The organism is Angustibacter luteus (assembly GCF_039541115.1).
Classification (GTDB): domain Bacteria; phylum Actinomycetota; class Actinomycetes; order Actinomycetales; family Angustibacteraceae; genus Angustibacter; species Angustibacter luteus.
In genome coordinates, this window is record NZ_BAABFP010000005.1 from 170,447 (window position 1) to 228,117 (window position 57,671).

Annotated in this window: 56 protein-coding genes and 3 rRNA genes (1 of these 59 cut by a window edge); 48 read left to right on the plus strand and 11 right to left on the minus strand. The window is 71.9% G+C overall.

Annotated elements, in window-relative coordinates; genetic code table 11:
* Positions 1–91: 91 nt before the first annotated feature.
* Complete coding sequence (locus ABEB17_RS09930) at positions 92–340, minus strand: hypothetical protein (protein ID WP_345716539.1); 249 nt, start codon at positions 338–340, stop codon at positions 92–94.
* Between the two features lie 112 nt (positions 341–452).
* Between ABEB17_RS09930 and ABEB17_RS09935 the strand changes: the two genes are divergently transcribed.
* The 24 genes from ABEB17_RS09935 (at position 453) to ABEB17_RS10050 (ending at position 27,504) form a co-directional block, all read left to right on the plus strand.
* The gene (locus ABEB17_RS09935) at positions 453–740 is read left to right on the plus strand and encodes a hypothetical protein (RefSeq protein ID WP_345716540.1); all 288 of its coding nucleotides are present in this window, start codon (positions 453–455) and stop codon (positions 738–740) included.
* 3 nt (positions 741–743) lie between these two features.
* Complete coding sequence (locus ABEB17_RS09940; protein ID WP_345716541.1) at positions 744–1,577, plus strand: hypothetical protein; 834 nt, start codon at positions 744–746, stop codon at positions 1,575–1,577.
* A 28-nt stretch (positions 1,578–1,605) separates the two neighbouring features.
* A complete protein-coding gene (locus ABEB17_RS09945) occupies positions 1,606–3,531 on the plus strand; it encodes a fumarate reductase/succinate dehydrogenase flavoprotein subunit (protein ID WP_345716542.1) in 1,926 nt (641 codons plus the stop codon).
* Positions 3,528–4,277 (plus strand): succinate dehydrogenase/fumarate reductase iron-sulfur subunit, encoded by a 750-nt coding sequence (locus ABEB17_RS09950; protein WP_345716543.1) that lies wholly within the window; start codon positions 3,528–3,530, stop codon positions 4,275–4,277. The genes ABEB17_RS09945 and ABEB17_RS09950 overlap by 4 nt, the downstream gene beginning before the upstream one ends.
* Positions 4,278–4,288: 11 nt before the next feature.
* Entirely contained in the window at positions 4,289–4,942 is a 654-nt protein-coding gene (locus ABEB17_RS09955; RefSeq protein ID WP_345716544.1) for a DNA-3-methyladenine glycosylase, read from the plus strand.
* A gap of 64 nt (positions 4,943–5,006) precedes the next feature.
* Entirely contained in the window at positions 5,007–6,272 is a 1,266-nt protein-coding gene (gene tyrS, locus ABEB17_RS09960; RefSeq protein WP_345716545.1) for a tyrosine--tRNA ligase, read from the plus strand.
* A gap of 574 nt (positions 6,273–6,846) precedes the next feature.
* Positions 6,847–8,369 (plus strand): 16S ribosomal RNA (locus ABEB17_RS09965).
* Between the two features lie 374 nt (positions 8,370–8,743).
* Positions 8,744–11,849: ribosomal RNA gene (locus tag ABEB17_RS09970) — 23S ribosomal RNA — on the plus strand.
* 69 nt (positions 11,850–11,918) lie between these two features.
* A 5S ribosomal RNA gene (rrf, locus tag ABEB17_RS09975) occupies positions 11,919–12,035 on the plus strand.
* The 16S, 23S and 5S rRNA genes sit together here, the layout of an rRNA operon.
* 475 nt (positions 12,036–12,510) lie before the next feature.
* Positions 12,511–13,272: a tetratricopeptide repeat protein gene (locus tag ABEB17_RS09980; protein WP_345716546.1), complete on the plus strand. Its 762-nt coding sequence runs from the start codon at positions 12,511–12,513 to the stop codon at positions 13,270–13,272.
* Between the two features lie 47 nt (positions 13,273–13,319).
* The gene (locus ABEB17_RS09985) at positions 13,320–13,736 is read left to right on the plus strand and encodes a tetratricopeptide repeat protein (RefSeq protein ID WP_345716547.1); all 417 of its coding nucleotides are present in this window, start codon (positions 13,320–13,322) and stop codon (positions 13,734–13,736) included.
* Positions 13,729–14,811 (plus strand): HAD-IIA family hydrolase, encoded by a 1,083-nt coding sequence (locus ABEB17_RS09990; protein WP_345716548.1) that lies wholly within the window; start codon positions 13,729–13,731, stop codon positions 14,809–14,811. Before ABEB17_RS09985 ends, ABEB17_RS09990 begins: the two co-directional genes overlap by 8 nt.
* A gap of 54 nt (positions 14,812–14,865) precedes the next feature.
* Positions 14,866–15,414, plus strand: coding sequence for a polyhydroxyalkanoate synthesis protein PhaF (locus ABEB17_RS09995; RefSeq protein ID WP_345716549.1), 549 nt, complete (start codon positions 14,866–14,868; stop codon positions 15,412–15,414).
* Positions 15,411–15,641 (plus strand): hypothetical protein, encoded by a 231-nt coding sequence (locus ABEB17_RS10000; RefSeq protein WP_345716550.1) that lies wholly within the window; start codon positions 15,411–15,413, stop codon positions 15,639–15,641. The genes ABEB17_RS09995 and ABEB17_RS10000 overlap by 4 nt, the downstream gene beginning before the upstream one ends.
* Positions 15,638–16,495 (plus strand): TlyA family RNA methyltransferase, encoded by an 858-nt coding sequence (locus tag ABEB17_RS10005; RefSeq protein WP_345716551.1) that lies wholly within the window; start codon positions 15,638–15,640, stop codon positions 16,493–16,495. The genes ABEB17_RS10000 and ABEB17_RS10005 overlap by 4 nt, the downstream gene beginning before the upstream one ends.
* Positions 16,492–17,403 carry an NAD kinase gene (locus ABEB17_RS10010; RefSeq protein WP_345716552.1) on the plus strand — a complete coding sequence of 304 codons (912 nt, stop codon included), beginning with the start codon at positions 16,492–16,494 and terminating at the stop codon, positions 17,401–17,403. Before ABEB17_RS10005 ends, ABEB17_RS10010 begins: the two co-directional genes overlap by 4 nt.
* A gap of 21 nt (positions 17,404–17,424) precedes the next feature.
* Complete coding sequence (gene recN, locus ABEB17_RS10015) at positions 17,425–19,227, plus strand: DNA repair protein RecN (RefSeq protein WP_345717324.1); 1,803 nt, start codon at positions 17,425–17,427, stop codon at positions 19,225–19,227.
* A gap of 51 nt (positions 19,228–19,278) precedes the next feature.
* On the plus strand, positions 19,279–20,463 hold the full coding sequence (gene steA / locus ABEB17_RS10020) for a putative cytokinetic ring protein SteA (protein WP_345716553.1): 1,185 nt from the start codon (positions 19,279–19,281) through the stop codon (positions 20,461–20,463).
* Positions 20,460–21,425 carry a copper transporter gene (locus tag ABEB17_RS10025; protein WP_345716554.1) on the plus strand — a complete coding sequence of 322 codons (966 nt, stop codon included), beginning with the start codon at positions 20,460–20,462 and terminating at the stop codon, positions 21,423–21,425. The genes steA and ABEB17_RS10025 overlap by 4 nt, the downstream gene beginning before the upstream one ends.
* Before the next feature lie 15 nt (positions 21,426–21,440).
* On the plus strand, positions 21,441–22,322 hold the full coding sequence (locus tag ABEB17_RS10030; protein WP_345716555.1) for a hypothetical protein: 882 nt from the start codon (positions 21,441–21,443) through the stop codon (positions 22,320–22,322).
* Positions 22,319–23,962: a murein biosynthesis integral membrane protein MurJ gene (gene murJ / locus ABEB17_RS10035; RefSeq protein ID WP_345716556.1), complete on the plus strand. Its 1,644-nt coding sequence runs from the start codon at positions 22,319–22,321 to the stop codon at positions 23,960–23,962. Before ABEB17_RS10030 ends, murJ begins: the two co-directional genes overlap by 4 nt.
* Complete coding sequence (locus tag ABEB17_RS10040; protein ID WP_345716557.1) at positions 23,952–25,100, plus strand: glycosyltransferase family 4 protein; 1,149 nt, start codon at positions 23,952–23,954, stop codon at positions 25,098–25,100. Before murJ ends, ABEB17_RS10040 begins: the two co-directional genes overlap by 11 nt.
* 80 nt (positions 25,101–25,180) lie before the next feature.
* The gene (pyrG, locus tag ABEB17_RS10045; protein WP_345716558.1) at positions 25,181–26,860 is read left to right on the plus strand and encodes a CTP synthase; all 1,680 of its coding nucleotides are present in this window, start codon (positions 25,181–25,183) and stop codon (positions 26,858–26,860) included.
* The gene (locus ABEB17_RS10050) at positions 26,857–27,504 is read left to right on the plus strand and encodes an NUDIX domain-containing protein (protein ID WP_345716559.1); all 648 of its coding nucleotides are present in this window, start codon (positions 26,857–26,859) and stop codon (positions 27,502–27,504) included. The genes pyrG and ABEB17_RS10050 overlap by 4 nt, the downstream gene beginning before the upstream one ends.
* Before the next feature lie 54 nt (positions 27,505–27,558).
* Here the strand turns inward: ABEB17_RS10050 and ABEB17_RS10055 are convergent, their stop codons facing one another.
* Both ABEB17_RS10055 and ABEB17_RS10060 read right to left on the minus strand, forming a co-directional pair.
* On the minus strand, positions 27,559–28,605 hold the full coding sequence (locus ABEB17_RS10055; protein ID WP_345716560.1) for a serine hydrolase: 1,047 nt from the start codon (positions 28,603–28,605) through the stop codon (positions 27,559–27,561).
* A 50-nt stretch (positions 28,606–28,655) separates the two neighbouring features.
* Positions 28,656–30,398, minus strand: coding sequence for an AMP-binding protein (locus tag ABEB17_RS10060; protein ID WP_345716561.1), 1,743 nt, complete (start codon positions 30,396–30,398; stop codon positions 28,656–28,658).
* Between the two features lie 131 nt (positions 30,399–30,529).
* Here ABEB17_RS10060 and ABEB17_RS10065 point away from each other — a divergent pair, with 131 nt between their 5' ends.
* A complete protein-coding gene (locus tag ABEB17_RS10065) occupies positions 30,530–31,099 on the plus strand; it encodes a hypothetical protein (RefSeq protein ID WP_345716562.1) in 570 nt (189 codons plus the stop codon).
* On the opposite strand, the gene ABEB17_RS10070 is transcribed toward ABEB17_RS10065, so the two are convergent.
* A complete protein-coding gene (locus tag ABEB17_RS10070; protein ID WP_345716563.1) occupies positions 31,077–32,057 on the minus strand; it encodes a carbohydrate kinase family protein in 981 nt (326 codons plus the stop codon). The genes ABEB17_RS10065 and ABEB17_RS10070 overlap by 23 nt on opposite strands.
* A complete protein-coding gene (locus tag ABEB17_RS10075; RefSeq protein ID WP_378226931.1) occupies positions 32,054–32,971 on the minus strand; it encodes a pseudouridine-5'-phosphate glycosidase in 918 nt (305 codons plus the stop codon). The genes ABEB17_RS10070 and ABEB17_RS10075 overlap by 4 nt, the downstream gene beginning before the upstream one ends.
* A gap of 56 nt (positions 32,972–33,027) precedes the next feature.
* Here ABEB17_RS10075 and ABEB17_RS10080 point away from each other — a divergent pair, with 56 nt between their 5' ends.
* The 11 genes from ABEB17_RS10080 (at position 33,028) to ABEB17_RS10130 (ending at position 41,783) form a co-directional block, all read left to right on the plus strand.
* The gene (locus ABEB17_RS10080; RefSeq protein WP_345716564.1) at positions 33,028–35,673 is read left to right on the plus strand and encodes a bifunctional acetate--CoA ligase family protein/GNAT family N-acetyltransferase; all 2,646 of its coding nucleotides are present in this window, start codon (positions 33,028–33,030) and stop codon (positions 35,671–35,673) included.
* 50 nt (positions 35,674–35,723) lie between these two features.
* Positions 35,724–35,984 carry a type II toxin-antitoxin system Phd/YefM family antitoxin gene (locus tag ABEB17_RS10085; RefSeq protein WP_345716565.1) on the plus strand — a complete coding sequence of 87 codons (261 nt, stop codon included), beginning with the start codon at positions 35,724–35,726 and terminating at the stop codon, positions 35,982–35,984.
* Positions 35,981–36,373, plus strand: a complete 393-nt coding sequence (locus ABEB17_RS10090) for a type II toxin-antitoxin system VapC family toxin (RefSeq protein WP_345716566.1) — start codon at positions 35,981–35,983, stop codon at positions 36,371–36,373. Before ABEB17_RS10085 ends, ABEB17_RS10090 begins: the two co-directional genes overlap by 4 nt.
* Positions 36,374–36,421: 48 nt before the next feature.
* Positions 36,422–37,015: a DUF5998 family protein gene (locus ABEB17_RS10095; RefSeq protein ID WP_345716567.1), complete on the plus strand. Its 594-nt coding sequence runs from the start codon at positions 36,422–36,424 to the stop codon at positions 37,013–37,015.
* Positions 37,012–38,175, plus strand: coding sequence for an alkaline phosphatase family protein (locus tag ABEB17_RS10100; RefSeq protein ID WP_345716568.1), 1,164 nt, complete (start codon positions 37,012–37,014; stop codon positions 38,173–38,175). Before ABEB17_RS10095 ends, ABEB17_RS10100 begins: the two co-directional genes overlap by 4 nt.
* Positions 38,176–38,187: 12 nt before the next feature.
* Positions 38,188–38,907: a thymidine kinase gene (locus ABEB17_RS10105; protein WP_345716569.1), complete on the plus strand. Its 720-nt coding sequence runs from the start codon at positions 38,188–38,190 to the stop codon at positions 38,905–38,907.
* Between the two features lie 2 nt (positions 38,908–38,909).
* Positions 38,910–39,488: a class I SAM-dependent methyltransferase gene (locus tag ABEB17_RS10110; RefSeq protein ID WP_345716570.1), complete on the plus strand. Its 579-nt coding sequence runs from the start codon at positions 38,910–38,912 to the stop codon at positions 39,486–39,488.
* Positions 39,485–39,949 (plus strand): Fur family transcriptional regulator, encoded by a 465-nt coding sequence (locus ABEB17_RS10115; protein WP_345716571.1) that lies wholly within the window; start codon positions 39,485–39,487, stop codon positions 39,947–39,949. Before ABEB17_RS10110 ends, ABEB17_RS10115 begins: the two co-directional genes overlap by 4 nt.
* Positions 39,946–40,467: a peptide deformylase gene (def, locus tag ABEB17_RS10120; protein WP_345716572.1), complete on the plus strand. Its 522-nt coding sequence runs from the start codon at positions 39,946–39,948 to the stop codon at positions 40,465–40,467. Before ABEB17_RS10115 ends, def begins: the two co-directional genes overlap by 4 nt.
* A gap of 34 nt (positions 40,468–40,501) precedes the next feature.
* Positions 40,502–40,891, plus strand: a complete 390-nt coding sequence (locus tag ABEB17_RS10125) for a nuclear transport factor 2 family protein (RefSeq protein WP_345716573.1) — start codon at positions 40,502–40,504, stop codon at positions 40,889–40,891.
* A gap of 82 nt (positions 40,892–40,973) precedes the next feature.
* The gene (locus tag ABEB17_RS10130) at positions 40,974–41,783 is read left to right on the plus strand and encodes a pentapeptide repeat-containing protein (RefSeq protein ID WP_345716574.1); all 810 of its coding nucleotides are present in this window, start codon (positions 40,974–40,976) and stop codon (positions 41,781–41,783) included.
* 18 nt (positions 41,784–41,801) lie between these two features.
* On the opposite strand, the gene ABEB17_RS10135 is transcribed toward ABEB17_RS10130, so the two are convergent.
* The 3 genes from ABEB17_RS10135 to sepH all read right to left on the minus strand — a co-directional run bounded on the left by ABEB17_RS10135 (position 41,802) and on the right by sepH (position 45,180).
* Positions 41,802–42,854: a Gfo/Idh/MocA family oxidoreductase gene (locus tag ABEB17_RS10135; protein ID WP_345716575.1), complete on the minus strand. Its 1,053-nt coding sequence runs from the start codon at positions 42,852–42,854 to the stop codon at positions 41,802–41,804.
* A 76-nt stretch (positions 42,855–42,930) separates the two neighbouring features.
* Positions 42,931–43,881 (minus strand): MBL fold metallo-hydrolase, encoded by a 951-nt coding sequence (locus ABEB17_RS10140; protein ID WP_345716576.1) that lies wholly within the window; start codon positions 43,879–43,881, stop codon positions 42,931–42,933.
* A 27-nt stretch (positions 43,882–43,908) separates the two neighbouring features.
* Positions 43,909–45,180: a septation protein SepH gene (gene sepH, locus ABEB17_RS10145; protein WP_345716577.1), complete on the minus strand. Its 1,272-nt coding sequence runs from the start codon at positions 45,178–45,180 to the stop codon at positions 43,909–43,911.
* A 93-nt stretch (positions 45,181–45,273) separates the two neighbouring features.
* Between sepH and ABEB17_RS10150 the strand changes: the two genes are divergently transcribed.
* The 4 genes from ABEB17_RS10150 to ABEB17_RS10165 all read left to right on the plus strand — a co-directional run bounded on the left by ABEB17_RS10150 (position 45,274) and on the right by ABEB17_RS10165 (position 48,332).
* Positions 45,274–45,921 (plus strand): trimeric intracellular cation channel family protein, encoded by a 648-nt coding sequence (locus tag ABEB17_RS10150; protein WP_345716578.1) that lies wholly within the window; start codon positions 45,274–45,276, stop codon positions 45,919–45,921.
* Positions 45,918–47,054 (plus strand): ferrochelatase, encoded by a 1,137-nt coding sequence (locus ABEB17_RS10155; RefSeq protein ID WP_345716579.1) that lies wholly within the window; start codon positions 45,918–45,920, stop codon positions 47,052–47,054. The genes ABEB17_RS10150 and ABEB17_RS10155 overlap by 4 nt, the downstream gene beginning before the upstream one ends.
* On the plus strand, positions 47,051–47,896 hold the full coding sequence (locus tag ABEB17_RS10160) for an inositol monophosphatase family protein (protein WP_345716580.1): 846 nt from the start codon (positions 47,051–47,053) through the stop codon (positions 47,894–47,896). The genes ABEB17_RS10155 and ABEB17_RS10160 overlap by 4 nt, the downstream gene beginning before the upstream one ends.
* 139 nt (positions 47,897–48,035) lie before the next feature.
* Positions 48,036–48,332: a DUF4193 domain-containing protein gene (locus ABEB17_RS10165; RefSeq protein WP_345716581.1), complete on the plus strand. Its 297-nt coding sequence runs from the start codon at positions 48,036–48,038 to the stop codon at positions 48,330–48,332.
* Here ABEB17_RS10165 and ABEB17_RS10170 read toward each other — a convergent pair.
* Entirely contained in the window at positions 48,305–48,829 is a 525-nt protein-coding gene (locus tag ABEB17_RS10170) for a DUF3093 domain-containing protein (RefSeq protein WP_345716582.1), read from the minus strand. The two genes, ABEB17_RS10165 and ABEB17_RS10170, sit on opposite strands and share 28 nt — an antisense overlap.
* A gap of 53 nt (positions 48,830–48,882) precedes the next feature.
* Here ABEB17_RS10170 and dut point away from each other — a divergent pair, with 53 nt between their 5' ends.
* Genes dut through ABEB17_RS10190 form a run of 4 tightly spaced genes read left to right on the plus strand, consistent with a single transcriptional unit; the run spans position 48,883 to position 51,458 of the window.
* Positions 48,883–49,416 (plus strand): dUTP diphosphatase, encoded by a 534-nt coding sequence (gene dut / locus ABEB17_RS10175; RefSeq protein WP_345716583.1) that lies wholly within the window; start codon positions 48,883–48,885, stop codon positions 49,414–49,416.
* Positions 49,413–50,264, plus strand: coding sequence for a DUF3710 domain-containing protein (locus ABEB17_RS10180; RefSeq protein ID WP_345716584.1), 852 nt, complete (start codon positions 49,413–49,415; stop codon positions 50,262–50,264). The genes dut and ABEB17_RS10180 overlap by 4 nt, the downstream gene beginning before the upstream one ends.
* Before the next feature lie 45 nt (positions 50,265–50,309).
* A complete protein-coding gene (locus tag ABEB17_RS10185) occupies positions 50,310–50,690 on the plus strand; it encodes an OB-fold nucleic acid binding domain-containing protein (protein ID WP_345716585.1) in 381 nt (126 codons plus the stop codon).
* Between the two features lie 39 nt (positions 50,691–50,729).
* Positions 50,730–51,458, plus strand: coding sequence for a DUF3159 domain-containing protein (locus tag ABEB17_RS10190; protein ID WP_345716586.1), 729 nt, complete (start codon positions 50,730–50,732; stop codon positions 51,456–51,458).
* A 2-nt stretch (positions 51,459–51,460) separates the two neighbouring features.
* Here ABEB17_RS10190 and ABEB17_RS10195 read toward each other — a convergent pair whose 3' ends face one another.
* Complete coding sequence (locus tag ABEB17_RS10195; protein ID WP_345716587.1) at positions 51,461–52,147, minus strand: potassium channel family protein; 687 nt, start codon at positions 52,145–52,147, stop codon at positions 51,461–51,463.
* Positions 52,148–52,155: 8 nt separating this feature from the next.
* Entirely contained in the window at positions 52,156–52,818 is a 663-nt protein-coding gene (locus tag ABEB17_RS10200) for a potassium channel family protein (protein ID WP_345716588.1), read from the minus strand.
* A gap of 113 nt (positions 52,819–52,931) precedes the next feature.
* Here ABEB17_RS10200 and ABEB17_RS10205 point away from each other — a divergent pair, with 113 nt between their 5' ends.
* The 4 genes from ABEB17_RS10205 to acnA all read left to right on the plus strand — a co-directional run.
* Positions 52,932–55,004 carry an APC family permease gene (locus ABEB17_RS10205; protein ID WP_345716589.1) on the plus strand — a complete coding sequence of 691 codons (2,073 nt, stop codon included), beginning with the start codon at positions 52,932–52,934 and terminating at the stop codon, positions 55,002–55,004.
* A gap of 38 nt (positions 55,005–55,042) precedes the next feature.
* Positions 55,043–56,320, plus strand: a complete 1,278-nt coding sequence (locus ABEB17_RS10210) for a class I SAM-dependent RNA methyltransferase (protein WP_345716590.1) — start codon at positions 55,043–55,045, stop codon at positions 56,318–56,320.
* 44 nt (positions 56,321–56,364) lie between these two features.
* A complete protein-coding gene (locus ABEB17_RS10215) occupies positions 56,365–56,796 on the plus strand; it encodes an acyl-CoA thioesterase (RefSeq protein WP_345716591.1) in 432 nt (143 codons plus the stop codon).
* Positions 56,797–56,898: 102 nt separating this feature from the next.
* Positions 56,899–57,671, plus strand: partial view of an aconitate hydratase AcnA gene (gene acnA / locus ABEB17_RS10220; RefSeq protein ID WP_345716592.1) — the 5' end (the start) only. 2,020 nt of this gene lie beyond the right edge of the window; only the first 773 of its 2,793 coding nucleotides appear in the window; its start codon is at positions 56,899–56,901; the stop codon falls past the right edge of the window.

Consider the following 57,671-nt stretch of genomic DNA (forward strand, 5'->3'; position numbering starts at 1 on the left):
CCCCGCACACCCACGCTTCCGCCACCCAGTCCGGTTTCCGCCACTCAAGCCGCACCAGGAGCGCTCTCGACCGGACTGAACGGCGGAAAGGTCAGCCCGGGCGTCGCCAGCTGCTGCCGATGACGGCAGCCAGCGGCAGCAAGGGCGCGGCCAGCACCAGCGCGGCGATGCGCCACGGCGTCGGTGCCGGCACGAAGAAGCCGAACAGCACGAGCGCGATGCACGGCACCCACACGAGGAAGTAGCGCACCCGCTGACGGGCGATCTCGTCGTCCCGCGCCTCGTGCTCGGTCGGCGTGACGATGTCGTACCGCGGAAGCCGCCGCGACCGGCGTGCCATGGCGACCAGTCTGCATCCCTTCGCGTAGAAATGCTTTACGTGGGACGGTGTCCCGGCAAGGATGCGTGCAGGGACCGCAACGGAGCGGGACGGCGAAGCAGGAGGTTCGTGGATGACAGCGCACGACGACCTGGAGACGGCAGCCCGGGAGCTGGCCGACCTACGCGCGTGCGTGGCGTCGTTGCAGGCGCACCTGGGCGACACCGTCGACGTCCAGCGGCTGCGCGACGACATCGCCCGCATCGCCGCGGACCTCAACCTGGTTGCTCGGACCGAGGGCATGCGGCACGGACCCGCCCAGCCCGGCGAGATCATCTACATCTCGGACGAGGAGTACGACCCGTCGTTCTGGTCGGACGCGGACGACGAGGGCCTGGGCGCCACCGGTCGGGCGGGCTGAGGGGTGGCGCGCAGCACCCCCGCAGCAGCCAAGCCCAGCACTCCCGCACCCGTGACCGGGGTCGGCCATCCAGGGCGCGCGCGGATCCCCGCCCGTACCCTGCGGACCGACCGCTACTGGGTGCAGCCGGCCATCACGTTCGGTGTGCTGTTCGCGTTCATCATCTACGCCACGATCCGGGCCTTCTGGAACGGCGCCTACTACAGCGCCCCGTACATCTCGCCGTTCTACTCCCCGTGCCTGTCCACCAACTGCGTGCCGGGCACGGGCGAGGTGCACCTGCTCGGCGACTGGTGGAAGCTCTCGCCGGCCCTGATCATCCTGATCTTCCCGCTGGGCTTCCGGATGACCTGCTACTACTACCGCAAGGCGTACTTCCGGTCGTTCTGGCTGAGCCCGCCCGCTTGCGCCGTCGCAGAGCCGCACGGTGCGTACTCGGGTGAGACGCGTTTCCCGTTGATCCTGAACAACATCCACCGGTACTTCTTCTACGCCGGCCTGGTGTTCAACGTGATCCTCACCTACGACGCGATCCTGGGCTTCCGGAACGCGGACGGCGAGTGGGGGCACATGGGGCTCGGCACGCTGGTGCTGCTGACGAACGCCACGTTGCTCTGGCTGTACTCGCTGTCCTGCCACTCGTGTCGGCACGCGATCGGCGGCCGGCTCAAGCACTTCTCCGCACACCCGTTGCGCTACAAGGGTTGGACGTTCGTCTCCCGGCTCAACACCCGGCACATGCTGTTCGCCTGGGTCTCCCTGGTGGGGGTGGCGCTGACCGACGCGTACGTCGCGTGCCTGGCCGCCGGCGTGTTCAACGACCCCAAGTTCTTCTGATCCCAACGGTTTTCGAGGAGACGCCCGCGTGAGCGACCTGGAGCGCTACCAGTACGACGTCGTGGTGATCGGTGCCGGCGGCGCCGGGCTGCGCGCGGCCATCGAGGCCCGCGAGCACGGCCTGCGCACCGCGATCATCTGCAAGTCCCTGTTCGGCAAGGCGCACACGGTGATGGCCGAGGGCGGCATCGCGGCGTCCATGGGAAACGTGAACTCCAAGGACAGCTGGCAGGTGCACTTCCGCGACACCATGCGCGGCGGCAAGTTCCTGAACAACCCGCGGATGGCCGAGCTGCACGCGCAGGAGGCGCCGCAACGCGTCTGGGAGCTGGAGACGTACGGCGCCCTGTTCGACCGCACTCCCGAGGGCAAGATCAGCCAGCGCAACTTCGGTGGTCACGAGTACCCCCGGCTCGCCCACGTCGGCGACCGCACGGGCCTCGAGCTCATCCGCACCTTGCAGCAGAAGATCGTCTCCCTGCAGCAGGAGGACCTGCGCGAGCACGGCGACCTGGACGCCCGGATCCGGGTGTTCGCCGAGCTCACCGTGACCGACCTGCTCAAGGACGGCGACGCGATCAGCGGCGCGTTCGGCTACTGGCGTGAGTCAGGCCGGTTCGTCGTCTTCGAGGCGCCGGCCGTCGTGCTGGCGACCGGTGGCATCGGCAAGTCGTTCAAGGTGACCTCGAACTCCTGGGAGTACACCGGCGACGGCCACGCGCTGGCCCTGCGCGCCGGCGCGACGCTGATCAACATGGAGTTCATCCAGTTCCACCCGACCGGCATGGTCTGGCCGCCGTCGGTGAAGGGCATCCTGGTCACCGAGTCGGTGCGCGGCGACGGGGGAGTGCTGCGCAACAGCGAGGGCAAGCGGTTCATGTTCGACCACGTGCCCGACGTGTTCCGTGGCCAGTACGCGGACACCGAGGAGGAGGCCGACCGCTGGTACTCCGACGCGGACAACAACAAGCGCCCCCCGGAGCTGCTGCCGCGCGACGAGGTCGCCCGCGCGATCAACACCGAGGTGAAGGAGGGCCGCGGCTCCCCGCACGGCGGTGTCTTCCTCGACGTGTCCACGCGCCTGCCCGCCGACGAGATCATCCGCCGGCTGCCATCGATGCACCACCAGTTCAAGGAGCTCGCGGACGTCGACATCACGGCCGAGCCGATGGAGGTCGGGCCCACGTGCCACTACGTGATGGGCGGGGTCGAGGTGGATGCCGACACCGCCGCAGCGGTGGTGCCCGGGCTGTTCGCGGCCGGCGAGGTGGCCGGTGGCATGCACGGGTCGAACCGGTTGGGTGGCAACTCGCTGTCGGACCTGCTGGTGTTCGGCCGTCGGGCCGGCGCCGGTGCCGCGGCGTACGTCGAGGGGCTGGGGGAGCGTCGTCCGGCGATCACCGACGACGACCTGGCTGCGGCGTCCAAGACGGCGCTGGAGCCGTTCACGATCGGCGGGGCCGCGGACGCCGCGGTCGAGAACCCGTACTCCATCCACTCCGAGATGCAGCAGATGATGAACGACCTGGTCGGCATCATCCGGCGTGAGGCTGAGATCGCGGAGGCGCTGCAACGGCTGACCGGCCTGCGCGAGCGGGCCGACCGGGCCGGCGTCGAGGGCCACCGCCAGTTCAACCCGGGCTGGCACCTGGCGCTGGACCTGCGCAACATGCTGGACGTCAGCGAGTGCGTGGCGAAGGCCGCGCTGGAGCGGACCGAGAGCCGCGGCGGCCACACCCGCGAGGACTTCCCGGCGATGGACCCGCAGTGGCGGGGCGTGAACCTGGTCTGCCGGCTGACCGACGACGGCGTCGAGCTGACCCGCCAGCCGGTGCCGGCGATCCGTCCGGAGCTGTTGACGCTGTTCGAGCGCACCGAGCTGTCCAAGTACCTGACGGACGACGAGCTCGCGGTCTTCGACGAAGCCTCCGGGCGAGGAGGGGAGCAGGCATGAGCTACGACGCACGGTTCCGGGTCTGGCGTGGGGACGCCGACGACGGCGAGCTGCACGACTACACGGTCGAGGTGAACGAGGGCGAGGTCGTCCTCGACATCATCCACCGGCTGCAGGCCACCCAGGCCGGCGATCTCGCCGTCCGGTGGAACTGCAAGGCCGGCAAGTGCGGATCGTGCAGCGCCGAGATCAACGGGCGTCCGCGACTGCTGTGCATGACGCGGATGAGCACCTTCACGGAGGAGGAGCTCATCACGGTCACCCCGCTGCGCGCCTTCCCCGTGATCCGCGACCTGGTGACCGACGTGTCCTTCAACTACGACAAGGCGCGACAGGTGCCGGCCTTCCAGCCACCTGCTGACCTCGAGCCCGGCGACTACCGGATGGCGCAGGTCGACGTGGAGCGCTCGCAGGAGTTCCGCAAGTGCATCGAGTGCTTCCTGTGCCAGGACGTCTGCCACGTGGTGCGCGACCACGAGGACAACAAGCAGGCGTTCGCCGGGCCGCGCTTCCTGATGCGGATCGCCGAGCTCGACATGCACCCGCTGGACGAGCGGGACCGCAAGAGCGAGGCGCAGGAGGAGTTCGGTCTCGGCTACTGCAACATCACCAAGTGCTGCACCGAGGTGTGCCCGGAGCACATCAAGATCACCGACAACGCGTTGATCCCGATGAAGGAGCGCGTCGTGGACCGCAAGTACGATCCGCTGGTGTGGCTGGGCAACAAGATCGCGCGCCGCTCCTGACCGACGGCCAGGTGGCGGGTTCCGTTGCGCTGCAACGGTTCCTCGCCCGACCTGTCCTGGACGTCGCGCCCGCCCTGCTCGGTGCCGTGATCGAGCACCACACGGCCGCGGGCGTGGTCGCGGTGCGGCTCACCGAGGTCGAGGCGTACGCCGGCCCGGGCGACCCGGGATCGCACGCGCGCAACGGACCCACGCCACGCACCGCGGTGATGTTCGGGCCGCCGGCCCGTCTCTACGTGTACTTCTCGTACGGCATGCACTGGTGCGTGAACGTGGTCTGCGGCCCGGTCGGGTCGGCGTCCGCCGTTCTGCTGCGCGGCGGTGAGGTCGTGCGCGGACTCGAGCTCGCTCGCACCCGGCGTCCCGCGGCCCGCCAGGACCGGGACCTGGCGCGCGGACCCGCACGCCTTGCCTCTGCACTGGGGCTGGACAAGTCGCTGGACGGCGCCGCCCTGGGTGGGTCGCGGTCGTCGTCCGCGGTCCGTCTACGGCGCAGCGGCCGGGTGGCGGGCGAGGTGTGCACCGGGCCGCGGGTGGGGGTGAGTGGCGTCGGCGGGGACGCCGTCCGCTACCCCTGGCGGTTCTGGCTGGACGGCGAGCCGACGGTGTCCACGTACCGTCCCGGGGCGACGCGCAGCGAACCCGGTCGCGACGCGAGCCCCTGATCCGGCAGGCTGGGCCCCGAACCGTCCGGGCCCCGAGCCGCCGGGCACGACGAAGGGACCGATCGTGAGCGACATCCTCGACGAGCTGCGATGGCGGGGCCTGGTGGCGCAGACCACCGACGAGGCCGCGCTACGCCAGGCACTCGCCGACGGGCCGATCACCTTCTACTGCGGCTTCGACCCGACGGCGCCCAGCCTGCACATGGGCAACCTCGTGCAGCTGATCGCGATGCGTCACCTGCAGCGCGCGGGACACCGGGCGCTGTGCCTGGTCGGAGGGTCCACGGGGCTGATCGGCGACCCGAAGGCCACGGCGGAGCGTCAGCTCAACGACCCGTCGGTCGTGGCGGACTGGGTGGCCCGGATCCAGCGGCAGGTGCGCCCGTTCCTGGACTTCGAGGGCGACAACCCGGCGACCATGGTGAACAACCTGGACTGGACGGCGCCCATCAGCGCCCTGGAGTTCCTGCGGGACATCGGCAAGCACTTCCGGGTCAACACGATGATCCGCAAGGACGCGGTCGCCGCCCGCCTGGCCAGTGAGGACGGGATCAGCTACACCGAGTTCAGCTACCAGATCCTGCAGGGACTGGACTACCTGCAGCTGTTCCGCCAGTTCGGCTGCACGTTGCAGACCGGGGGCACCGACCAGTGGGGCAACCTGACCGCGGGAGTCGACCTGATCCACCGGGCCGAGCACGCGTCGGTGCACCTGCTGACCACACCGTTGATCACGAAGGCCGACGGCACCAAGTTCGGCAAGACCGAGTCGGGCACGGTGTGGCTGGACCCCTCGATGATGTCGCCGTACGCGTTCTACCAGTTCTGGGTGAACGCGGACGACGCCTCGGTGATCTCCTACCTCAAGGTGTTCACCGACCGGACCCGCGACGAGGTGGCCGCTCTCGAGCAGGAGGTGGCAGAGCGTCCGTTCGCCCGGCAGGCCCAGCGCACGCTCGCGGCCGACGTGACCACGTTGGTGCACGGCTCCGGCGCCACCGCGTCCGTGGAAGCAGCGAGCAGCGCGCTCTTCGGCCGAGGCGCGTTGGCGGAGCTGGACGCCGGCACGTTGGCCGACGCCACGGCCGAGCTCGCGCGAGCCAAGGTGTCGCCGGGGAGCTCCGTCGTGGAGGCCTTCGTGGACGCCGGCCTCGCCCCCAGCCGCGGTGCTGCCCGTCGCACGATCGACGAGGGTGGTGCCTACGTGAACAACGTGAAGGTCGTCGACCCGGACGCCGTGTTCGCCGCGGATCAGCTGCTGCACGGGCGTTTCGCGGTGCTCCGACGCGGCAAGAAGTCGCTCGCCGCCGCCGTCGCCGACGTCTCCTGACGCCTGCGAATCGAGGGTGGCGGGCGTCACGGCCCCCCGATTTGACGTCGTCGCGCGGGGCCCTCTAATGTTCTCGACGTCAGCCCGACAGGGAGGAACGGACACCGCGGGGTGGCCGGTCCCGCGGACTGAAACCCCAACAACAGCACCGGGTGACCGGGGCTTGACCGCGCCCTCGGGCGGTGGTCAGGGCGGCTCTCAGAGCCTGCTAGAGTAGGGACTCGATCCCCACCGCAGGACGAGTCAACAAGCTTCGGGCCTCGCCCGGAACGAAGTTGACTGCCTCGACGCGGATCGGCTAAGTTAGAACGGTTGCCCCGACGGACAGGCCGAAAGGTCCGATGCGGTGCGCGTCCGATCCTTGAGAACTCAACAGTGTGCCAAAAATCGATGCCATATAACACTCGTCATGGCATCAGCGGCGATGGGCCATTCGGCTCGGAGTCTCTGTTGCCAGACGATTCCTTTGGTTAAGAACGGATGACCTCGTGTCATCCACTTCTAGCCATGGATCGGGTCTTCGGACCCAACCTCAAGAGATGTCGCCCTGCGCCAGCGTGGGGTGAACAAAACATCAACGGAGAGTTTGATCCTGGCTCAGGACGAACGCTGGCGGCGTGCTTAACACATGCAAGTCGAACGGTGACCTCGGAGCTTGCTCCGGGCGATCAGTGGCGAACGGGTGAGTAACACGTGAGTAACCTGCCCCTGGCTCTGGGATAACCCCGGGAAACCGAGGCTAATACCGGATACGACACAGACAGGCATCTGTACTGTGTGGAAAGTTTTTCGGCTAGGGATGGACTCGCGGCCTATCAGCTTGTTGGTGAGGTAACGGCCCACCAAGGCGACGACGGGTAGCCGGCCTGAGAGGGCGACCGGCCACACTGGGACTGAGACACGGCCCAGACTCCTACGGGAGGCAGCAGTGGGGAATATTGCGCAATGGGCGAAAGCCTGACGCAGCGACGCCGCGTGAGGGATGAAGGCCTTCGGGTTGTAAACCTCTTTCAGCAGGGAAGAAGCGAAAGTGACGGTACCTGCAGAAGAAGCACCGGCTAACTACGTGCCAGCAGCCGCGGTAATACGTAGGGTGCAAGCGTTGTCCGGAATTATTGGGCGTAAAGAGCTCGTAGGCGGTTTGTCGCGTCTGGTGTGAAAATCCAGGGCTTAACCCTGGACCTGCATCGGGTACGGGCAGACTAGAGTGCGGTAGGGGAGATCGGAATTCCTGGTGTAGCGGTGAAATGCGCAGATATCAGGAGGAACACCGGTGGCGAAGGCGGATCTCTGGGCCGTAACTGACGCTGAGGAGCGAAAGCATGGGGAGCGAACAGGATTAGATACCCTGGTAGTCCATGCCGTAAACGTTGGGCGCTAGGTGTGGGGCTCATTCCACGAGTTCCGTGCCGCAGCAAACGCATTAAGCGCCCCGCCTGGGGAGTACGGCCGCAAGGCTAAAACTCAAAGGAATTGACGGGGGCCCGCACAAGCGGCGGAGCATGCGGATTAATTCGATGCAACGCGAAGAACCTTACCAAGGCTTGACATACAGAGTAAACCGGCAGAAACGTCGGGTCCGCAAGGGATTCTGTACAGGTGGTGCATGGTTGTCGTCAGCTCGTGTCGTGAGATGTTGGGTTAAGTCCCGCAACGAGCGCAACCCTCGTTCTATGTTGCCAGCACGTAATGGTGGGGACTCATAGGAGACTGCCGGGGTCAACTCGGAGGAAGGTGGGGATGACGTCAAATCATCATGCCCCTTATGTCTTGGGCTTCACGCATGCTACAATGGCCAGTACAAAGGGCTGCGAGACCGCAAGGTGGAGCGAATCCCAAAAAACTGGTCTCAGTTCGGATTGGGGTCTGCAACTCGACCCCATGAAGTCGGAGTCGCTAGTAATCGCAGATCAGCAACGCTGCGGTGAATACGTTCCCGGGCCTTGTACACACCGCCCGTCAAGTCACGAAAGTCGGTAACACCCGAAGCCGGTGGCCCAACCCTTGTGGAGGGAGCCGTCGAAGGTGGGACTGGCGATTGGGACTAAGTCGTAACAAGGTAGCCGTACCGGAAGGTGCGGCTGGATCACCTCCTTTCTAAGGAGCATCTGGCGCCGGCCTAGCTGGCGTCCAGGCCCCTGCCTCAGACGTACGATCTGAGGAGGGTGCTCAAGGGTGGAACATCGATTAGTTGGGACGGATCGACTCGGATCTCGCTCAGTACAGCTCCTCGGAGCAGGAACCTGCGAAGGAAGACGGATCAGCCCCTGGCACACTGTTGGGTCCTGAGGGACCGGGCGAACGAGCCTGACCTCAGCGACTGCGGCCCCACGATGGTCTTTGACCAGAACGGGGCCGTTTCGCGCGGACCGACCCCCGGCTGAACCGCTCGCACTGGCGAGCAGGCACCGGACAAGGGGTCGATCTCCGCCCGTACCTTGAGAACTGCACAGTGGACGCGAGCATCTTTGATTCAAGTTAATAAGGGCACACGGTGGATGCCTAGGCACTAGGAGCCGAAGAAGGACGTAGGAACCTGCGATAAGCCTTGGGGAGCTGGTAACCGAGCTGTGATCCAAGGATTTCCGAATGGGGAAACCCGGCTGGAGTCATGTCCAGTCACCCACGCCTGAACACATAGGGCGTGCGGAGGGAACGTGGGGAAGTGAAACATCTCAGTACCCACAGGAAGAGAAAGCAACCGCGATTCCGTGAGTAGTGGCGAGCGAAAGCGGAAGAGGCTAAACCGATCACATGTGATAGCCGGCAGGCGTTGTGTGGTCGGGGTCGTGGGACCTCTCAGTTAGTTCTGCCGAACTAGCAGCAAGTTACCAATCCGCGTCATAGTCGAAGGGCATTGAAAGGCCCGGCACAGAGGGTGCGACCCCCGTAGACGAAATGGCACGGACTTGCGAGAGGGATCCCAAGTAGCACGGGGCCCGAGAAATCCCGTGTGAATCTGGCAGGACCACCTGCTAAGCCTAAATACTCCCTAGTGACCGATAGCGGACAAGTACCGTGAGGGAAAGGTGAAAAGTACCCCGGGAGGGGAGTGAAATAGTACCTGAAACCGTGTGCTTACAATCCGTCGGAGCCTCCCTAGCAGGGGTGACGGCGTGCCTTTTGAAGAATGAGCCTGCGAGTTAGTGTTACGTGGCGAGGTTAACCCGTGTGGGGAAGCCGTAGCGAAAGCGAGTCCGAATAGGGCGCTTCAGTCGCGTGATCTAGACCCGAAGCGGAGTGATCTACCCATGGCCAGGTTGAAGCGCGGGTAAGACCGCGTGGAGGACCGAACCCACCAGGGTTGAAAACCTGGGGGATGAGCTGTGGGTAGGGGTGAAAGGCCAATCAAACTCCGTGATAGCTGGTTCTCCCCGAAATGCATTTAGGTGCAGCGTCACGTGTTTCTTGCCGGAGGTAGAGCTACTGGATGGCTAATGGGCCCTACAAGGTTACTGACGTCAGCCAAACTCCGAATGCCGGTAAGTGAGAGCGTGGCAGTGAGACTGCGGGGGATAAGCTCCGTAGTCGAGAGGGAAACAGCCCAGACCACCAGCTAAGGTCCCTAAGCGTGTGCTAAGTGGGAAAGGATGTGGAGTTGCCCAGACAACCAGGAGGTTGGCTTAGAAGCAGCCACCCTTTAAAGAGTGCGTAATAGCTCACTGGTCAAGTGATTCCGCGCCGACAATGTAGCGGGGCTCAAGCACACCACCGAAGCTGTGGCATTCACACATTGCCCGGCCAGTCTTCGGACTGGTCCAAGCGTGTGGATGGGTAGGGGAGCGTCGTGTGGCGAGTGAAGCGGCGGAGTGATCCAGCCGTGGACGCCACACGAGTGAGAATGCAGGCATGAGTAGCGAATGACGGGTGAGAAACCCGTCCGCCGAATGACCAAGGGTTCCAGGGTCAAGCTAATCTGCCCTGGGTAAGTCGGGACCTAAGGCGAGGCCGACAGGCGTAGTCGATGGACAACGGGTTGATATTCCCGTACCGGCGAAGAACCGCCCATGCTGAACCTAGTGATGCTAAGCGCCTGAAACCGGCGTCCTCTTCGGAGGTAGTCCGGCGGAGCGCGCGAACCGATCTAATAGTAGGCAAGCGATGGAGTGACGCAGGAAGGTAGCCTCCGCGTGGCGATGGTAGTCCACGTCCAAGGGTGTAGGGCGAGGTATAGGCAAATCCGTACCTCACATAGCCTGAGACCTGATAGTGACCGCGATAGCGGGAAGCAGGGTGATCCTATGCTGCCGAGAAAAGCTTCTAGCGAGGTTCGAGCCGCCCGTACCCCAAACCGACTCAGGTGGTCAGGTAGAGAATACCAAGGCGATCGAGTGAATCGTGGTTAAGGAACTCGGCAAAATGCCCCCGTAACTTCGGGAGAAGGGGGGCCGGAAAGGTGAAGGAGTTCTCCTCCTAGCCTGGATGGCCGCAGAGACCAGGGAGAAGCGACTGTTTACTAAAAACACAGGTCCGTGCGAAGTCGCAAGACGATGTATACGGACTGACGCCTGCCCGGTGCTGGAACGTTAAGGGGACGGGTTAGCCTCACGGCGAAGCTCAGAACTTAAGCGCCAGTAAACGGCGGTGGTAACTATAACCATCCTAAGGTAGCGAAATTCCTTGTCGGGTAAGTTCCGACCTGCACGAATGGCGTAACGACTTCTCCGCTGTCTCAACCACGAACTCGGCGAAATTGCACTACGAGTAAAGATGCTCGTTACGCGCAGCAGGACGGAAAGACCCCGGGACCTTTACTATAGCTTGGTATTGGTGTTCGGTACGGCTTGTGTAGGATAGGTGGGAGACTTTGAAGCTGACACGCCAGTGTCGGTGGAGTCAACGTTGAAATACCACTCTGGTCGTTCTGGATATCTAACCTCGGTCCGTGATCCGGATCAGGGACAGTGCCTGGTGGGTAGTTTAACTGGGGCGGTTGCCTCCTAAAATGTAACGGAGGCGCTCAAAGGTTCCCTCAGCCTGGTTGGCAATCAGGTGTCGAGTGCAAGTGCACAAGGGAGCTTGACTGCGAGAGAGACATCTCGAGCAGGGACGAAAGTCGGAACTAGTGACCCGGCGGTGGCTTGTGGAAGCGCCGTCGCTCAACGGATAAAAGGTACCCCGGGGATAACAGGCTGATCTTGCCCAAGAGTCCATATCGACGGCATGGTTTGGCACCTCGATGTCGGCTCGTCGCATCCTGGGGCTGGAGTAGGTCCCAAGGGTTGGGCTGTTCGCCCATTAAAGCGGTACGCGAGCTGGGTTTAGAACGTCGTGAGACAGTTCGGTCCCTATCCGCTGTGCGCGTAGGAAACTTGAGAAGGGCTATCCCTAGTACGAGAGGACCGGGATGGACGAACCTCTGGTGTGTCAGTTGTTCCGCCAGGAGCACCGCTGATTAGCTACGTTCGGAAGTGATAACCGCTGAAAGCATCTAAGCGGGAAGCACGCTTCAAGATGAGGTTTCCATGGGGTGTTCCCCGAGAGGCTCCCAGCTAGACTACTGGGTTGATAGGCCGGATGTGGAAGTGCAGTAATGCATGCAGCTGACCGGTACTAATAAGCCGATAACTTGATACAAAGATGCTACGCGTCCACTGTGCGGTTCCCGAGATGCGGTCGGAGACGACTGTGACATCTCCATAGAGTTTCGGCGGCCATAGCATTGGGGAAACGCCCGGCTCCATTCCGAACCCGGAAGCTAAGCCCAATAGCGCCGATGGTACTGCAAGGGGGACCTTGTGGGAGAGTAGGACGCCGCCGGACATTCTTTCGAGACGCCCACCCGGGTCACCCCGGGTGGGCGTCTTCGTTTTGCCCGTACGCTGGATCAGATGCGTTGCGACGGAAGGGTTTCGCCATGACCGACGAGGACCGCCCCACCGACTCGTCCGCAGGCGGCGACCGGCCGCATGGCGAAGGCGCCGGCGGGAGCGGTTCGCGTGCCTCTCGCAGTTCTGGAGCCTCTCGCAGTTCTGGAGCCCCCCGCCGAGACGGAGCCTCTCGCAGTTCTGGAGCCCCCCGCCGAGACGGCTCAGGCGCCTCTCGCGGGGCCTCCGGGTCGCGCACCGGCCAGGGCCGTGACGACCGCGGCCGGTCCAGCGGGGCACCAAGGACTGGCGGTGCACCGAGGAGTGGCCAGGGCGCCCCGGCGCGCCGCAGTGGCCCCAGCGGTTCAGGTGGCGCACCCGCGGGGCGGGGCGGCCCGCCGAGCGGTCGACCGCGGTCCGCGGACGAGCCGATGAAGCTCCTTGGACCGCGTCGCGATGCGCCCGTCGAGCCGGCCCTGCCCGAAGACGTCGTGGCAGCCGATCTCGACCGGGCCGTTCGCGCTCAGCTCCGCTCGCTCAGCAAGCCCAATGCCGAGCAGGTGGCTCGTCACCTGGTGATGGTGACCCGGTTGCTGCCGGACGAGCCGGAGCAGGCGTACGCGCACGCCATGTCTGCCCAGCGGCGAGCCGGCCGGGTGGCCGTCGTGCGTGAGGTGGTCGGCATCGCCGCCTACCACGCCGGGCTGTGGTCCGAGGCGCTGGCGGAGCTGCGCGCGGCCCGCCGCATGAGTGGGTCCTCGCACCAGCTGCCCTTGATGGCCGACGCCGAACGCGGCCTGGGCCGTCCAGAGCGGGCCCTCGAGCTCGCCGCGAGCGACGAGGCGGCGACCTTGACGCGCGCCGAGCAGGTCGAGATGGCCATCGTGGTGTCCGGTGCTCGTCGAGACCTCGGGCAGCCCGATGCCGCCGTCCTTGCGCTGCAGGTCCCCGAGCTGCAGGGCCGAGCCCTGCATCCGTTCACTGCACGACTGCGCTACGCCTACGCCGACGCGTTGCTGGCTGCCGGGCGGGCTGACGAGGCGACCGCCTGGTTCGCCCAGGCCGCGGACGCCGACGTCGACGGCCTGACCGACGCCGACGAGCGGCTGGCCGACCTGCAGGGGGTCGAGTTCACCGACCTCGACGACGACGACTCCCCGGAAGGGGCGTCGCCTGACCCGTCCGCTGAGTAGGTCGGCCCGGTGCACGTGACGCGCCCCGCCGACGTACCGTGGCCCCTGTGACCCGTGCACCGGAAGGCGGCCCCTACGAGTGGTGGCAGCGGGGTGTCGAGCTGCTCGAGCGCGGCGACCCCGCCGCAGCCGCCGTGCTCCTGGAACGAACCGTCGCGGCAGAGTCCGGCTCGGCCTCCGGTTGGGAGGCCCTGGGGCGAGCGAGCTACGACGCCGGCCAGATCCAGCGCGCAGCCGAGGCGTTCACCCGGCTCGTCGAGATCGCGCCCGACTCCCACTACGGCCACTTCGCGCTGGGGCTCAGCCTGACCAGGCTCGACCGGTTCGAGCGGGGGGTCGAGCACCTCGCGATGGCGTCCACGATGCGACCCGAGCAGCCGGAGTACGCGGACCGCCTCCGGCAGGCGCGGGCGACCCTGCGGGCTCGTCGCGAGGCGGCGGCCTCGGCGGACCAGGATGACTGACCGCGGGTGGCAAGGCTGGAGCGAGTCCGCGGGCGCTCTGGTCGACGCGCACGACGCGGTCCTGCTGGACCTCGACGGCGTCGTCTACGTCGGGGAGCACGCGGTGGACGGCGCGGTGGCGGCGATCGACGAGGTGCGCCGTCGAGGGGTCGGCGTGGCCTTCGTGACGAACAACGCGGCCCGCACGCCGGATGACGTCGCCGAGCACCTGCGCCGGCTAGGCGTCGACGCGGCGCCGGCGGACGTCGTGACGAGCGCTCAAGCAGCGGCCTCCTTGCTCCGGGAGCAGCTCGAGGCGGGGGCCGCTGTGCTCAGCATCGGAGCGCGAGGGTTGGCCGAGGCACTGGTCGAGGTCGGGCTGCGTCCGGTGGGCTCGATGGACGACGAGCCACTGGCCGTCGTCCAGGGCTTCTCGCCGGACCTGAGCTGGCCCATGCTCCTCGAGGCGTGCGTGGCGATCCGGGCCGGACTGCCGTGGGTCGCGACGAACCTGGACGCCACCTTGCCGACCGCGCGGGGCCCCGCGCCGGGGAACGGCGCGTTCGTGGAGGTCGTCCGGCGCACGACCGGCGTCGACCCGCAGGTGGCGGGCAAGCCCTTCCGGCCGCTGATGGACGCGTCCGTGCAACGCCTTCGGGCCGAGCGGGGGCTGGTCGTGGGCGATCGTCTCGACACCGACCTGGAGGGGGCGCGACGAGCCGGGCTGCCCGGGTTGCTCGTGCTCACCGGCGTCACGGACGCGGGCACCTTGTTGGGGGCCCGGCCCGAGGAGCGTCCGGACTTCCTGGCGGCCGACCTGGGCGGGCTGCTGGAGCCACATCCCGGTGTGCGGGCGGAGTCCGGCGGCTGGGTCGCGGACGACGGCACCACGCTGCGGGCGGTCCTGGACGAGAACGGCGACCTGCACCTGTCCGGCGAACCCGCCGCTCCGGGGGAGTCGGGACGGCGGGTCGCGCTCGCCGCCGTCCGCCTCGCGTGTGCAGCGCTGTGGTCGTCGCAACCCTCGGCCGACCGGGTGCAGCAGGCACGTCGCGCGCTTCGTCCCTGGACCGTCGTGCAGGGATGGGACGGGTAGGGTGACGACCGGTCGGGGCCGCGGTCGAGCCGCCCCCTCCACGAGGAGGTCGCGGTGTTCGATGCGGTGCGTGGGTACCTTCAACTCGTCAGCGGGCTCTCCCAGGTCTCGAGGCAGCGGGCCGTCGAGGTGGCCAAGCAGCTGCTCGCGACGACGCCCGCCGCCGAGATGGGCGGTGCCGCCAGCATGGGTGCGCAGGCCGTCTCCGGGCAGGTGAGCGCCCTCGCGGACGAGCTGATGGCCACCGGTCGGCAGAACCGTCAGATGTTGCGCACGCTGGTCCGGGCCGAGGTCGAGACCGTCGTCGCACGGCTGGGACTGGCCGGGAACGCCGAGCTCGAGGCCGCCCTGGCCGCCAGCCGCGCCCGGGTCCTGGAGCTCGAGCGGGAGCTCGCGGTGCGTGACGCGGAGGCCGTGCGGCGGCCGTCGCGAACGTCAGCGGCAGAGAAGTCGACGGCGAAGAAGTCGACGGCCAAGAAGTCCACCGCGAAGAGGTCCACGGCTAAGAAGGCGGCTGCCATGCAGCCCAGCGTGGACGTACCCGCCGCAGCCACGACGCCGGAGCCCGAGGTCGAGGCCACGACACCAGCAGGAGCACCGTGAGCGAGTCCCAGGACCAGGCATCCCCGGCGACCGCCGACGAGACCGAGGACGTCCAGCACGACGAGCCGCACGCCCCGCTCGAGCTGCCGCACACGGGAGACGAGCAGGTGGACCAGGCACTGGAACGCCTCGTCGCTGTGCCGGAGCTGCCGTCGGCCGAGCAGGTCGAGGTCTACGTCGGCGTGCACCGCGACCTGCAGGACCGGCTCGCCGACCTCGAGGAATGACCGCCACCCGGCTCGATGTCGAACTCGTCCGCCGCGGTCTGGCCCGGTCCCGGGGCCAGGCGGAGGAGATGATCCGCGACGGCCGGGTCGTGGTCGACGGCCGCCCCTCGCCCAAGGCCTCCACGAAGGTGACCGCGGACACGGGGATCGACGTCCGGCCGGGGGAGCACCCGGACTACGTGGGCCGCGGCGCGCTCAAGCTGGACGGCCTGCTGGACGACCTGCAGGTCGCCGCCGGCCTCGTCGTCGGGCAGAGCGGTCCGCTCGCCCCGGCGGTGGCGGGGCGGCGCTGCCTCGACGCGGGGGCCAGCACCGGTGGTTTCACCGAGGTCCTGCTGGCCCGCGGCGCGAGCGAGGTCCTCGCCGTGGACGTCGGACACGACCAGCTGGCGGCGCGGCTGCGCACCGACCCGAGGGTGCAGGACCTGCCCGGCACGACCGTTCGCGGCCTGTCGGCCTCGACGATCGGCGGCCGGGTCGACCTGCTGGTCGCCGACCTGTCGTTCATCTCCCTCCAGGTGGTCATGGGCGACCTCGCCAACCTCGTGACGGACGGCGGGGACCTGCTGCTCCTGGTGAAGCCGCAGTTCGAGGTCGGCCGTGAGAGGCTCGGGTCCGGCGGGGTCGTCCGCGACCACCAGCTGCGCGCGGACGCGGTGCAGCAGGTGGCCCGCGCCGGGCTCGCCGCCGGACTGCTGGTGCGCGCGATGCGGGCGAGCCGCTGGCCGGGCCCCAGTGGCAACGTCGAGTACTTCGTCTGGCTGACCGTCCAGGACGGGACGCCGGTCGAGTCGATCGCCGAGGACCAGCTGGCTGCCGCCGCGCAGCAGGCGGTCGAGGAAGGACCTTCGTGACCCGTCGTGTGCTGCTGGTGACCCACACCGGCCGACCGGAGGCGCTGACGGCCGCCCTGGAGCTGACCACCGGGCTGATGGACGCCGGGATCGAGGTCGCCGCCCTCGCGGAGGAGGCGGATGAGCTGCACGCCCTGCAGCGGCACATCGACGGCGTCCTGGTCGCCGGTTCCGAGGACCCCGCGAGGGACTGCGAGCTGGTCATCTGCCTCGGCGGGGACGGCACGATCCTGCGCGGGGCCGAGATCGTGCACGGCAGCGAGGTCCCGCTGCTCGGGGTGAACCTCGGCCACGTGGGCTTCCTCGCCGAGCTCGAGCGCGAGGACATCAGCGAGATCGTGCAGCGGGTGGTCGCCCGGGACTTCACCGTGGAGGTGCGGCTCACCCTGGACATCACCGTCCGCGCCGGTGACCGGGTCATCCACGAGTGCTGGGCGCTCAACGAGGCGACCGTCGAGAAGGCCGCCCGCGAGCGGATGCTCGAGGTCGTCATCGAGGTCGACGGGCGGCCGCTGTCGACCGTCGGCGCCGACGGCGTCGTGATGGCCACGCCGACGGGCTCCACCGCCTACGCCTTCTCGGCCGGCGGCCCGGTGGTCTGGCCCGAGGTCGAGGCGCTGCTGCTGGTGCCGATCTCGGCGCACGCCCTGTTCGCCCGGCCCCTGGTCGTCGGGCCGAGCTCGCGGCTCGCCGTGGAGGTGCTGACGGACACCGAGGGCACGGGTGTCCTGTGGTGCGACGGCCGGCGCCGCTACGAGCTGCTCCCGGGCTCGCGGATCGAGGCCGTCGCGTCCGACCGCCCGGTGCTGCTGGCCCGGATGACCAGCGGGCCGTTCACGGACCGGCTCGTGGGCAAGTTCCGGCTCCCGGTGGACGGCTGGCGCGGTCAGCCCCGCTCGTCCACCTAGGCTGTCCGCGTGCTGGAGGAGATGCGGATCCGCGGGCTGGGCGTCATCACGGACGCCGTGCTCGAGCTCGGTCCCGGGCTGACCGTCGTCACGGGGGAGACGGGCGCCGGCAAGACGATGGTGGTGACCGGCCTCGGCCTGCTCCTCGGCGGGCGCGCGGACTCCGGCGCGGTGCGGGCCGACGTCGCGCAGGCGGTGGTCGAGGGTCGGGTGGTCGTCGACCCCGACTCCGCAATGGCGGCCGCTGCTGCGGACGCGGGCGCCGAGCTCGACGACGGCGTCCTGCTGCTGACGCGCACCGTCACCGCGGCGGGCCGCTCCCGGGCGCACGCCGGCGGTCGGGCCGTCCCCGTGAGCGTGCTCGCCGAGCTGGCCACCGAGCTGGTCACGGTGCACGGGCAGTCCGACCAGCTGCGGCTGCTGCAGCCCGCCAGGCAGCGCGAGACCCTCGACCGCTTCGCCGGCACCCACGACCTGCTCGAGCAGCACGCCGCGACGTACACCCGGCTGCGTGACCTCGAGCAGGAGCTGCACGAGGTCGTCACGCACGCCCGCGAGCGGGCCGACGAGGCGGTCCGGTTGCGTACTGCGCTGGAGGAGATCGAGGCCGTCGACCCGCAGCCGGGGGAGGACCACCAGCTGCGCGACGACGACGCCCGGCTGGCGCACTCCGACGCGCTGCGCTCCGCGGCTGACCGCGCCCACGCCGCGCTCGTCGCCGATGCCGCGGCCGGCGGCACCGGCCTGGACGGCTCGGCGACGTCGCAGACGGGTGCGGCCGAGCTGCTGGCCACGGCGCGGCACGCCATCGACCCGGTCGCCGACCACGACCCGGCCCTGGCCGGCCTCGGTGCCCGCCTGGGTGAGCTGGGGTTCCTGGTGGCCGACGTGGCCGCCGACCTCTCGTCGTACGCCGCCGGGATCGAGTCCGACCCGGCCCGGCTGTCCGCCGTCCAGGAACGCCGGGCCCAGCTCGGCGCGCTGGTGCGCCGCTACGGCCAGGACAGCGACCACGATCACGATCACGATCACGTCCCGGACGTCGCGGACGTGCTGGCCTGGGGGGCGGGGGCCAGCCGCCGGCTGCTCGAGCTGGACGACGACGAGGGGCGGGTGCAGCAGCTGCGCGCCGAGCGCGACGGGCTGCGCACCGAGCTGGGCGAGCTGGCCGGCCGGTTGCACGACGAGCGGGCCGCTGCGGCGTCCCGGCTGGCCGAGCTCGTCGCGGCCGAGCTGACCCAGCTGGCCATGGCGAACGCCCGGCTCGACGTCGTGCTCAGCCAGCGCGACGACCCCGACGGGATCGACGTGCCGCTGGACGGCACCACCCGTCGGGTCGCGGTCGGGCCGCACGGTGCGGACGACGTGGAGCTGCAGCTCGCCCCGCACGCCGGTGCGCCGGCCCGGCCGGTCGCCAAGGGCGCCTCGGGCGGTGAGCTGTCCCGGGTGATGCTCGCCCTCGAGGTCGTCCTCGCCGGCGCGGACCCGGTGCCGACGTTCGTGTTCGACGAGGTGGACGCCGGGGTCGGCGGCCGGGCCGCCGTGGAGATCGGACGACGACTGGCCGTGCTCGCCCGCAGCGCGCAGGTCATCGTGGTGACCCACCTGCCGCAGGTCGCCGCGTTCGCCGACCGGCACCTGCGGGTGGTCAAGGCGGACGACGGTGCGGTGACCGAGAGCGGGGTGCTGCTGCTGGACGACGAGGGTCGGGTCGCCGAGCTGGCCCGGATGCTGGCCGGCCACGAGGACTCCGGCACGGCCCGGGCGCACGCCAAGGAGCTGCGTGAGACCGCCGCGGCCGAGGTGGCGGACGCCGCACGCTGAGACGGGCTGACCTGCACGGTTGCTGCCGACGGCCGTGAAAGGATGCCCGTGATGCGTCTGCCCTCGATCCGCCCTCGTACCCACGCGCCCTCGGTCGCGGGGGTCGTCGGCGTCGCCAAGGTGGATTCGCGCACCAAGAACCTCACCAAGCGGCTCGAGCCCGGCGACGTCGCGGTGATCGACCACCTGGACATCGACACGGTCGCGGCCGAGGCGCTCGTGGCCCGCCGTCCGGTTGCGGTGGTGAACGCGGCCGCGAGCACCAGCGGGCGCTACCCGAACCTGGGACCCGAGATCCTCCTCGAGGCCGGCATCACGCTGGTCGACGGGGTGGGACGTGACGTCATGGTCGCGGTCGCGGAGGGCGACCGGGTCCGGGTGCACGGCGGTGACATCTACATCCGCGACGACCTCGTCGCCAGCGGCACCCAGCAGACGGACGAGACGGTCGCCGCCGCGATGGCGGAGGCCCGGGCGGGCCTGGCGGTGCAGATGGAGGCCTTCGCCGCCAACACCATGGAGTTCCTGCGCCGCGAGCGCGACCTGCTCCTGGACGGCGTCGGCGTCCCGGAGATCACGACCGACCTGGACGGTCGGCACGTCCTGGTGGTGGTGCGCGGGTACCACTACAAGGAGGACTTGCAGACGTTGCGGCACTACGTCCGCGAGTACAAGCCGGTGATCATCGGGGTGGACGGCGGTGCCGATGCCGTGCTCGACGCCGGCCTCAAGCTGCACCTGATCGTCGGGGACATGGACTCGGTGTCGGACAAGGCGCTCACCTGCGGTGCCGAGGTCGTCGTGCACGCCTACCGGGACGGCCGCGCGCCGGGGCTGGAGCGCGTCCAGGCGCTCGGGATCGAGCCCGTCGTGTTCCCGGCGACCGGTACGAGCGAGGACGTCGCGATGCTGCTGGCCGACGACAAGGGCGCCGAGCTGATCGTCGCCGTCGGCACCCACGCGACGCTCGTCGAGTTCCTGGACAAGGGCCGCTCCGGCATGGCCAGCACGTTCCTGACCCGGCTGCGGATCGGTGGCAAGCTGATCGACGCCAAGGGCGTCAGCCGGCTCTACCGGTCGCGGATCTCCAGCTGGCAGGTGCTGCTGCTGCTGATCTGCGGGCTGTTCGCGCTCTTCGTCGCCATGTCGGTGACCCCGGCCGGCCAGGCGATGCTGGCCGTGGGGCACGCGCAGTGGGACGACCTGACCTCCTGGCTCCGAGGGACCTTCACGTGATCGACTTCCGCTACCACCTCGTCTCCATCGTCTCGATCTTCCTGGCGCTGGCGGTCGGCATCGTGCTCGGCGCCGGACCGCTGCAGCAGCAGATCGGCCAGACGCTGACCAACCAGGTGTCCCAGCTGCGCAAGGACAAGGCGGAGCTGCGCAGCCAGCTCGACACCCAGGCGCACGAGCTGGAAGCGGCCGACCAGTTCGCCGAGGCCGTGACGCCCGAGCTCGTCGGGTCCCGGCTCGGCGGACGCTCCGTGGTGCTCGTCATGCTGCCGGGTGCGGACTCGTCCGTGGCCGACGACATCACGGCGACGATGAAGACCGCCGGCGCGACGGTGAACGGGCGCGTCAAGCTGACCTCGGCCTGGGCCGACCCGGACCAGGGCAAGGTGGCCTTCCGCGACCAGCTGAGCAGCAACCTGGGGCCGTTGGTCGGCTCGACCGCACCGGCGACGGCGTCGGTCAACGAGCGGATGGGCGCCATCCTGGCCAAGGCGCTGGTGGTCTCGAACGTCGCGGACGCCGACCGGGCGACCGAGCAGAGCGAGCAGGCCCTGTCCGGCCTGAAGGAGGCCGGCCTGATCGCGATCGACGGGGCGGCGCCCAAGCCGGCCACCCTCGCCGTCGTCGTCGCCGGACCGCCCAACACGAAGCAGACCGAGGACACCCGCAAGGCCGAGCTCGCGACGTGGACGACCACGTCGGACGAGCTCGACAAGGGGGACAGCGGCACCGTCGTCGCCGGCCCACTGGCCAGCGCCGAGCCGATCGGGGTGATCGGCGCGCTCCGGTCGGACCGGTCCGTCGCGGCCGCGGTGTCCTCGGTCGACGACGTCCAGCTGCAGATGGCCCAGTCCGCCATCGTGTTCGCGCTGCTCGAGCAGATGAACGGCAAGTCCGGCCACTACGGCACCGGGATCGGCGCGACCGCGGTCCTGCCGCCGTTGCCGAGCTCGGGGTCGTGACCCGAAGGGATCGCGGTGAGTCAGCACGGACGACAGCAGGGACGCCGCGTCGGCCCGGTGGTGGCCGTGGTCGCCGGCGCCGCCGCCCGGGCCGCGTCGGCGGCGCTGCGACGTCGACCCCCGGGCGGCCCGGCCCGGTGGGAGCGGACCAACCACCGGGGTGAGCCGATCAGCCTGCTCGAGGGTCCGTCCTTCGTCGCGGGTGCGGCCAAGGCACTCCTGGTCACGCCCGGACTGCCGCCACGGGCGCGCGCCGCGGCCCTGGTCGCCGGGACGGCGGCCGGTGCGCTGGGCGCCTACGACGACCTGGCCGAGAGCGCGGTGCGCAAGGGGCTGGCGGGTCACCTGGGTGCGCTGTCCCGCGGTGAGGTCACGACGGGGGCGGTGAAGGTGCTGGGGCTGGCGGCCAGCGGCGTCGTCGCGGCGGCCCTGGTCGGTCTCGACGACGGGACGCCGGAGCGGTCCGCGATCGGTTGGGGGGCCGACGTCCTGGTCGGTGGGGCCGTGGTGGCGGGGTCCGCGAACCTGCTCAACCTGCTGGACCTGCGACCGGGTCGGGCGCTCAAGGCCACCCTGATCGCCGGCGTCCCGCTGGCGGTGCGCGCGGGTCCCGGCGCGGGCCCGGCCGGGGCGGCCGTCGGTGCCGCCGCCGCGCTCCTGCCTGACGACCTGGCCGAGCGGGGCATGCTCGGCGACACCGGAGCCAACGCGGCGGGCGCGCTGCTCGGGGTCGCGGCGCTGGCCGCGGCCGGCCGCCGCGGCCGGCTGGCCCTGCTGGCCGCCCTGGTGGGGCTGACCGTGGCCAGCGAGCGGGTGAGCTTCACCCGGGTGATCGAGTCCACGCCGGGGCTGCGCGAGCTGGACGCGCTGGGACGTCGTCCGGCTACCGGCCCGTGAGCGAGCCGCGATCCGGGGGCAAGAACCTGGCGCTGGGAATCGCCGGAGCGGCTACCGCGATCGCCGCGCTGACCCTGGTCACCCGCGTCGTCGGCTTCGGGCGGTGGCTGGTCTTCTCGGGGACCGTCGGGAGCTCGTGCGTGGGCTCGGCCTACGCCAGCGCCAACCTGGTGCCGAACGTGCTGTTCGAGGTCGTGGCCGGCGGGGCGCTGGCGGCCAGCGTCGTCCCGGTGCTCTCGGCGTACCTGGTCGGCGGGGACCGGGCCGCTGCCGACCGCACGGCGTCGGCGATGCTGTGCTGGGCCGTCGTCCTGCTGACCCCGGTCGCCCTGCTGGTGGCCGTGCTGTCCGGCCCCATCGCGCGGGCCATGCTGGACGTCGCCCAGTGCCCCGGCCAGGTGGACAGCGCCGCCCGGATGCTGGTGGCCTTCTCGCCGCAGGTCGTGCTGTACGGCGTCGGGATCGTGCTGACCGGCGTCCTGCAGGCGCATCGGCGGTTCATCGGCCCGGCGCTGGCGCCGCTGGTGTCCAGCCTGGTCGTCATCGGCGTGTACCTGCTGTTCGCCGCCGTCACCGACCGGCCCACCGGTCCGGGCGCGACGTCCTGGCTGCCGGACCGCAACGCAGAGCTGCTGCTCGCCCTCGGCACGACGGCCGGGGTGGTCGTGCTCAGCCTGCCGCTGCTCATCCCCACCTGGCGGGCCCGGATCCGGCTGCGGCCGACGCTCCGCTTCGACCCCGGCGTGGCCCGTCGGGTGCGCCGGCTGGCAGCGGCCGGGCTCGCGGGCCTGCTCGCCCAGCAGGTGCTGGTGCTGGTCACGCTGCGGCTGGCGAACTCGCACGGCGGCACCGGCACCATCAACGTCTACCAGTACGTCCAGGCCGTCTACCTGCTGCCGTACGCGGTGCTCGCCGTCCCGCTGGCCACGGCCGCGTTCCCCAGCCTGTCCAGCCAGTTCGCCGGCGGTGACGGCCCGGCGTACGCCCGCACGCTGCTGCGCTCGACCCGGCTGGTGGTGGTGGTCTCGCTGGCCGGCGCCGCGGTGCTGGTGGCGGTCGCGCCCGCGGTAGGCGGGTTCTTCTCCGCGCTGGACGTCGCGGGGGCCGGGCTGAGCGCCATGCCCGTCGCGCTCACCGCGTTCGCCCCGGGCCTGGTGGGGTTCGCGCTCATCGCGCACCTGGGGCGGGCCCTGTTCGCGGCCGGTCACTCGGCCTGGGCGGCCCGCTCCACCGTGGCCGGGTGGCTCTGCGCCGTCGTGCTCTCGCTGGTCCTGGTCCCCGCGCTGGGCGGCGACGGCGACGTCCAGGCCACCCTGCTCGCGCTCGGGCTGGCCAGCTCGCTCGGGATGACCGTGGCCGGCGTCGCGCTCTGGGTGGGCGCCGCCCGGGTCCGGGTCGGCGAGACGAACGCGGCCGCCGCCCTGCGGTCGTCACTGCCCGTGCTCGGGGCGTTCCTGCTCGTGGCGGTCATCGCCCTGGTGGCGGGTCGGATCATCACCGACCGGGTGCTCGATCCGGGGATCCCGGGCGCGCTGGTCGCCGGTGTGGTGGGATCGGTCCTCGCCGGCGGCGTGCTGGTGGTGGGCCTGGCGGTGGTGGACCGCGAGGACCTTCGGACACTGCTCCGTCGTGGGGCATGAGGTGGCCAAGGAGGCCGTGGACGTGAACCAGCGCCGCCGTCGGGTCCTGCTCGTGGTGGGTCCGGTGGCCGGCGGCATCGGGGTGCACGTGAGCAGCCTCGCGCGCGGCCTGCCCGCGCACGGCTGGGACGTGACGGTCCTGACCACCCCGGCGTCGGCCTCCCGCTTCGACTTCGGCCCCGACGTGCACCCGATCTGGCCGGACCACCTCGCCTCGTCCCCGGGCCGCGTGCTCCACCTGCGCTCGGCCGCCCGCGACGACGTCGTGGCCGCCGACGTCGTCCATGCGCACGGCCACCAGGCCGGGGTCGTCGCCCTCGGCCTGACCGGGCTGACCGGCGTCGCCCGGCGACCCGTCGTGGTGTCCTGGCACAACGCCAGCCTCGGCTCGGGCGTCGACCGCCGGGTCCGGGACCTGACCGAGCAGTGGCTGGCCCGACGAGCGGACCTGGTGACCGGCGCGTCCAGCGACCTCGTCGACCGGGCCACCCGGCTCGGGGCGCGATCCGCCGAGCTCGCCCCTGTCGCCGCGCCGCAGGCCGGCGCGTGGTCCGGCGACCGGGACGCCGAGCGCCGCGAGGTCGCCGCCGAGCTCGGGCTGGACCCGGACCTGCCCTGGGTGCTGACCGTCTCCCGGATCGCCAGCCAGAAGAACCTGCACGTCATCGTGGACGCCGCGGCGCGGCTCGCCGAGACGCTGCCGCACCAGTGGCTGGTCGTGGGGGACGGGGACGAGGCGCTCGCCGCCCGCCTGTGGGGACGGATCTCCGACACCGGCGCTCCCGTGCACCTGCTCGGTGCGCGGGCCGACGTGCCCCGTCTGATGGCCGTCAGCGACGTGTTCGCGCTGGCCAGCGCGTGGGAGGCGCGAGCGCTCGTCGTCCAGGAGGCCTTTGCGGCCGGGCTGGCGGTCGTGGCGTCCCGGGCGGGTGGCCTGACCGACCTGGTGCACGGCGTCGGCGTGCTGGTGCCGCCCGGTGACGCGGACGCGCTGGCGCACAGCGTCGGGTCGCTGCTGGCCGATCCCGAGCGCCGTCGTGCCGTCGCCGAGGCCGGCCGGGACCGCTTCGCGCTCCTCCCGGACGAGGACGACGTGCTCACCATGTGGGCCCGGACATACCAGAACCTGGCTCCCTGACGCTCCCGTGAGCGTCGGCGGCGAACCCGCCGCGACCTCCTGCACCGGAACCGGCCTGCGACCTAGTACAGTAAAAGTCCGTGGCGCAGACGAAACATATCTTCGTAACCGGCGGCGTGGCCTCTTCCCTCGGCAAGGGCCTGACCGCATCGAGCCTCGGCCTCCTGCTTCGATCGCGCGGACTCCGCGTGACCATGCAGAAGCTCGACCCCTACCTCAACGTCGACCCCGGCACCATGAACCCGTTCCAGCACGGGGAGGTGTTCGTCACCGACGACGGCGCCGAGACCGACCTGGACATCGGGCACTACGAGCGCTTCCTCGACCAGCCGCTGTCGGCCTCCGCGAACGTGACGACCGGCCAGATCTACAGCGAGGTCATCGCCAAGGAGCGCCGCGGCGAGTACCTCGGCGACACCGTGCAGGTGATCCCGCACATCACCAACGAGATCAAGCGCCGGATGCGGGCCCAGGCCTCACCGGACGTCGACGTGATCATCACCGAGATCGGTGGCACGGTCGGCGACATCGAGTCGCTGCCGTTCCTGGAGTCCGCGCGCCAGGTGCGCCACGACGTGGGCCGGGACAACGTGTTCTTCCTGCACGTGTCGCTGGTGCCCTACCTCGCGCCGTCCGGTGAGCTGAAGACCAAGCCCACGCAGCACTCGGTGGCCGCCCTGCGCCAGGTCGGCATCCAGCCGGACGCGCTGGTGATCCGCAGCGACCGCCCGGTCCCGCCGGAGATGAAGCGCAAGATCTCGCTGATGTGCGACGTGGACCTCGAGGCGGTGGCGAACGCCGTCGACGCGCCGTCCATCTACGACATCCCGAAGGTGCTGCACCGCGAGGGGCTGGACGCGTACGTCGTGCGCCGGCTCGGCCTGGCCTTCCGGGACGTCGACTGGACGGACTGGGACGAGCTGCTGCGCCGGGTGCACGAGCCGGAGCACCACGTCGAGATCGGCCTGGTCGGCAAGTACATCGACCTGCCGGACGCCTACCTGTCGGTCACCGAGGCGTTGCGCGCCGGCGGTTTCGACCAGGACGCCAAGGTCTCGCTGCGCTGGGTGCCGTCCGACGCGTGCGCGACCGCCGAGGGCGCGCAGCGCGAGCTGGCCGGGGTGGACGCGATCTGCGTGCCCGGCGGGTTCGGTGTGCGCGGCATCGAGGGCAAGGTCGGTGCGCTGCGCTGGGCCCGTGAGCACCAGGTGCCGGCCCTCGGGCTCTGCCTGGGCCTGCAGTGCATGGTCATCGAGTACGCCCGCAACGTCGCCGGGCTCGGCGGCGCGTCGTCCACCGAGTTCGAGGGGGACAGCCCGAACCCGGTGATCGCCACGATGGAGGAGCAGAAGGCCATCGTCGAGGGCGGGGGCGACCTGGGCGGCACGATGCGGCTGGGGGCCTACCCGGCCAAGCTGACCGCCGGCAGCGTCGTCGCGGACGCCTACGGCACGACGACCGTCTCCGAGCGGCACCGGCACCGCTACGAGGTGAACAACGCCTACCGCGGCGAGCTCGAGGAGGCCGGACTGGTCTTCTCCGGCACGTCGCCCGACGGCGGGCTGGTGGAGTTCGTGGAGCTGCCCCGCGACGTCCACCCGTACTACGTCTCCACCCAGGCGCACCCGGAGTTCCTGTCCCGCCCGCACCGGGCCCACCCGCTGTTCGCCGGGCTCGTGCGTGCCGCGGTCGACGCGCAGCGCGCGGCCCGGCTCGTCGAGGTGGACCGGCCGCGCGAGCAGGTCCCGGCCGGCACGTGAGCGGGCGGACACCGTCGACCCGGCTGGCCGACACCATCGGGGCGCGTCCGGTGTCGGCGTCCGCCGTCGTCTACCCGGGCAAGGTCTGGGACGTCGTCAGCGAGGACGTGGACCTCGGCCGGGCCGGGACGGTGACCCGGGAGATCATCCGGCACCCCGGCGCGGTCGGGGTGCTGGCCCTGGACGACGAGGGGCGGGTCGCGCTGGTGCACCAGTACCGGCACCCGGTCGGCATGACGTTGTGGGAGCTGCCGGCCGGGCTGCTGGACGTCGAGGGTGAGCCGCCGCTGCTCGCCGCCCAGCGCGAGCTGGCGGAGGAGGCCGACCTGCGCGCCGGTCGGTGGGACGTGCTGCTCGACTGGGTGCTGTCCCCGGGTGGCTCGACCGAGGCGTTCCGGTGCTACCTGGCGCGGGACCTGTCGCCGGTGCCGGAGGCCGACCGGCACCAGCGGGACGGCGAGGAGCTCGACATGCCGACCGAGTGGTTCGACCTGGACGAGGTGCACACCGCCGTCCTGGCGAACCGGCTGAACAGCCCGTCCCTGGTGGTGGGCGTCCTTGCGGCGCACGCCTCGCGGGCGCTGGGCTGGTCGACGGTGAAGCCCGCGGACTCACCCTGGCCGGAACACCCCAAGCTGCGCTGATCCCGCCCCTTGCGTCCGAAGGGATCCCACCTCGTGGTGCGATGCCTTCGGACGTCAGCCGGGGACCGGCCCGAGGTCGGGGGAGCAGACCCGCTGGCCGGACAGCGGCGACGGGTTGCCGCCGGACACCCGCCTGACCTCGGCCCAGCGCGACGACGCCACGTGCACCTTGGTGGCCGCGGTCCGCCACGACCAGCCGGAGCGGGCCGTGGCGCACACCGACCGGCTGACGACGCGGGGGGCGGCCTTGGGTCCCGCGAGCTGCTGCGCGACCCGGAGCGCCACGGTCTCCACGAGTGACATACCGGCGACCTGGCTCGGGTTGCGGTCGCTCAGCACCGTGATGACGTACCCGCTCGTGGTCCCCGCTCGGCGGACGAAGCCGGTGGAGCCGACCCGCCAGCCGTTGCCCCGCATGGGGTAGAAGCCGTTCTTGAGGGCGACGTGCCAGCCGGCCGGAACGCCTCGGGTGATGCCCCAGCGCTGGGTCGGCGTCACGGCGCTCAGGTAGTCCAGGGCGATGGCGCGCCCGGCCGCGCGCAGCGGGCCGCCGCCGTAGAGCAGGCCGCGGGTGACCAGCGTCCGGTCCTTCGCGGTGGTCACCGTCGCGCCGTAGGCCAGGCTCTCGGTCGTGTGGGTCGCACCCATCCGGACGTCGAAGCGGTGCATGCCGGCGACACCGCCGACCCGGCCGAGCAGGTCGGACACGGACGGGTTGTTGTAGGAGTAGGTGATCATCGGCTTGATCCGGGCTCGTTCCCACGCCGTGGGGCCGCGGCCCCGGTCCTGCGCGCGCAGCAGGGTCGCCCCCAGGACACCGGCCTTGATCACCGACGCCGTCGTCAACCGCAGGCTCGGGTGCAGGTGGTACCAGCAGCGGGTGCGGGTGTCGTAGACCGCGGCGGTGACCCGGCGTCCCGGGTACTTCTTCGCCAGGGCCGCCGCGAACTCGGCGGTGAAGACCACCCCGCAGGACGCCGCCGCAGTGGCTGGTGCGGCTGCGGTTGCGGTGGGCGCAGCGGCCGAGGCCGGCGGGACGGGCACGAGGAGGGCGGCCCCCAGCAGGGCGCCGATCAGGGTCACGGGACGGCGAGCGCGCACCTGGACCACCTCCGCGCCCGACCGTAGCGCGCGCCACGTCGGCGTGGGGCTCAGGCCCGGGGCAGGTCCTCTTCCCAGAACTCAGTGCCGGAGCGGGCGTCGACCTCCGTGCCGGCTCCGTGCAGCTCCACCTCGCGGGCTCGCAGCTCGACCCGACGGATCTTGCCGCTGATGGTCTTGGGGAGGTCAGCGAACTCGATTCGCCGGATCCGCTTGTACGGCGCGAGGTGGGCCCGGGCGTGGTCGAGGATGGACGCCGCGGTGGCGGCGTTCGGCTCGTACCCGGCGGCGAGCACCACGTACGCCTTCGGGACGGCCAGCCGGGTCGGTTCGGGGGACGGCACGACGGCGGCCTCCGCCACCGCAGGGTGCTCGATCAGCACGCTCTCCAGCTCGAACGGGCTGATCCGGTAGTCGGACGCCTTGAACACGTCGTCCGAGCGGCCGACGTACGTGATGTAGCCGTCGTCGTCCCGTCGGGCGACGTCCCCGGTGTGGTACGCGTTCTGCCGCATGGCATCCGCGTTGCGGTCGTGGTCGTCCCGGTAGCCCACCATCAGCCCGAGCGGGCGCCCGTACCGGCCGTCCAACGGTAGGCACAGCTCGCCCTCGTCGCCCTGGTCGCCGGTGACCGGGTCGAGCAGGAGCACCTCGTACCCGGGGAGCGGGCGGCCCATCGACCCCGGCTTCAGCGCCGCCCCCGGCGGGTTGCCGACCTGGGCGGTGGTCTCGGTCTGGCCGTAGCCGTCGCGCACGGTCAGGCCCCAGGCCCGTTCGACCTGCTCGATCACCTCGGGGTTCAGGGGCTCGCCGGCGCCGACGACCTCACGCAGGGGGATGGCGCCGCGGTGGGCGGCCAGATCGGCCTGGACCAGCATCCGCCACACCGTCGGCGGCGCGCAGAACGTCGTCACCCCGCACTCGGCCATCCTCGCCAGCAGCGGCTCGGCCGCGAACCGGGACTGGTTGACCACCAGCACGGTGGCCTCGGCGTTCCACGGCGCGAACAGGTTGCTCCAGGCATGCTTCGCCCAGCCGGGAGAGCTGATGTTCAGGTGCACGTCGCCGGGCTGCAGCCCGATCCAGTACATCGTCGACAGGTGACCCACGGGGTAGGACACGTGGGTGTGCTCGACGAGCTTGGGCTGGGCAGTCGTCCCTGACGTGAAGTACAGCAGCAGCGGCTCGTCGGCGCGGGTCGCGACCTCGGGGGTGAACGAACCCAGGTGCTCGAAGCTGGCCCCGTAGGACAACCAGCCGGGGACGTCGTCGCCGACCGCGATGCGGGTCCAGCCGCCGCCGACGTCGGCGAACTTCTCGGTGTCGTCCGTGCGGGCGACGACGTGCGCGACGTGACCCCGGTGCACCCGGTCCTGCAGGTCGGCCGCCCCGAGCAGGGTGCTGGCCGGGATGACGACGACGCCGAGCTTGATGCAGGCGAGCAGGGTCTCCCACAGCTCGACCTGGTTGCCCAGCATGAGCAGCAGCCGGTCGCCGCGGTCCACGCCGTGCGCCTGCAGCCAGGCGGCGAGCTGGTTGGACCGGTCCGCCATCTCCGCGTAGGTGACCTGGGTGCTCGTGCCGTCCTCCTCGACGACCCACAGCGCCGTGCGTGGTCCCGTCTGCGGGGATCCGGCCACGACGTCGAACCAGTCCAACCCCCAGTTGAAGTGCTCCAGGCGCGGCGGGACGTACTGCCGCATCGCGCTGTCGTAGTCCTCCCGGTCGAGCAGCAGCAGGTCCCGTGCCGCCCGGAAGGTCTCGTGGCTGTTGTCGTGCTCCGGCAAGGTCATGTCATGGACCCTCGCACCCGGCGCGGCGGCGTGCAACGGTGGACGCCCGGGACGCAGACTGGATCCTCAAGGCGGCGACGTGTCCTGTCGACGCCCATATGTCGATCTCATCCGTCCCAGGAGGCACCACCATGCGCAGCCGTCACGGCTCTCACGCCGTCCTCGCCGCAGGCTGCGCAGCCCTCGCCGTCGCAGTGCTGAGCGGGTGCGGTACCGGCGACGGCGGCCAGGTGGCGGCCTCGGCCCCGGCCGCACCGAGCGCGAGCACCGGCTCCACGACCACGGACCCGCCGTCCGAGCCGGCGAGCCCGTCCCAGACCGGTGCTCCCTCGGCGACTGCCTCGGCGACGTCCACCGCATCGGCCGCGCCGTCGCCGGCGTGGCCGAAGTCGCTCGGCGAGCCCCAGCAGGGTGACCCGGTGTGGGGGGTGTACCTGGCCGTCGGCCACAGCGCTAGCGACCCGGCGGTGGAGCGGGCCCAGAAGGACGCCGCGTCCGTCGGCTACCAGGCGGTCGTCGGCGACGTCGCGTGCGACCAGGGGGCCATGGAGGCCCTCAAGCTCGACGAGTACGACTACTGGTCGGCCGCGACCCTCTACTTCGCCACCCAGCAGCAGGCCACCACCTTTGCCGCGGCCTACACCGCCAAGGTCGGCGCACCCAAGGGCGTCGCCAAGGTCAACGTGGGCTGCCTGGACTGAGGGGGTCCTGGGGCGAACGTGCATGATCACGGGGAGGGGGAACGGGGCGGGTCCCCACCCGGGTGACCAATGCCGCGCCCGCCCGGCACCCGGCGGCCAGGGCGTCGGCCACGGCCCCGCCGTCCGACGTCACGGGGAGGGTCACGGCGAGGGTCACGGCGAGGTAGGCAGCGCAGAAGGCGTCGCCCGCGCCGGTCGAGTCGACGACGGCCCCGGACGGCGGGCACGCCGGCACGGTCACCGGGGCCGCGCCCTCGCTCGCCCACCGGGCACCGGCCCGGCCCAGCTTGAGCACCACCTCGCGGTAGTCGGCGGTGAGCCGGGCCACGGCGAGCTCGGGGTCTCGCGTGCCGACCAGGACCTCGGCCTCGTCGAGCGTGCAGAAGACGAGGTCCGTGCCCTCGGTCAGCCGGACGAACTCCTTGCCACCCAACGCCTGCAGCGGCGCGGCGCTCGCCACGTCGACCGACGTCCGCACCCCGGCGGCGCGCGCGGCGGCGAGTGCCGCGGACCCGGCGTCACGCGATCCGGGGTTGAGCAACGTGTACCCCGAGACGTGCAGCCACCCGGCGCTGGCCACGTCCCCGGCCGCCACGTCGTCGGTGGTGAGCCCGGAGTTCGCGCCGGCGTCCGGCAGCATCGTGCGCTCGCCGTCGGCGCCGACCAGCACCACGACGGTGCCGGTCGCCCGGACGTCGTCCACGGCCACCCGCACGTCGACGCCGCCGGTGCGCAGCACCTGGACCGACTCGGTGCCGAAGGGGTCCGCGCCGACCCGGCCGACGAAGCGGACCGGCACGTCCAGCGCCGCGAGCCACGCCGCGACGTTCGCGCCCGCCCCGCCCTGGTGGGTCTGCACGTGGGCGGCGGTGTCCGAGCCCAGCGCGAGCGGGTCGTCCACCCGCGCCACGACGTCGGTCATCACGTCCCCGATCACCAGCACCGGCGCGCCGCTCACGAGTGCTGGCCGCCGGTGGCGTGCGCGACGGCGATCTGCGCGGCGAGCGCGGCGTTGCGCAGGATGATCCGGGTGTTGACCTCGAGGCTTCGCCCGTCGGTGTCGTGGTGGAACCGGGCGAGCAGGTAGGGCGTGGTGTCCTTGCCGTGCACGCCCTCGGCGTCCGCGCCGGCCAGGGCCTGGGTGAGCACCCGGTCGTGCAGGGCCGGGTCGAGCTGCTCGTCGGCCGGGAGCGGGTTGGCGACGACGAGCCCGGCCCGGTCGGTGCCCAGCTCGGCCCGGGAGCGCATGACGGCAGCCACCGCCTGCGGGCTGTCCACCCGGTGCTCGACGGCGTGCCCGGAGTCGGACAGGTAGAAGCCCGGGAACCGGTCCGTGCGGTAGCCGACCAGGCCGATGCCCAGCGTCTCCATCCGCTCCAGGGTGGCGGCGACGTCCAGGATCGACTTCACTCCGGCGCACACCACGGTGGTCGGCACCCGCGACAGGGTGACCAGGTCGGCGGACTCGTCGAACGTCAGGTTCGCGCCGCGGTGCACGCCGCCCAGGCCGCCGGTCGCGAACACGGCGATGCCGGCCCGGGCCGCCAGGTGCGCGGTCGAGGCGACCGTGGTCGCGCCATGCCCGCCGCGGGCCGCGACCACCGCCAGGTCGCGCACGCTCACCTTCACCACGGAGTCGTCCCCGGCGACCGTGGCCAGCGCCGCGTCGTCCAGGCCGATCCGCACCTGGCCGGCGACGAGCGCCACCGTGGCCGGCACGGCCCCGCCGTCCCGCACGACCTGCTCGATCTCCCGGGCGACCGTGAGGTTGGTCGGCCGGGGCAGCCCGTGGCTGATGATGGTTGACTCCAGCGCCACGACGGGGCGGCCCTCGGCGAGCGCCGCGCGCACCTCGTCGGACAGCACGATCACAGCCGGCTCCTCGTCATGCGCCGCAGCCTAACCAGCGACCGGACTAGGCTCGCGGCGTGCCCGCAGACACGCTCCCGTACCCCGCGCACTGGGAGGCGGACGTCGTCCTGCGGGACGGCGGGGTCGTGCACCTGCGGCCGATCCGGCCGGACGACGCCCCGGCCGTCGAGGAGTTCCACGCCGGGCAGAGCGCCGAGTCGATCTACCTGCGGTTCTTCGCTCCGCTGGCTCGGCTCTCGGACCGCGAGCTCCAGCGCTTCACGAACGTCGACCACCGGGACCGGGTCGGGCTGGTGGCCACCCTGGACGACGCGATCGTGGGGATCGGCCGGTACGACCGGATCGAGGGGTCCACGGCGGAGGTGGCGTTCAACATCTCGGACGCCCACCAGGGGCGCGGCGTCGGCTCGGTCCTGCTGGAGCACCTCGCCGCGGCCGCGCGCGAGCGGGGGATCGGCAAGTTCGTGGCCGACGTCCTGCCGCAGAACCGCAAGATGATCGCGGTCTTCAGCGACGCCGGCTACCAGGTGAGCCACCGCTACGAGGACGGCGTGATCGCCCTGTCGTTCGACATCTCGCCCACCGAGGACTCCGACCAGGTCCGGGAGGCTCGCGAGCACCGCGCCGAGGCGCGCAGCGTGCAGACCCTGCTGAACCCGACGTCGGTGGCGGTCGTCGGCGCGAGCCGCGACCCGGACGCCATCGGCCACCGGCTGCTGCAGAACCTGATCGAGGGGGGCTTCACCGGGCCGCTCTACGCGGTGAACCCGGAGGCCTGGGAGGTCCAGGGCGTCGAGAGCCACACCCGGGTCACCGACATCCCCGGCCAGGTCGACCTCGCGGTGGTCGCCGTCCCCGCCGAGAGCGTCGGCGACGTGGTCGCCGACTGCGGCACCGCCGGCGTACGCGGGCTGGTCGTGGTCAGCAGCGGCTTCGCCGAGACCGGTGAGGACGGCGCGGCGCGGCAGGTCTCGCTCGTCCGCACGGCCCACCGGCGCGGCATGCGGGTGGTCGGGCCGAACTCGTTCGGCATCGTGAACACCGACCCGGCGGTCCGGCTCAACGCCTCGCTGGCCCCGGCGCTGCCCCCGAACGGCCGGCTCGGCCTGTTCAGCCAGTCCGGCGCGCTGGGCATCGCGGTGCTCGACACCGCCCGCCGGCGCGGGCTCGGGGTCTCCAGCTTCCTGTCGTCGGGCAACCGCGCGGACGTGTCCGGCAACGACGCCATGCAGTACTGGCTGGACGACCCGGCGACCGACGCGGTCGGCCTGTACCTGGAGAGCATGGGCAACCCGCGCAAGTTCTCCCGGGTCGCGCGGCGGCTGTCCCGCAGCAAGCCCGTCATCGTGCTGAAGTCCGGACAGTCCAGCTTCGGCGTCCCGCCCGGTCACACCGTGCGGGAGTCGCTGCTGCCACGGGACGCCGTCGACCAGATCCTGCACCAGGCCGGCGTCATCCGGGTGGAGAACATCCACCAGCTGTTCGACGTCGCGCAGCTGGTCGTGCACCAGCCCCTGCCCACCGGACCGCGGGTGGCCGTGGTGACCAACTCCGCCGCGCTGGGGGCGTTGGCGGCCGACGCCTGCGCCAGCTGGGGCCTGGACGTCGTGCACGGTCCCGTCGCGGTGGCCTCGGAGGCGAGCGCGGACGAGTTCCGGCAGGCGCTGACCGCGGCCTTCGCCGCCCCCGACGTCGACTCCGTCGTCGCCGGCTTCATCCCGCCGCTGGTGACCATCGACGCGGACGTCGCCGTGGCGCTCGCGGAGGTCGCCGCCGCCGGGGACAAGACCTGCGTGGCGACGTTCTTGGGGATGCACGGCGTCACCGAGGCGCTGTCGTCGTCCTCGCGAACCGTTCCGGCGTACCCGACGCCGGAGGACTCGGTGCGCGCCCTGGTCTCCGCGACCCGGTACGCGCAGTGGCGCAGCCGCGACCGCGGCCAGCGGGTCGCCCCGAAGGACCTGCAGCGCGAGCGGGCCCGTGAGCTGGTGGAGCGGCTGACCCCGACCGACCCGGACGGCGTGTGGTTGGAGCCGAGCGACGCCGCCGAGCTGTTGGCCGCGTACGGGGTGGAGGTCTGGCCGTCGTTCCCGGTGACCACCGCGGCGGAGGCGGCCGCGGCCGCGGAGCGGGCGGGCTACCCGGTGGCGCTCAAGGCGACCGCGCCGCTGCTGCGGCACCGCGCCGACCTGGGTGCGGTCCGGCTGGACATCCTGAGCGAGGGCGAGCTGCGGCACGACTTCGACGAGATGCTCCGACTGCTCGAGCGGCACGGTCCGGGGGAGTTCGTCGTCCAGGCCATGGCGCCGGTCGGGGTGGCCTGCGTGCTGCGCTCCGTCGAGGACCCGTTGTTCGGGCCGGTCGTGGAGTTCGGCGTCGGCGGGCCACCGACCGAGCTGCTCGGAGACGTCGCCCGCCGCAGCCCGCCGCTGCGCGAGGGGGACGTCGTCGACCTGGTCCGGGGGATCCGGGCGGCGCCGCTGCTGTTCGGGTACCGCGGCGCCGAGCCGGTGGACGTCGACGCGTTGGAGGACCTCGTGGGCCGGGTGTCCGTGCTCGCCGACGACCTGCAGCAGGTGGCCGAGCTGGAGCTGAACCCGGTCGTCGCCGCACCCGAGGGTGTCTCGGTGCTCTCCGCGCGGGTGCGGTTGGCGCCACCCCCGGTCCGTACGGACGCCGACACCCGCCGCATCCCCGGCTGAGCCAGAAAACCGCGTGGTACACAGGTGGCCACAGGTGTACCATCAGGATCATGACGCCAGCCGCGGAGCACGTGGTCGGAACGCGCGAGCTGCGCGACCACCTCAGCAGTGTCCTGCGTCGCGTTGAGGCGGGCGAGCCCATCACTGTGACGGCCTCGGGTCGGGCGGTGGCCCAGCTGGTCCCGCTCCGAGCGGGCGGGTGGACGCCACGCTCACAGGTCGAGCAGATCCTGGCCGCGTCGCTCGCGGATGCCGGCCTCTCGCGCGACCTCGGGGAACTGGCGGGCGACGAGCTCGACGATCTCGCGTGAGTACCGGACGAGGCCTGCTGGACACGTCCGTGTTCATCGCGCGGGTGGACGGCCGGCCCGCAGACCTGTCCTCCCTGCCGGACGAGCTCGCGGTGTCGATCGTGACCGTCGGAGAGCTGTGGGCGGGGGTGCTGGCAGCCCACGACACCGCCACGAGGGCCCGCCGCATGCGCACCGCCTCCGATGCCGCGGCGGTCGCGACGATCGAGATCGGCGTCGACGTCGCTCGCACGTGGGCGCAGCTGCGCGTCGCGCTGCGCGACACCGGCCGGCGGATGAAGGTCAACGACTCCTGGATCGCGGCCACCGCCATGGCACTCGACGTCCCGGTCGTGACGCAGGACGCTGACTTCGACGACGTCCCCGGCCTCAGCGTGATCCGGGTGTGAGCACAACCGTGGTCATGCGGGTCGACCTGCGGGTGGGATGATGTGCGGATGCGCAAGACGCCGAGCCTGCCCACCACGCTGCGTGACGACCTCGAGCACGCCGGGTACTACCCCGACCTCGTGGCCGACGTGCTGGACGTCAGCGTGGCGGGGGAGCCGACCCACGGCCACCTCGTGCACGCCGAGACGACGTTCGACCACGACGTCGTGCGCCGGCACATCACCGTCCTGGTGCTCACCGCGACCCGGCTGGTCGTCGTGCACGCGGACGACCACGCGCCCGAGCCGCCGGACGGGCCGCCGCAGTCGTACGCGACCGCCGCGACCGAGGCCGTCCCGCTGCCCGCGGTGAAGTCCGTCGTCGTCACGCACGTGGTGCCGCGTCCGGAGACCTACCGGTCGGGCGAGGGGTCGCGCGAGCTCACCCTCACCATCGGCTGGGGTGGCGTGAGCCGGCTCGACCTCGAGCCGGCCGGCTGCGCGGACCCGGACTGCGAGGCCGACCACGGCTACACGGGCACGGCGAGCACCGACGACATCTCGTTGCGGGTCTCCGCCGACGCCGACGGCGAGGAGGCCATGCAGCGCGCGCTGGACTTCGCCCGCGCGCTGTCCGCGGCCACCGCCGGTCGCGCCGGGTGAGCCCGCACGCCCTGACCGCACCGCAGTACGGGACCGGCACGCTCGCCGACCTGATGCCCGCGGTCGTGCGCAGCCTCGGTGTCGACCTGCTGGACCGCGTGCTGCCGGAGGTCGCGCCGTCCGGGCCGTTGGCCCTGGCCCCCACGGAGCGGGCCTGCGTCCTGCTCGTCGACGGCCTGGGTGACCTGCTGCTGCGTGAGCGCGCCGGTCACGCGCCGTTCCTGCGCGGCCAGCTGGAGCGCACCGGCACGTTGACCGCGGGCTTCCCGACCACGACGGCCACCAGCATGGGCAGCCTGGGCACCGGATTGCCTCCGGGGGCGCACGGCCTGGTCGGGTACGAGGTCCTCGTCCCGGAGCGCGACGAGCTGCTGAACGAGCTGTCCTGGGAGCCGGCGGTCGACCCACGGCGCTGGCAGCGCGAGACCACCATGTTCCAGCACGCCGCCGCCGCGGGGCTGGACGTCGTCCGGATCGGGCCGGGCTTCTTCGACGGGTCCGGGCTGACCGAGGCGGCGCTGCGCGGCGGTCGGTTCGTGGCCGCGGACTCCCTCGACGACCGGGTGGACGCCGCGATCGCCGCGCTACGCGCCTCGCCGCGCGCCCTCGTGTACGTCTACTGGGGGGACGTCGACAAGGTCGGTCACGTCAGCGGCTGCGGTTCGTGGGAGTGGGGCGAGGAGCTGGCCCGCGTCGACCTCGCGGTACGCCGGCTCGTCGGCGGCCTGCCCCGGGGCACGACCCTGCACGTGACCGCCGACCACGGCATGGTCGACGTGCCGCACCACCAGCGGATCGACCTGGCGCACGACGCCGAGCTCGCCAAGGACGTGCGGCACAGCGGCGGTGAGCCGCGCTGCCCGCAGCTGTACTGCGAGCCCGACCGGGCGGAGTCCGTGCAGGCGACGTGGACCGAGCGGCTGGGCGAGCGGGCAGACGTGCTGTCCCGGGCGCAGGCGGTGGACGCGGGGCTGTTCGGCGTCGTCGCCTCCCACGTCACCGAGCGCATCGGCGACGTCGTGGTGGTCTGCCGCCCCGGCCTGGCGGTGGTCGACTCGCGCCGGATGCGACCCGCCCTGCTCGCCCTGGTCGGCCTGCACGGCGCGCTCACCCCGCAGGAGTCGCTCGTGCCCCTGCTGACCATCGACGGCCCTTCGTGACAGGATTCACCGGTGGCTGAGCTCGTCTTCTTCTCCGGGACCATGGACTGCGGCAAGTCGACCCTGGCCCTGCAGATGAACCACAACCACACCGTGGCCGGACGCGCCGGCCTGATGTTCACCCAGCAGGACCGGGCCGGCGAGGCCGTGCTGAGCAGCCGGCTCGGGCTGCTCGGCGACGCCCTCGAGGTCACCCCCGACCTCGACTTCTGGGACGTCGTCGTCGCCCGGCGGATGTCCGGCGGGCGGGTCGACTTCGTGATCTGCGACGAGGCCCAGTTCTACGCGCCCGACCAGGTGGACCAGCTGGCCCGGCTGGTCGACGAGATGGCGGTGGACGTCTTCGCGTTCGGCATCACCGCCGACTTCCGCACCCGGCTGTTCCCCGGCTCGCAGCGGCTGATCGAGCTCGCGGACCGGGTCCAGGTGCTGCAGGTCGAGGCGCTCTGCTGGTGCGGTGCGCGGGCGACGCACAACGCGCGCACCGAGGACGGCGTCATGGTCGTCGAGGGTGCCCAGGTCGTCGTGGGTGACACGAACGTCGGGTCCGGCGAGATCGGCTACGAGGTGCTGTGCCGGCGGCACCACATGCGTCGGATGACCCGGCACGCGGCGCAGGCCGCTGCGATGTCGCCGGACGTGCTGCCGCTGGACCTCGACATCTGCCCGGTGCCGCCGCTTCGCGCGGCCCCGAGCCAGCCGACGAGCCAGCCGACGAGCCAGGCGGGGTAGCCGTGGACGCCGAGGGCTGGGACGCCCGCTACGCCGACGCACCGATGGTGTGGTCGGCCGGACCGAACGCGCTGTTCGCCTCCCTCGCCCGGGACTGGTTGCCGGGACGGGCGCTCGACGTCGCCACCGGGGAGGGACGCACCGCGATCTGGCTCGCGACGCTCGGCTGGCAGGTCACCGCTGTCGACTTCTCCGCGACCGGGATCGAGAAGGGGCGTGAACGCGCTGCGGCACAGGGACTCTCGGTCGACTGGGTGGTGGACGACGTCACCACGGCCGAGCTGGGCACCGGCTTCGACCTGGTCACCCTCCTGTACCTGCAGCTCGAGCACGAGCAGATGGCTGGCGTCGTCGGACGCTGCGTCGAGGCCCTCGTGCCGGGCGGTCGCCTGGTCGTGATCGCGCACGACCTCGACAACATCGCGCGCGGCGTCGGCGGGCCGCAGGACCCGTCGGTGCTGCCCACCGTCGCGTTGCTGCGCGACTGGGCGCGGGGCGCGAGCATCGAGCGGGCCGAGCAGGTCGAGCGGGTCACGGACGCCGGTACCGCGATCGACGTCCTGCTGGTGGCGACGAGATGAGCGACCACCAGCACGAGCACCGCCAGGACGCCGAGGCCGCGGTCGAGCGCGCCGCCGCCCTCCTGCGCGCCCGGGGCGACCGGATGACCGGCCCGCGCCGGGTGGTGATCACGGCCCTCGCCGCCCGCCGTGCGCACCTGACGGCTGACCAGGTGGTCTCGGCGGTCGCCGAGCAGGACGCGTCGGTGCACCGCGCATCCGTCTACCGCACCCTCGAGACGCTCAGCCAGCTCGGCGTCGTCCAGCACGTGCACGTCGGGCACGGCACCACGACCTACCACCTGGCCGGCACCGAGGCGCACCTGCACGCGCAGTGCGAGTCCTGCGGCACCGTGCTCGACCTGTCGGGCGCGCTGCTCGACGAGGTCGCCGCCCAGGTGCTGGCCGAGCACGGGTTCGCGCTGGACCCCTCGCACGTCGCGCTGTCCGGCTCCTGCGCGGACTGCCGGGAGCAGCAGTGAGCGCGGCGCCGATCCGGCAGGTCGGCGACCCCGTCCTGCGCACGGCCACGTCCCCGGTGCTGGCGTTCGACGCGGCGCTGGCCGCACTGGTTGACCGGATGTGGGTGTCGATGCATGCCGCCCAGGGGGTGGGGTTGGCCGCCAACCAGATCGGCGTCGGGCTGTCGGTCTTCGTCTACGAGGTGGACGACGAGGCCGGCGTCGTCGTGAACCCCACCGTGGTGGAGACGTCCGGCGAGGTCGTCGTCGACGGTGAGGGCTGCCTGTCCGTCGTCGGTCAGGTGTTCGACACGCCTCGGTTCGAGCGCGCGGTGGTGACCGGCTTCGACGTGCACGGGCAGCCGGTGCGGGTCGCCGGAGAGGGTCTGCTCGGACGCTGCCTGCAGCACGAGACCGACCACCTGAAGGGCCTGCTGTACCTGGACCACCTCAGTGGTGCGGACCGGCGGGCCGCGATCACCGAGGCGGCGGCCCGCGAGTCACGTCGTCCGAGCGGCGGGGCGTTCGGCGCGTTCTGACCCCGACGGTGTGCCCAGGGGCTACGGTCCGGTCATGATCGACATCGAGGACGCGGACGCCCAGTGGGTCGCGGCTCTGCTGGCCCGGGACACCGACGGGGCCGCTCGCTGGCTGCACGAGGACTACGCCCTGGTGCTGGTCCACCCGGTCCCGGCCCACGTGGACCGCGCCGAGTGGCTGCGCACGCTGCCCGACTACGTCGTCAGCCAGTGGGACGTCGCCGGGTCGCAGTGGGACCAGCAGGGCGACGTCGCCGTCCACCTGCAGATGATCGACATGCGAGCCGTCGTCGCCGGGGTCGAGCGGGACGGACCGTTCGCCATCACCGACACCTGGCTGCGTACCCCGCAGGGGTGGCGGGTCTGGCGCCGGCACTCCACGCCGCTGCGGGCCGGCGGGATCCCGAGGCCGCACGCCGAGTAGCGCCCCGCCGTGCGCCCACTCGTACCCCGCGAGGTTCGTGAATCGCTGAGCGTGCCGGTCAGGGATCGGCGATGCTCGACGGGTGGAGCTGCGAGCCGACTGCAGTCGCTGTGCCGGACTGTGCTGCGTCGTGCCGGCCTTCAGCCGGTCGGCGGACTTCGCGCTGGACAAGCCGGCGGGCCAGCCGTGCGTCAACCTGCTGGCCGACCACCGGTGCTCGATCCACGACACGTTGCGGGACAGGGGATTTGCCGGCTGCACGGTGTACGACTGCTTCGGGGCCGGTCAGCACGTCGTCCAGCGGACGTTCGGTGGGCGTTCCTGGCAGGACTCGCCCGAGCTCGCGGCCGCGATGTTCCCCGCCTACCAGCGGATGCGGGACCTGCACGAGCTGCTCTGGTACCTGGCGGACGCCCTCGGCCGGCCCGAGACCGAGCCGGTGCACGACGCGCTGCTGGCGGCGCAGACGCGGGTCACGGCACTCACCGACCTGGACGCCGACGCGCTGGCCGCTGTCGACAGCGAGGGCTGCCGGCGTGAGGTGGACCCGGTGCTCACCCGGGCCAGCGAGCTCGTCCGAGGTCCTTCGCGCCGTCCCGCCGAGCGCCGGGGCGCCGACCTGGTGGGCCGGGACCTGTCCGGCGCCGACCTGGTGGGGGCGAACCTGCGGGGTGCCTACCTGATCGGGGCGAACCTGCGCGGCGCGGACCTGCGCGGCGCTGACGTGATCGGCGCGGACCTGCGCGGCGCCGACGTCCACGGGGCCGACCTGTCGTCCACGCTCTACCTCACCGCGTTCCAGGTGAACGCCGCGCGAGGGGACGCCGCCACCGCGCTGCCGCCGTCGATCGGGCGCCCGGGCCACTGGCGGGCGTCGAAGCACCGTCGGTGACGACCGGCGGTTTCACCGTCAGCCGGCCCAGGGCTCGTGCTCGGTGGTCACCGCCTCGCCGCGAGCGAGCGCCTCGTCGACGGCGAGGGCCACCGCGTGGTCGTGCGCGCCGTCCGCGAGCGGGTACGGCGGCGGACCGGCGTCTGCCACCCAGGCCGCCATCTGCTCGAGGAGCGTCGCGATCGCCACCTCCTCGTCGTTCCACCGCCGACCGACGTACGGGTTGCGGTACAACACGTCCGAGCCGCACGAGATGTGATCGGTGTCGAAGCCGTCGAGGTCCAGGTCGTAGCCGGTCTGTCGCCGAGTCAGCGCCGATCTCACGATCGTGCGCGGCCCGGTCAGCCGGACGACGTCGTCGTCCCGCAGCTCGCCGTGGCTGCCGCGGACCAGCAGCCGGCGGAACCGCAGCTGGTTGTGCCACTGGTTGTCGGTGAAGTCGTACACGCCGGAGCGCCCTTCGCCGAAGTCCAGGGTGGCGATGGTCGTGGTCACCGGGGCAGGGTGCGCCTCGTCGGTCCACCCGTCGCGGTCGAGCGGCTGCACGAGCGGCGCGGTGGTCCGGGTCGCCTGCACCCGCACCGGCCGGCGACCGGCGTCCAGGAAGCCACGCATCAGCGACACCGCGTGGTACTGGTGCGTGGACGAGACCTGCACCTGGGTCGGGACGCCGATGGCGCCAGAGCGCACCAGGGCCAGCCGGGCCGCGTGCGAGGGCATGAGCAGGTACTGCTCGGCGACCTGCACGAGCGGGCTGGCCCCGACGTCCGCCCACAGCGACCGCAGGCCCGGGAGGTCGGGCGCGGGCGGGGTCTCGGCAAGCACCGGCACGCCCGCCGCGACGGCGGCGCGGACCACGCCGGGCGTGGCCGGCCACGGGACCGCAGTGACCACGAAGTCCGGGCTGGCCCGGCGGACGCAGTCGTCCAGCGACGGGAACGTCGGCACCTCGAGGCCCCGGGGGGACCGGACCACCGCGCCCACGCACTCGAGTCCGTCGAGCCCGGCGGCGGCCCGCCAGAAGTAGCCCGCCCGCCAGCCCGACCCGACGACCGCGAAACGTGCGGTCACCAGAAGAAGTGCCCGACCAGGATGCCGAGCACGAACCACGCCAGACCGCCGAGGACGCCGAAGACCACCGGCTTGTTCATCGCCATCTGCGCAGGATAGGCAGCCGGTCGGCCCGCGACCAGAGCAGTCGCCCGGCCTGCCGGACCGCTGCGCCCCGGCACGGCCCGATCCACAGGTGGAACGCGGCGAACCGGTGCACGCCGGGGACGTCGACGAAGCGGTGCGCCGCCGCGCGCACCTCGGCAAGCTGGCCCAGGGTCATCGCCAGCCGTGCCTCGTCCGGCTGGTACGTCGCACCGACCGGGTAGTCCACGCCAGGCGTGCTGGTCATCTCGATGTGGCAGCCCAGGACGTGCCGCACCGCCCGGTCCTCGACCAGGGCGGCCAGCCGGTCCAGGCTCGCCGCGAACGCTCGGGGGTCGCGGACGTAGAGGCGTCCCGGGTAGACGGAGTCGCCGGTGAGCAGCAGGCCGGCCCAGCGGTCGAGCAGCGCGACGTGCGCCGGGTGGTGGCCGGGGATCGCGAGGACGTCGAGCACCCGACCGCCCAGGTCGAGCTCGGCCCGGTCCCGCGGCCAGTCGGCGAGACCGAAGAACGCACGGACCGCAGATACCTCGTGGCCGACGACCACCGTGTGCGGCCGGTCCGACAGCTGGCCGTCCCCGGCGACGTGGTCGCCGTGGGCGTGGGAGTGCACCACCACCAGGCCGTAGCCGTCGCGGTCGGCTGCGGCCAGCCACCGCGACGTCCACTCCCGGACGAGGCTGTCCACGGTGTCGCGCAACGGAAACCGCGCCCGGTCCTTGGTCGCCCCGGTGTCCAGCAGCAGTGCTCGCTCGTTGCCGAACAGCAGGTACAGGAACGGCGCCTCGAAGGTGACCGACTTGCTCTGCCGGATGATCGCGGTGTGCTCGTCGTACCAGTGCACCTGCAGCAGCGGGTCCGGAGCGCCACCGGGACGCTGCCCGTGGATCCACCGCGCCGGCAGGACCCCGGCCGAGTCCGTGGACCCGAAGTCGACGCTCACCGGACGCTCACCAGCGGGCCGGACCGGTCAGTCGCGCTTGGCGCCGAACATGATGTCGTCCCAGCTCGGCACACTCGAGCGGCGAGCGCGGGCGGCGGGGCGGTGCTTGCCCGGACCGCCGTGCTCGTCATCCGGCTCGTCCGGCTCGTCCGACGTGGCGTCGAGGGCCGTGTCGGACGTCGTGTCGGACGTCGGTTCGGACGTCGTGTCGACCTCGGGCTCGGGTGCCAGCTGGGCGATCTCCACGGGCTCCGGCACGGGGATCTCGCCGGTGTCCTCGTCGTCCGCCCGAGCGGCCTCGTGCATCTGGGCCGCGAGGGGCCACCGGTGCGGCTCGGCCACCGGCTCGGTCGACTCCGCTGCCTTGGTGGCCTCGGCGACGAGCGCGGCGACCTCGCTGGCCGGCGGGTGCGCCGCCGGCGGGTCACCGAGCAGGGCGGGGTCCAGCTCGAGCGGGGCCTCGACCGGCGCACGCCGACGCCTCGCGGGGTGCCGGGCCCCGGGGACGTCGGCCGGGTCGACCGGCTCGCTGTGCGGGCGGCGGGTCGTGGTGCGGTGCAGGTCACGCTCTCGGCGGCGTGAGCGCATCGCGGTCATCAGGTCGAGCGGGTCGTCCACGTCGGAGCGCTCGCGGACCGGCGGCCCGTCCACCCCGCCGTCGGCCTCGATGTCGTAGAGGCTGCCGTTGGGCACCGCAGCGAGCCGGGCACCGCCGAGCGGGCCGTCCGCCTCCGGTGCCTGCTCGCTCAGCCAGCGCGCCTCGTCGTCCGCCGGCGTCACGGTGCGCGCGGTGGCGTCGAAGTGCCACCGGGCCTGCCGGGTCCGACCACCGGCCGGGAAGGTCAGGACCACGGTCCACGGGCCGTCATCCGTGCGCCAGCTGTCCCAGCTGACCGTGTCGGGGTCGACGCCGCGCCCGGCCAGCCGACGACCGACCTCCGTACCGAGGGTGACCTGGTCCTTGCCGCGGCCGCGCAGGGTGACCGCGCGGGCCATCTCGGCGACGTGCTCACGTTCGGCCAGCACGGGTCCCTCGTAGCGCCGGACCCGGTCCACGGGCCAGCCGCAGGCCGCGGCGACGTCCTCGGCAGTGGCGCCGGCCCGGACCCGGGCCTGCACCTCGGCGGGCCGAAGGCCGCCGCCCATCTCGATCTGCAGCTGGCCGAGGTGCGCCCGGTCGCGGCGGACCGCGGCCCGCAGCGCCTCGTCGACCGACAGCAGGAAGCGCTGGCCGTCGGCGTCGCCGAGCACCAGGTGCTCGCCGTCGTCGTGGACCCCGACGAGTCGCAGGTCGTGCATCCCGAAAACCTCCAGATCGTGGCAGGTCCGACTCTGCCACCGTGACGGCTCGGATCGCGGCAGGCGCGCCCGAGGCGCCTAGGCTGGCTGCCCGTGATCCTTCCTGATGCTCGGCTCCAGCTCGTGCTCGACCTCGTCGGGGTGCTGGTGTTCGCGATCTCCGGCGGTCTCGTCGCCGTCAAGAAGCAGCTCGACCTGTTCGGGGTGCTGGTCCTGGCCCTGGTGGCCGGCCTCGGCGGCGGCGTCCTGCGCGACCTGCTGATCGGCGTGGTCCCGCCCACCGGCGTCACCGACTGGCGACTGGTGGCGGCCGGCGCCCTCGGTGGCGTGCTCACCTTCCTGTGGCACCCGGCCTTCGGCCGGATCTCGCGGATCGTCAAGGTGCTGGACGCCGCCGGGCTCGGCGCCTTCTGCGTCAGCGGCGCACTGACCGCCCTGGCGCTGGGCATGCCGGACCTGACCTGCGTCATCGTCGGCACCCTGTCAGCCATCGGGGGCGGGATGCTCCGCGACGTCCTGGCCCGGGAGGTGCCGGAGGTGCTGACCCGCGAGCTGTACGCGGTGCCGGCGGCCCTCGGTGCCACGCTGGTGGTCGGCGCGCACGAGCTGGACCTGCTCGGCCCGGGGGTGGCGCTGGGCTGCGCGGCGCTCGTGTTCGGCGTCCGGATGATCGCCGTGGTGCTCGACCTGAACGCCCCGCGGCCGCTGCGCACCCAACCGCCGGGCACAATCGAGCCGTGAGCGCCGCGACGAACGACTCGCTCGACCCGTACGACTCCGTCCTGCTGCTCTCGTTCGGGGGGCCGGAGGGGCCGGACGACGTCCTGCCGTTCCTGCGCAACGTGACCGCTGGGCGGGGGATCCCCGACGACCGGCTGGCCGAGGTCGCCGAGCACTACGCGCTCTTCGACGGGCGCAGCCCCATCAACGACCAGAACCGAGCGCTGCTGGCCGCGCTGCGCACGGAGCTGGACGGCCGTGGCCTGGACCAGCCGCTGCTGTGGGGCAACCGCAACTGGGCGCCGTACGTCACGGACGCGCTGCGGGAGGCGCACGACGCCGGGCACCGCCGCGTCCTGGTGGTGACGACGAGCGCCTACTCGTCGTACTCCAGCTGCCGGCAGTACCGCGAGGACCTGGCCGGTGCGGTCCTCACCCTGGCCGCCGAGGGACGTGGGCTGGACGTCGCCAAGGTGCGGCCGTACTTCAACCACCCGGGTTTCGTCGAGCCGAACGCCGAGGCGGCGCTGCAGGCGCTGGCGCAGCTGCCCGCCGGTGCCCACCTGGTGTTCGTCACCCACTCCGTGCCGGACGTGATGGACGAGGCCAGTGGCCCCGGCGGCGACCTCAGCCCGGCCTACTCCGAGCAGCACCGAGATGTCGCAGCCGTCGTCGCGGACGCCGTCGGGCGCGAGCTCGGCCACGCCGTCCCGTGGGAGCTGGTCTACTGCTCGCGGTCAGGACCGCCGTCCCAGCCCTGGCTCGAACCGGACGTCGGCGACCACCTGCGGGCGTTGCAGGCGGCCGGGGTCCCGGGGGCGGCGGTCTGCCCGATCGGGTTCGTCAGCGACCACCTCGAGGTGGTGTACGACCTCGACACCGAAGCGCGAGAGGTCGCCGACGAGATCGGCCTGCCGTTCGCTCGCGCGGCGACCGTCGGCACGGATCGCCGGTTCGTCACCGGGCTGGTCGACCTCCTGGTCGAGCGCGCCGCGCAGGCCCGCGGTGGGGAGCCGGAGCGTCCGTCCCTCGGGTCGCGCGGCCCGACGCCGTCCACCTGTCCGGTGGGCTGCTGCCAGAACCTGCGCGCGTCACGGCCGGCGGCCTGCGGCGAGGACTGGACGTCGCCGCTGGTCGCCGGGGGTGCCCGGTGAACGCGCCGGCGACGCGGGACCCGGCGGAGCTGCTCGCGCTGCTCGCCCTGGCCGAGAGCGCCGCCCGGGAGGCGGGCGTGCTGATCCGCGACGAGCGCCCGGCGGACCTGGGCGTGGCGCTCACCAAGTCCAGCCCGACCGACGTCGTCACGGTCATGGACCAGCGCAGCGAGCAGCTGCTGCGCCGCCTGCTGCTGGAGGCCCGGCCGGACGACAGCCTGCTCGGCGAGGAGGGGGACGACGTCGTCGGCACCTCGGGCATCACCTGGGTGGTCGACCCGATCGACGGCACGGTCAACTACCTGTACGGCATCCCGGCGTACGCCGTCAGCATCGCCGCCGTGACCGGTGACCCGCGCGACCCGGCCGGCCACCAGGTGCTCGCCGGGTGCGTGCACAACCCCGCGGCGGGGGAGACGTACACCGCCACCCTCGGCGGCGGCGCCCACCTGGACGGACGGCGCCTGCAGGTCAACGACGTCGACGACCTGGGGCAGGTGCTGCTGGCCACCGGCTTCGGCTACGACTCCGGCCGACGGCGCAAGCAGGCCCAGGTGATCGCGGCGCTGCTGCCCCAGGTGCGCGACATCCGCCGGATCGGCAGCGGCGCGCTGGACCTGTGCCAGGTGGCCTGCGGGCGGGTCGACGCCTACCTCGAGCGAGGGCTGCAGCCCTGGGACGTCGCCGCCGGCGGGCTGGTCGCCCGCGAGGCCGGCGCGCTGGTCACCGGACTGGGAAACGCGCCAGCGGGGGAGTCCCTCGTGCTCGCGGCCGGACCCGTGGTGCATGCTGCACTCCAGCACCTGGTGGGCCCTTTGCGACCGGACACGGACGCAGTGTGACCGCACTGGTCCGGATGAGGCACAATCCCTGTCCTGGCCGGGCACAAAACCGAGCGCGAGCGCGTTACCACGCGGCGAGCTGCATGAGCCAAGATCAGCAAGATCATCACAGCGATACCCCGCGGAGGGCGACCCACTCATGGCGACCGACTACGACGCGCCACGCAAGACCGACGACGACCTGAACGAAGACAGCATCGAGGAGCTCAAGGCACGACGGGTCGACAAGAGCTCGTCCTCGGTGGACGTGGACGAGACCGAGCAGGCCGAGGGCTACGAGCTGCCCGGCGCGGACCTGTCCAACGAGGAGCTCTCCGTCCGGGTGCTTCCCCGCCAGGCCGACGAGTTCACCTGCTCACGATGCTTCCTGGTCAAGCACCGCAGCCAGCTGTTCGGCGAGACCGCCGGTCAGCCGGTGTGCCGCGAGTGCGCCTGACCTGAGCCGTCGGACGGCTCGTCGCCTGCTCCACCGGCCCCAGCGGCCCGGAGCGCGGCGACGAGCCGTTCCGGTTTGCGCGAGGAGATGAGCCAGTACGGCACCGGGTCGGCCGGGTCGACGATCTCGACGACGACACCTTCCCGGATCCAGGGACGCTGGCAGAGGTAGGCCCGGGCGTCCGCCTGCGGGCCGCGCAGCGCCGTCATCCGCGCTGCCGGGACCACGGCGACCCGTCCCAGGAAGTGCGTCTCGATCCGGGCCCGACCGGCCCGCAGCTCGCCCTGGTGCACCTGCACGCGGGCGCTGGACCGCAGCAGGGCGGCGGCGGCGGCGACCACCGCGACGCCCGCGACGACCCCGGCGCCGGCCGGCCCCAGGGGCCGCAGGGCGACCAGTCCGAAGCAGGCCGCCACGGCCAGGACGACGACCCACACGGGCAGCGAGGGCAGCAGGGTCTCGTGGTACTCGGGTTGCGGGGCGCCGGCATCGCTCACCGGACCAGGGTGGCACGCGAACCCACCGACCCGAGGGACTAGGGTCGCTGCCGATGAGCGCGCAAGAGCAGGACGCCCAGGCGCCGACCGTCCAGGTGCTGCTTCAGCAGCTGGACGACGAGCTGCCGACGCCGACGTACGCCCACCTCGGCGACGCCGGCGCGGACCTGCTGACCCGGGTCGACGTGACCCTCGGGCCAGGGGAGCGCGCGACCGTCCCCACGGGCGTCGCGATCGCCCTGCCGCTCGGTTACGCCGCGTTCGTGCACCCGCGCTCGGGGCTGGCCGCGCGCCACGGCGTCACCACGCTCAACGCACCAGGGACGGTGGACGCCGGGTACCGCGGTGAGATCCATGTCAACCTGGTGAACACCGACCGCGCCACCGCCGTCACCTTGCACCGGGGCGACCGGGTGGCCCAGCTGGTCGTCCAGCGGGTCGAGCGGGCCGACTTCGTCGTGGTGGCGGGGTTGCCGGACTCGGCTCGCGGCGCCGGCGGCCACGGATCGACCGGCGGCTTCGCCGGAGCGGCACCAGCACCGGGCACCAACATCGGGGCGGGAGCCTCGGAGGGAGACATCTCGTGAGCCTGTTCAAGCGTCGCAAGGACGCCGACCCGGACGTCGACACCGCTCGTGACGTGGACGTCGACAGTGACGTCGACAGTGACGTCGACACCCCGGCGGACGCCGATCTCGCCGAGGGCGGACCGGCCTCGGACGTGACCCCGGACCGGGCGGCCACGTTCGACCGCTCCGGCGGCCCGCTGGACCGCTCGGAGGTCGAGGACGCCGAGGGCCGGCTCGAGCTGGGCTCGCTGTGGCTGCCGATGCTCGAGGGCATCGAGCTCCAGCTGCAGATGGAGGAGGCCACCGGGCAGGTGACCGGCGCGTTCGTCGTGCTGGAGGACGCCGCCGTGCAGATCCAGGCGTTCGCGGCGCCGCGCAGCGAGGGCATCTGGTCCGAGGTCTGCGCCGAGATCGCCGCCGGCATCACCGAGCAGGGCGGCACCGCCGACCCCGGCTACGGGCGGTTCGGCCGTGAGCTGCTCGCTCGGGTTCCGGCGACGCAGCCGGACGGCAAGGTCGGTTTCCAGCCCCTGCGGTTCACCGGGGTGGACGGGCCGCGCTGGCTGCTGCGCGCCGTGTTCCACGGCCGCGCCGCCATCGAGCCGCAGGCCGAGGTGACGGCGGCGCTCGAGGCCCTGGTGGCTGGCGTCGTGGTGGACCGCGGCGTCGAGCCGATGGGCCCGCGCGAGCTGCTGCCCCTGCGCCTGCCCACGGGCGACGACGTCGAGGGCGGCCCGGCGGACGGGGAGCCCGAGGACGGCTCGCAGGCCCCGGCGCAGGAGTCGATCGCCGCCAACGAGCCGCCGAAGAGCTACGACGACCTGGCCCCGTTCCGGCGTGGGCCGGAGATCACCGAGCGCCGCTGAGCCGGCGGGCATACGGCGGCCCCGCGCGCGGTTACCCTTGGTGTCATGGGTGAGACTCGCGGTCGGCTGCGTTCGGCGTTGCACCGGCTGTCCAGCTCGGACCAGATGCTCGAGGCCGAGGACCTTCGCGAGGTCTCGGACCGCTTCGGCGGTACCCCCGTCGACGAGCTCCCGGACCGTCAGCTGGCGTGTGTCTGCGGCACGCTGCGCTCGGTGACCCTGAGGCCGCGGGCCGGCGTCCCGGCGCTGGTCGCCGAGCTGTACGACGGGTCCGGCACCGTGGACGTCGTCTGGCTGGGGCGACGGCAGATCGCTGGGATCCAGGCCGGCAGCCGGATCCGGGTGCGGGGGCGGATCGCTCGCCGCGACGGTGCTCGCGTGCTGTTCAACCCGAGCTACGAGCTGCTCCCCGGCGGCTCTGAGTGAGCCCCAGCGAGCCGCGAGTGAGCCCCCGGTGAGTGCCGCGTGAGCCTGGTCCTCGGGCACGTCCCGGAGGGTGCCACCACCGTGGAGGAGGTCGTCCGGCACCGGCTCGTGGAAGGGGTCGGCGGCCTGCGCGGCTCGGTCGAGGCCGCGCTGCCGACGGTCGCGTTCGTGGTGGTCTGGACCACGTCCAAGAACCTGACGGCCGCCCTGGTGGCCAGCGCGGGGATCGTCCTGGTCACCCTCGCCGTCCGGCTGGTCCAGCGACAGACCCCGCGCTACGCGCTGAGCAGCCTGTTCGCGGTGGGCATTGCGGCGTTCTTCGCGTTGCGCACCGGGCGGGCCCAGGACGCGTTCCTGCCGGGCATCCTGTACAGCTGCGCGCTGCTCGCCGTGAGCCTGCTGTCCGTCGTGACCCGGTGGCCGATGGTCGGGTTCATCGTGGGCGCGGCGCACCCCGAGGATCCGCTGGCCTGGCGCGGTCACCCCGGCATCGTGCGGCTCTGCCAGCGTCTGACGCTGGTGCTGTCCGCGATGTACGCGATCCGGGTCGCCGTCATGCTGCCGACGTACTTCGCGGACCGGGTCGGCTGGCTCGGGGTGGAGAAGATCGTCCTCGGCTGGCCGCTGTACCTGCTGGCGGTGGCGACGATGGGCGCCGTCCTGCTGCGCGGCCGCACCCCGCTCGACCCTGAGGACCTGCCCACGGACCTGCCGACGGACCTGCCGACGGACGGTGCGCGGCCGAGCGGTTCGACAGATCCGGCCTGAGGTCAGTCGCCCACGTTGTGGTGCTCGGCGTGCCCGGGCGAGAGCATCTGCTCGAGCGCACCCTCGCTCTCCGGCACCGTCAGGAAGAGCAACTCGTCGCCGCCCTCGAGCGCGTCGTCCCGGCTCGGGGCGATCGGCCGGTCCTCGCGGATGATGCCGACCAGGACGCTGTCCGGCGGCCAGCTGAGCTCGCCCACCGTCGTCCCGGCGTAGGGGGAGTCGTCGGGCAGCGTCATCTCGACCATCGTCGCCCGGCCCTGCTGGAACTGGAAGATCCGCACCAGGTCGCCGACGCTCACGGCCTCCTCGACCAGGGCCGTCATCAGCCGCGGCGTCGACACGGCGACGTCCACGCCCCAGGCCTCGTCGAACATCCACTCGTTCTTGGGGTTGTTCACCCGGGCGACCGTGCGCGGCACGCCGAACTCCGTCTTGGCGATCAGGGAGACGACGAGGTTCGCCTTGTCGTCGCCGGTGGCCGCGACGACCACGTCGCAGCTCTCCAGCCCGGCCTCGCGCAGCGCGCTGATCTCGCAGGCGTCCGCGAGCAGCCACTCGGCGTCCGGGACGCGCTGGGTCTGCACGGCCCGCGGTTCCTTGTCGACCAGCAGCACCTGGTGGCCGTTGCCCAGCAGCTCGCGGGCGATCGAGCGGCCGACGCTGCCGGCGCCCGTGATGACGACGCGCATGGTGCCTCTCAGTCCGTCGCGGGGGGTGAGTCGAGGGCGGAGGAGACCTCGGGCAGGTCGGCCTCGACCACGGCCACGTGCAGCAGGTCGCCGTCCTGGAAGATCGTGTCGCCGGTCGGCACCAGCGCGTCGCCCAGCCGGCTCACGTAGGCGATGCGGAACCGCCCGACCGCGGCCATCTCGTCGACCCGGCGGCCGACCCAGCCGCGGTGCACGGGCACCTCGGCGAGCACGACCTTGCCGCTGGGGTCGCGGAACAGCGGCGCCGCGCCGACCGGGAGCAGCCGACGCAGCATCTGGTCCGACGTCCAGCGGACCGTCGCGACGGTGGGAATGCCGAGGCGCTGGTAGATCTCGGCGCGGCCCGGGTCGTAGATGCGAGCGACGACGTTCTCGACGCCGAAGGTCTCCCGGGCGACGCGCGCGGCGAGGATGTTCGAGTTGTCGCCGCTGCTGACGGCGGCGAAGGCGTAGGCCTGCTCGATACCGGCCTCGCGCAGCGTGTCGCGGTCGAAGCCGACCCCCGTCACCCGGCGTCCCTCGAACGAGGCGCCGAGCCGCCGGAACGCGGTCTCCTCCTGGTCGACCACCGCCACGTCGTGACCCGATGCCTCCAGGCTGTGGGCGAGCGTCGAGCCCACCCGGCCGCAGCCCATGATGACGAAGTGCACGCCACGCCTCTCTCGCCTCGATCACGGTCATCGTGGCCGTCAGGGCGGCGCGAACACCCCCTGGACGACCGCACCGCACGCTACACGCCCGGCAGGCCCTAGCATCAAGGACCGTGCCTGTCGCCGGTCGGATCCTGAAGCGTCTTGTCGTCGGTCGCCCCCTGGGCAGCGACCGACTGGGGGAGACGCTGCTGCCGAAGCGCATCGCCCTGCCGGTGTTCGCGAGCGACGCGCTGTCGTCCGTCGCCTACGCCCCGGACGAGATCTTCCTGACCCTGTCGCTGGCCGGCATCGGGGCCTACGCGTTCAGCTGGAAGGTCGGGCTGGCCGTCGCGGTGGTCATGCTCGTCGTGGTCGCCAGCTACCGGCAGAACGTGCACGCCTACCCCTCCGGTGGCGGCGACTACGAGGTGGCCACGACGAACCTCGGCGCGACGGCCGGCCTGACCGTCGCCAGCGCCCTGCTGGTCGACTACGTGCTCACCGTCGCGGTGTCGATCTCGTCGGCGTCGCAGTACGCGGCCTCCGCGATCCCGGCGCTCAAGGGGCACGAGGCGGTGGCCGCCGTCATCGCCGTGGCCGTGCTGACCGCGATGAACCTGCGCGGGGTCCGCGAGTCCGGCTCGGCCTTCGCCATCCCGACCTACATCTTCATGGCCGCGATCATCGGCATGAGCCTGTGGGGCTTCGTGCGGTTCGCGTTCGGCGACCTGCCCAACGTCGAGAGCGCACAGTTCACGGTCCAGCCGCAGTCCGCCTACGAGGGCGGCCTGGCCACCCTGGCCGGCTTCTTCCTCATCCTGCGCGCGTTCTCCTCCGGCTGCGCGGCCCTGACCGGCGTCGAGGCGATCAGCAACGGCGTGCCCGCCTTCCAGAAGCCGAAGAGCCGCAACGCCGCGACCACGCTGGCCTGGCTCGGCGCGATCGCCGTCACCATGCTGCTGTCGATCCTGGCGCTCGCGCACTTCACCCACCTGGTCTTCGTCGACCCCAACGACACGGGCGAGCTGCTGCTCAACGGCCAGTCCGGTGTGGTCGGCCCGGACGGCACCGTCCTGTTCCCCGGCGGCGAGAGCTACTCGCAGGACCCGGTGATCGGCCAGCTCGCCAAGGCGATCTTCGACCACTTCTCACCGGCGTTCTACCTCGTGGCGGCCGCGACCGGCGTGATCCTGGTGCTCGCGGCGAATACGGCCTTCAACGGCTTCCCCGTCCTCGGCTCGATCCTCGGGCGGGACGGCTACCTGCCCCGCCAGCTGCACACCCGCGGCGACCGGCTGGCCTTCAGCAACGGCATCATCACGCTGGCCCTGATGGCGAGCATCCTGATCGTCGCCTTCGACGCGCAGGTGACCCGGCTGATCCAGCTGTACATCGTCGGGGTCTTCGTGTCCTTCACGACCAGCCAGTTCGGCATGATCCGGCACTGGAACCGGTTGCTGCGCACGGCCTCCGGCGCCGAGGCCAGACGCATGCAGCGGGCCCGGGTGATCAACGGCCTCGGTGCCGGCATCTGCGGGCTCGTGCTGGTCGTCGTCCTGCTGACCAAGTTCGTCAAGGGCGCCTGGATCGCGATCGCGGCCATGGTGGTGCTCTTCCTGCTGATGCGGGCGATCAAGAAGCACTACACGGCGGTGGCGGCCGAGCTCGCCCCGGACGACGACAGCACGGACGTCGTCCTGCCGTCCCGGGTGCACGCGCTCGTGCTGGTGTCCAAGATCCACCGGCCGACGCTGCGCGCCCTGGCCTACGCGCGGGCCACCCGCCCGTCCTACCTGGAGGGCATCAGCGTCAACGTGGACCCGGAGGACACTGCTGCGCTGCAGGCCGAGTGGGACCGCCGCGGCATCCCGGTGCCGCTCAAGTCGCTGGACTCGCCGTACCGCGAGATCACCCGGCCCGTCATCGACTACGTGCGCTCGATCCGCCGGGACAGCCCGCGCGACGTCGTCATGGTCTACATCCCGGAGTACGTCGTCGGGCACTGGTGGGAGCAGCTGCTGCACAACCAGAGCGCGCTGCGGCTCAAGGCCCGGCTGCTGTTCATGCAGGGCGTGATGGTGGCCAGCGTGCCGTGGCAGCTGCAGTCCTCGGAGGGCTTCGAGGAGAAGCTGGAGGGCCGCATGGGCGGTCCGGCGCCGGGAGCCGTCCGGCGTGGCCCGAAGCCGCCGGGGGGCACCTCCTGAGCGGCGAGCAGGACGCCCTGGTCGGCAGCGTCGTCGAGGTGGACGTCGGGGCCGTGGCGCACGGCGGGCACTGCGTCGCGCGGCACGAGGGACGGGTGGTCTTCGTCCGGCACGCGCTGCCCGGCGAGCGGGTGCGGGTGCAGATCACCGAGGGTGCGGCCACCGACCGGTTCCTGCGCGGCGACGCCGTCGAGGTGCTCGAGGCCTCGCCGGACCGGGTGCCGTCCCGCTGCCCGGTCAGCGGGCCTGGGGGCTGCGGCGGCTGCGACTGGCAGCACGTGACGCTGGAGCGCCAGCGCGAGCTGAAGGCCGATGTGGTGCGCGAGCAGCTGCACCGGCTGGCCGGGCTGGACTCGCCACTGGTCGACGGGCTGACCGTCGAGCCCGTGCCGGGCGATGACGACGGGCTCGCCTGGCGCACCCGGGTGCAGCACACGATCAGCCCGCGCGGCCGGCTCGGGCTGCGCGAGCACCGCTCGCACCAGGTGGTCGAGATCGAGAGCTGCCCGATCGCGGTCGGCCGGGTGCAGGCCATCGAGCTGTCCTCGCCGCAGTGGGTGGGCGCCTCGCGGGTCGAGGTGGTCGCGCCGTCCGGTGGTGACAAGCCGTTGGTGCTGGTCGGCCCGGTGGGGCACCGGCGTCCGGTGCTGCCGCCCGCCAGCGCGTTGGACGCCTCGCTCGCGGTCAGCACGCCGGGCGGTCTGGAGCGGGTGCGGGGCCGGACGTGGGTCCGCGAGCAGGTCGAGGTCGGCGACTGGTCCGCGACGATGCGGGTCAGCGGGTCCGGCTTCTGGCAGGTGCACCCGGGCGCCCCGGCGGCCCTGGTCGGTGCGGTGCTGGAGATGCTGGAGCCGGCGCCGGGGGAGCAGGCCCTGGACCTGTTCGCGGGCGTCGGGCTGTTCGCCGCCGCGCTGGCCGAGCGGCTCGGCCCGGAGGGCGCGGTGCTGGCCGTGGAGGGCGATCCGCACGCCGTCCGGGACGCGCGCCGCAACCTGCACGAGCTGACCCAGGTCGGCATCACCGCCGGCCGGGTCGACCAGGTGCTGGCCACGGTGCTGGAGAGCGGGATGACCGCGGACCTCGTGGTGCTCGACCCGCCGCGCGACGGCGCGGGGCGGCGGGTGGTCGAGCAGGTGGTCGCGGTCCGGCCGCGAGCCGTCGCGTACGTCGCCTGCGACCCGGCCGCGCTGGCCCGGGACGTCAAGACGTTCGCCGAGCACGGCTACCAGCTGGACGCCCTGCGGGCCTTCGACTGCTTCCCGATGACGCACCACATCGAGTGCGTCGCCCGCCTCGTGCCCGCGCCGCAGTCGTAGGGCCCGCGGTGGCCGGGGACCGGCGTCCGCGAGAGGATCGACGGGTGCCCGACGACGTCGCCCCGCCAGCCCCGTTCAGCTGGCCGTTCGACGTGCGGTTCCACGAGGTCGACGCCCTCGGCGTGGTCTTCAACATGTGGTACTTCGCCTACTGCGACGCCGCCCAGGCCGCGTTCTTCGCGCACCTGGGCACGCCGTCGTCCGGGCTGAACGCCGAGGGGCTGGACGTGCTGCTGCGGCACGCCGACGTGCAGTGGGTGGGGTCGCTCGGGCCGCACACGAGCGCCGAGGTGCGGGTGCACCCGGTCTCGGTCGGCAGCACGTCGCTGGTGCTGCGGTTCGAGGTGGTCCGGGTGCCGGACGGGCAGATGGTCTTCACGGCCCAGATCACCTACGTCTGTGTCCGGGTGGCCGAGCGGGAGCCGGTGCGGGTGCCCGAGGCGCTGCGCGACGCGCTCGAGCGACGGATCGCCTGACGGCGGGTCGCCGGACAACCCTGGAATTTATCTCGACATCAAGATAGTGTGACCGAGGACGTGCTGCACGAGACGTGCGCACCGGTAGACGGAGGAGCAGCGGTGAGCCAGGACAGCTTCGGTGCCAAGGGCGACCTGACGGTCGGCGACGACACCTACACGATCTTCCGGCTGAAGGGCATCGACGGCGCGGACAACCTGCCGTACAGCCTGAAGGTCCTGCTGGAGAACCTGCTGCGCACCGAGGACGGCGCCAACATCACGGCCGACCACGTGCGCGCGCTCGCCGGCTGGGACCCAGATGCCGAGCCGGACACCGAGATCCAGTTCACCCCGGCCCGGGTGCTCATGCAGGACTTCACCGGTGTGCCCTGCATTGTCGACCTCGCGACCATGCGCGAGGCCGTCAAGGAGCTCGGCGGCGACCCCGCCAAGATCAACCCGCTCGCGCCCGCCGAGATGGTCATCGATCACTCGGTGATCGCCGACGTGTTCGGCCGCGAGGACGCCTTCGCGCGCAACGTGGAGCTCGAGTACGAGCGCAACGGCGAGCGCTACCAGTTCCTGCGCTGGGGCCAGGGCGCGTTCGACGACTTCAAGGTCGTCCCGCCGGGCACCGGCATCGTGCACCAGGTCAACATCGAGCACCTGGCACGCACCGTGATGACCCGCGAGGTGGCGGTCGAGGGCGGCGGCACCGAGCTGCGGGCCTACCCGGACTCCTGCGTCGGTACCGACTCGCACACCACGATGGTCAACGGCATCGGCGTCCTGGGCTGGGGTGTGGGCGGGATCGAGGCCGAGGCGGCCATGCTGGGTCAGCCCGTGTCGATGCTCATCCCGCGCGTCGTCGGCTTCAAGCTGTCCGGCCAGAT

Bases quoted from the DNA above. Each gene is read 5' to 3' on its own strand.
- ABEB17_RS09930 (WP_345716539.1), bottom strand. From the start codon at position 340: ATGGCACGCCGGTCGCGGCGGCTTCCGCGGTACGACATCGTCACGCCG.
- ABEB17_RS09935 (WP_345716540.1), top strand. From the start codon at position 453: ATGACAGCGCACGACGACCTGGAGACGGCAGCCCGGGAGCTGGCCGAC.
- ABEB17_RS09950 (WP_345716543.1), top strand. From the start codon at position 3,528: ATGAGCTACGACGCACGGTTCCGGGTCTGGCGTGGGGACGCCGACGAC.
- ABEB17_RS09980 (WP_345716546.1), top strand. From the start codon at position 12,511: ATGAAGCTCCTTGGACCGCGTCGCGATGCGCCCGTCGAGCCGGCCCTG.
- ABEB17_RS09990 (WP_345716548.1), top strand. From the start codon at position 13,729: ATGACTGACCGCGGGTGGCAAGGCTGGAGCGAGTCCGCGGGCGCTCTG.
- ABEB17_RS10005 (WP_345716551.1), top strand. From the start codon at position 15,638: ATGACCGCCACCCGGCTCGATGTCGAACTCGTCCGCCGCGGTCTGGCC.
- recN (WP_345717324.1), top strand. From the start codon at position 17,425: ATGCGGATCCGCGGGCTGGGCGTCATCACGGACGCCGTGCTCGAGCTC.
- steA (WP_345716553.1), top strand. From the start codon at position 19,279: ATGCGTCTGCCCTCGATCCGCCCTCGTACCCACGCGCCCTCGGTCGCG.
- ABEB17_RS10060 (WP_345716561.1), bottom strand. From the start codon at position 30,398: ATGACCTTGCCGGAGCACGACAACAGCCACGAGACCTTCCGGGCGGCA.
- ABEB17_RS10065 (WP_345716562.1), top strand. From the start codon at position 30,530: ATGCGCAGCCGTCACGGCTCTCACGCCGTCCTCGCCGCAGGCTGCGCA.
- ABEB17_RS10085 (WP_345716565.1), top strand. From the start codon at position 35,724: ATGACGCCAGCCGCGGAGCACGTGGTCGGAACGCGCGAGCTGCGCGAC.
- ABEB17_RS10095 (WP_345716567.1), top strand. From the start codon at position 36,422: ATGCGCAAGACGCCGAGCCTGCCCACCACGCTGCGTGACGACCTCGAG.
- ABEB17_RS10115 (WP_345716571.1), top strand. From the start codon at position 39,485: ATGAGCGACCACCAGCACGAGCACCGCCAGGACGCCGAGGCCGCGGTC.
- ABEB17_RS10125 (WP_345716573.1), top strand. From the start codon at position 40,502: ATGATCGACATCGAGGACGCGGACGCCCAGTGGGTCGCGGCTCTGCTG.
- sepH (WP_345716577.1), bottom strand. From the start codon at position 45,180: ATGCACGACCTGCGACTCGTCGGGGTCCACGACGACGGCGAGCACCTG.
- ABEB17_RS10165 (WP_345716581.1), top strand. From the start codon at position 48,036: ATGGCGACCGACTACGACGCGCCACGCAAGACCGACGACGACCTGAAC.
- dut (WP_345716583.1), top strand. From the start codon at position 48,883: ATGAGCGCGCAAGAGCAGGACGCCCAGGCGCCGACCGTCCAGGTGCTG.
- ABEB17_RS10185 (WP_345716585.1), top strand. From the start codon at position 50,310: ATGGGTGAGACTCGCGGTCGGCTGCGTTCGGCGTTGCACCGGCTGTCC.
- ABEB17_RS10195 (WP_345716587.1), bottom strand. From the start codon at position 52,147: ATGCGCGTCGTCATCACGGGCGCCGGCAGCGTCGGCCGCTCGATCGCC.